At 53.4% G+C, this 57,671-nt stretch carries 45 protein-coding genes (1 of these 45 running past the window's edge); 5 read left to right on the top strand and 40 right to left on the bottom strand.

What is annotated here, in order from left to right:
- The 25 genes from fmt to ACLHIL_RS02100 form a co-directional block, all read right to left on the bottom strand.
- Positions 1 to 430 carry the start of a methionyl-tRNA formyltransferase gene (fmt, locus tag ACLHIL_RS02220; protein ID WP_411296316.1) on the bottom strand. It extends 509 nt beyond the left edge of the window, so only the first 430 of its 939 coding nucleotides appear in the window; the start codon lies at positions 428 to 430; the stop codon falls past the left edge of the window.
- 61 nt (positions 431 to 491) lie between these two features.
- Positions 492 to 2,570, bottom strand: coding sequence for a hypothetical protein (locus ACLHIL_RS02215; protein WP_411296315.1), 2,079 nt, complete (start codon positions 2,568 to 2,570; stop codon positions 492 to 494).
- A 21-nt stretch (positions 2,571 to 2,591) separates the two neighbouring features.
- The gene (metK, locus tag ACLHIL_RS02210) at positions 2,592 to 3,779 is read right to left on the bottom strand and encodes a methionine adenosyltransferase (protein ID WP_411296314.1); all 1,188 of its coding nucleotides are present in this window, start codon (positions 3,777 to 3,779) and stop codon (positions 2,592 to 2,594) included.
- Positions 3,776 to 5,083, bottom strand: coding sequence for a bifunctional phosphopantothenoylcysteine decarboxylase/phosphopantothenate synthase (locus ACLHIL_RS02205; protein ID WP_411296313.1), 1,308 nt, complete (start codon positions 5,081 to 5,083; stop codon positions 3,776 to 3,778). The genes metK and ACLHIL_RS02205 overlap by 4 nt, the downstream gene beginning before the upstream one ends.
- A gap of 94 nt (positions 5,084 to 5,177) precedes the next feature.
- On the bottom strand, positions 5,178 to 5,444 hold the full coding sequence (gene rpoZ / locus ACLHIL_RS02200; protein WP_411296312.1) for a DNA-directed RNA polymerase subunit omega: 267 nt from the start codon (positions 5,442 to 5,444) through the stop codon (positions 5,178 to 5,180).
- Positions 5,445 to 5,481: 37 nt separating this feature from the next.
- Complete coding sequence (gene gmk / locus ACLHIL_RS02195) at positions 5,482 to 6,036, bottom strand: guanylate kinase (RefSeq protein ID WP_411296311.1); 555 nt, start codon at positions 6,034 to 6,036, stop codon at positions 5,482 to 5,484.
- Positions 6,037 to 6,123: 87 nt separating this feature from the next.
- On the bottom strand, positions 6,124 to 6,435 hold the full coding sequence (gene mihF, locus ACLHIL_RS02190; protein WP_411296310.1) for an integration host factor, actinobacterial type: 312 nt from the start codon (positions 6,433 to 6,435) through the stop codon (positions 6,124 to 6,126).
- 219 nt (positions 6,436 to 6,654) lie between these two features.
- Entirely contained in the window at positions 6,655 to 7,476 is an 822-nt protein-coding gene (gene pyrF, locus ACLHIL_RS02185) for an orotidine-5'-phosphate decarboxylase (RefSeq protein WP_411296309.1), read from the bottom strand.
- Complete coding sequence (carB, locus tag ACLHIL_RS02180) at positions 7,473 to 10,784, bottom strand: carbamoyl-phosphate synthase large subunit (RefSeq protein WP_411296308.1); 3,312 nt, start codon at positions 10,782 to 10,784, stop codon at positions 7,473 to 7,475. The genes pyrF and carB overlap by 4 nt, the downstream gene beginning before the upstream one ends.
- Positions 10,785 to 11,237, bottom strand: coding sequence for a carbamoyl-phosphate synthase domain-containing protein (locus tag ACLHIL_RS02175; protein WP_411296307.1), 453 nt, complete (start codon positions 11,235 to 11,237; stop codon positions 10,785 to 10,787).
- Between the two features lies 1 nt (position 11,238).
- On the bottom strand, positions 11,239 to 12,582 hold the full coding sequence (locus tag ACLHIL_RS02170) for a dihydroorotase (protein WP_411296358.1): 1,344 nt from the start codon (positions 12,580 to 12,582) through the stop codon (positions 11,239 to 11,241).
- Complete coding sequence (locus tag ACLHIL_RS02165) at positions 12,583 to 13,548, bottom strand: aspartate carbamoyltransferase catalytic subunit (RefSeq protein ID WP_411296306.1); 966 nt, start codon at positions 13,546 to 13,548, stop codon at positions 12,583 to 12,585. It lies immediately after the preceding gene.
- Positions 13,545 to 14,093, bottom strand: a complete 549-nt coding sequence (gene pyrR, locus ACLHIL_RS02160; RefSeq protein WP_411296305.1) for a bifunctional pyr operon transcriptional regulator/uracil phosphoribosyltransferase PyrR — start codon at positions 14,091 to 14,093, stop codon at positions 13,545 to 13,547. The genes ACLHIL_RS02165 and pyrR overlap by 4 nt, the downstream gene beginning before the upstream one ends.
- Before the next feature lie 109 nt (positions 14,094 to 14,202).
- The gene (gene nusB, locus ACLHIL_RS02155; protein WP_411296304.1) at positions 14,203 to 14,787 is read right to left on the bottom strand and encodes a transcription antitermination factor NusB; all 585 of its coding nucleotides are present in this window, start codon (positions 14,785 to 14,787) and stop codon (positions 14,203 to 14,205) included.
- Positions 14,787 to 15,344, bottom strand: a complete 558-nt coding sequence (efp, locus tag ACLHIL_RS02150; protein WP_411296303.1) for an elongation factor P — start codon at positions 15,342 to 15,344, stop codon at positions 14,787 to 14,789. The genes nusB and efp overlap by 1 nt, the downstream gene beginning before the upstream one ends.
- Positions 15,345 to 15,800: 456 nt before the next feature.
- Entirely contained in the window at positions 15,801 to 17,663 is a 1,863-nt protein-coding gene (locus ACLHIL_RS02145; RefSeq protein WP_411296302.1) for a heavy metal translocating P-type ATPase, read from the bottom strand.
- A 106-nt stretch (positions 17,664 to 17,769) separates the two neighbouring features.
- The gene (locus tag ACLHIL_RS02140; protein ID WP_411296301.1) at positions 17,770 to 18,351 is read right to left on the bottom strand and encodes a hypothetical protein; all 582 of its coding nucleotides are present in this window, start codon (positions 18,349 to 18,351) and stop codon (positions 17,770 to 17,772) included.
- Entirely contained in the window at positions 18,348 to 19,907 is a 1,560-nt protein-coding gene (gene aroB, locus ACLHIL_RS02135; RefSeq protein ID WP_411296300.1) for a 3-dehydroquinate synthase, read from the bottom strand. Before aroB ends, ACLHIL_RS02140 begins: the two co-directional genes overlap by 4 nt.
- Positions 19,908 to 21,122 (bottom strand): chorismate synthase, encoded by a 1,215-nt coding sequence (gene aroC / locus ACLHIL_RS02130; protein ID WP_411296299.1) that lies wholly within the window; start codon positions 21,120 to 21,122, stop codon positions 19,908 to 19,910.
- An 82-nt stretch (positions 21,123 to 21,204) separates the two neighbouring features.
- On the bottom strand, positions 21,205 to 21,750 hold the full coding sequence (locus ACLHIL_RS02125) for a hypothetical protein (protein ID WP_411296298.1): 546 nt from the start codon (positions 21,748 to 21,750) through the stop codon (positions 21,205 to 21,207).
- 396 nt (positions 21,751 to 22,146) lie between these two features.
- Positions 22,147 to 23,304, bottom strand: a complete 1,158-nt coding sequence (gene mltG, locus ACLHIL_RS02120) for an endolytic transglycosylase MltG (RefSeq protein WP_411296297.1) — start codon at positions 23,302 to 23,304, stop codon at positions 22,147 to 22,149.
- A gap of 1 nt (position 23,305) precedes the next feature.
- The gene (gene ruvX / locus ACLHIL_RS02115; RefSeq protein ID WP_411296296.1) at positions 23,306 to 23,770 is read right to left on the bottom strand and encodes a Holliday junction resolvase RuvX; all 465 of its coding nucleotides are present in this window, start codon (positions 23,768 to 23,770) and stop codon (positions 23,306 to 23,308) included.
- A gap of 3 nt (positions 23,771 to 23,773) precedes the next feature.
- Entirely contained in the window at positions 23,774 to 26,437 is a 2,664-nt protein-coding gene (gene alaS / locus ACLHIL_RS02110) for an alanine--tRNA ligase (RefSeq protein ID WP_411296295.1), read from the bottom strand.
- 79 nt (positions 26,438 to 26,516) lie between these two features.
- Positions 26,517 to 27,137 carry a 30S ribosomal protein S4 gene (rpsD, locus tag ACLHIL_RS02105; protein ID WP_411296294.1) on the bottom strand — a complete coding sequence of 207 codons (621 nt, stop codon included), beginning with the start codon at positions 27,135 to 27,137 and terminating at the stop codon, positions 26,517 to 26,519.
- Positions 27,138 to 27,278: 141 nt separating this feature from the next.
- On the bottom strand, positions 27,279 to 28,619 hold the full coding sequence (locus ACLHIL_RS02100) for a replication-associated recombination protein A (RefSeq protein ID WP_411296293.1): 1,341 nt from the start codon (positions 28,617 to 28,619) through the stop codon (positions 27,279 to 27,281).
- 95 nt (positions 28,620 to 28,714) lie between these two features.
- Between ACLHIL_RS02100 and ACLHIL_RS02095 the strand changes: the two genes are divergently transcribed.
- Positions 28,715 to 31,198, top strand: coding sequence for an MMPL family transporter (locus tag ACLHIL_RS02095; RefSeq protein ID WP_411296292.1), 2,484 nt, complete (start codon positions 28,715 to 28,717; stop codon positions 31,196 to 31,198).
- Between the two features lie 245 nt (positions 31,199 to 31,443).
- Here the strand turns inward: ACLHIL_RS02095 and ACLHIL_RS02090 are convergent, their stop codons facing one another.
- From ACLHIL_RS02090 to aspS, 3 genes are read right to left on the bottom strand one after another with little or no spacing between them, the layout of a single operon-like run.
- Positions 31,444 to 32,661 (bottom strand): hypothetical protein, encoded by a 1,218-nt coding sequence (locus ACLHIL_RS02090; protein ID WP_411296291.1) that lies wholly within the window; start codon positions 32,659 to 32,661, stop codon positions 31,444 to 31,446.
- Positions 32,658 to 33,446: a GNAT family N-acetyltransferase gene (locus ACLHIL_RS02085; RefSeq protein ID WP_411296289.1), complete on the bottom strand. Its 789-nt coding sequence runs from the start codon at positions 33,444 to 33,446 to the stop codon at positions 32,658 to 32,660. The genes ACLHIL_RS02090 and ACLHIL_RS02085 overlap by 4 nt, the downstream gene beginning before the upstream one ends.
- Positions 33,447 to 35,273: an aspartate--tRNA ligase gene (aspS, locus tag ACLHIL_RS02080; protein ID WP_411296287.1), complete on the bottom strand. Its 1,827-nt coding sequence runs from the start codon at positions 35,271 to 35,273 to the stop codon at positions 33,447 to 33,449.
- 152 nt (positions 35,274 to 35,425) lie between these two features.
- On the opposite strand from aspS, the gene ACLHIL_RS02075 reads away from it, so the two are divergent.
- Both ACLHIL_RS02075 and ACLHIL_RS02070 read left to right on the top strand, forming a co-directional pair.
- The gene (locus tag ACLHIL_RS02075; RefSeq protein WP_411296286.1) at positions 35,426 to 36,832 is read left to right on the top strand and encodes an MFS transporter; all 1,407 of its coding nucleotides are present in this window, start codon (positions 35,426 to 35,428) and stop codon (positions 36,830 to 36,832) included.
- 161 nt (positions 36,833 to 36,993) lie between these two features.
- Positions 36,994 to 39,069, top strand: coding sequence for a DEAD/DEAH box helicase (locus ACLHIL_RS02070; RefSeq protein ID WP_411296285.1), 2,076 nt, complete (start codon positions 36,994 to 36,996; stop codon positions 39,067 to 39,069).
- Between the two features lie 238 nt (positions 39,070 to 39,307).
- On the opposite strand, the gene ACLHIL_RS02065 is transcribed toward ACLHIL_RS02070, so the two are convergent.
- The 11 genes from ACLHIL_RS02065 to ACLHIL_RS02015 form a co-directional block, all read right to left on the bottom strand.
- Positions 39,308 to 40,321: a DUF4432 family protein gene (locus ACLHIL_RS02065; RefSeq protein WP_411296284.1), complete on the bottom strand. Its 1,014-nt coding sequence runs from the start codon at positions 40,319 to 40,321 to the stop codon at positions 39,308 to 39,310.
- Positions 40,322 to 40,342: 21 nt separating this feature from the next.
- Positions 40,343 to 41,323 (bottom strand): ABC transporter permease, encoded by a 981-nt coding sequence (locus ACLHIL_RS02060; RefSeq protein WP_411296357.1) that lies wholly within the window; start codon positions 41,321 to 41,323, stop codon positions 40,343 to 40,345.
- A gap of 20 nt (positions 41,324 to 41,343) precedes the next feature.
- Positions 41,344 to 42,381 (bottom strand): ABC transporter permease, encoded by a 1,038-nt coding sequence (locus ACLHIL_RS02055; protein ID WP_411296283.1) that lies wholly within the window; start codon positions 42,379 to 42,381, stop codon positions 41,344 to 41,346.
- Positions 42,374 to 43,894 carry a sugar ABC transporter ATP-binding protein gene (locus ACLHIL_RS02050; protein ID WP_411296281.1) on the bottom strand — a complete coding sequence of 507 codons (1,521 nt, stop codon included), beginning with the start codon at positions 43,892 to 43,894 and terminating at the stop codon, positions 42,374 to 42,376. The genes ACLHIL_RS02055 and ACLHIL_RS02050 overlap by 8 nt, the downstream gene beginning before the upstream one ends.
- Positions 43,895 to 43,956: 62 nt before the next feature.
- Positions 43,957 to 45,009, bottom strand: a complete 1,053-nt coding sequence (locus tag ACLHIL_RS02045) for a substrate-binding domain-containing protein (protein WP_411296280.1) — start codon at positions 45,007 to 45,009, stop codon at positions 43,957 to 43,959.
- Positions 45,010 to 45,026: 17 nt separating this feature from the next.
- Entirely contained in the window at positions 45,027 to 45,773 is a 747-nt protein-coding gene (locus ACLHIL_RS02040; protein ID WP_411296279.1) for a hypothetical protein, read from the bottom strand.
- A 151-nt stretch (positions 45,774 to 45,924) separates the two neighbouring features.
- Complete coding sequence (locus ACLHIL_RS02035; RefSeq protein ID WP_411296278.1) at positions 45,925 to 46,941, bottom strand: LacI family DNA-binding transcriptional regulator; 1,017 nt, start codon at positions 46,939 to 46,941, stop codon at positions 45,925 to 45,927.
- 46 nt (positions 46,942 to 46,987) lie between these two features.
- On the bottom strand, positions 46,988 to 48,667 hold the full coding sequence (locus ACLHIL_RS02030) for a dynamin family protein (protein WP_411296277.1): 1,680 nt from the start codon (positions 48,665 to 48,667) through the stop codon (positions 46,988 to 46,990).
- 14 nt (positions 48,668 to 48,681) lie between these two features.
- On the bottom strand, positions 48,682 to 50,430 hold the full coding sequence (locus tag ACLHIL_RS02025) for a dynamin family protein (protein WP_411296276.1): 1,749 nt from the start codon (positions 50,428 to 50,430) through the stop codon (positions 48,682 to 48,684).
- Positions 50,431 to 50,512: 82 nt separating this feature from the next.
- A complete protein-coding gene (gene hisS, locus ACLHIL_RS02020; protein ID WP_411296275.1) occupies positions 50,513 to 51,850 on the bottom strand; it encodes a histidine--tRNA ligase in 1,338 nt (445 codons plus the stop codon).
- Positions 51,851 to 51,890: 40 nt separating this feature from the next.
- Positions 51,891 to 52,616 (bottom strand): MBL fold metallo-hydrolase, encoded by a 726-nt coding sequence (locus tag ACLHIL_RS02015; protein WP_411296273.1) that lies wholly within the window; start codon positions 52,614 to 52,616, stop codon positions 51,891 to 51,893.
- A 541-nt stretch (positions 52,617 to 53,157) separates the two neighbouring features.
- Here ACLHIL_RS02015 and ACLHIL_RS02010 point away from each other — a divergent pair.
- Positions 53,158 to 54,750: a DUF349 domain-containing protein gene (locus ACLHIL_RS02010; protein ID WP_411296271.1), complete on the top strand. Its 1,593-nt coding sequence runs from the start codon at positions 53,158 to 53,160 to the stop codon at positions 54,748 to 54,750.
- Positions 54,751 to 54,877: 127 nt separating this feature from the next.
- Positions 54,878 to 55,396, top strand: a complete 519-nt coding sequence (locus tag ACLHIL_RS02005) for a hypothetical protein (RefSeq protein WP_411296270.1) — start codon at positions 54,878 to 54,880, stop codon at positions 55,394 to 55,396.
- On the opposite strand, the gene ACLHIL_RS02000 is transcribed toward ACLHIL_RS02005, so the two are convergent.
- The gene (locus ACLHIL_RS02000) at positions 55,344 to 57,647 is read right to left on the bottom strand and encodes a RelA/SpoT family protein (RefSeq protein ID WP_411296269.1); all 2,304 of its coding nucleotides are present in this window, start codon (positions 57,645 to 57,647) and stop codon (positions 55,344 to 55,346) included. The genes ACLHIL_RS02005 and ACLHIL_RS02000 overlap by 53 nt on opposite strands.
- Between the last annotated feature and the right edge of the window lie 24 nt (positions 57,648 to 57,671).

Below are 57,671 nucleotides of genomic sequence, written 5' to 3'. Positions count from 1 at the left end.
CGGTATCTAAACCTTCTTCTATCTGAAAAACACACGTTCCACTTTCGCTATCCCCCGCTGCAATGGAGTGCTGTACCGGCGCTGCCCCACGCCAACGCGGCAATAACGAAAAATGCAGATTGATCCACCCGTGCGTAGGAATGTGCAATAGCTCTGCCGGAATCATTAATCCGTAGGCCACCACAGCGACGGCTTGCGGAGCATAGTCAATAATCGCCTGGCGGATCTCAGGATCACGTAAGGATCGCGGAGTTAACACTGGCAATCCCAGCTCCTCGGCACAGATATGCACCGCCGAAGGCGTAATAATCCGTTTACGCCCTACCGGAGCAGGCGCACGAGTGAGAACGGCAAGAACCTCGTGCTCCGCGTGGAGACGCTGTAAAGAAGGAACGGCAGTTTGTGGCGTTCCAGCAAATAAAATACGCACGATTTCTATTCTACGGCTAATAGTTTGCCGGTGAGAACTAGGTGAATAATGGCAGAGCGTCTCACAGTTGCGGATCTACCCGCACGCGCACCCCCGGTGCCCGCCGCTTAACTGAGGCTTCCCGCAGCGCCTGATAAATAAGTGCTGTCTTTTCTTCTCGTTCGTTATCCTGATAGCGCAGATATACGCGGATCTCCTCGCCCTCGTGCTGTGGGCCTAATACGCTCATACCAGGAATAAGGTCTGTTGCACCTACTGGCAGTATCGCTGCAAGTGGCTCCTCGGTTTCCACCTCATATCCAGCGTATTGAGCTGCTCGTCTGAGTAATCCTAAGAGTTCACGGACGCTTTGCTCACTTCCAGTTACTTCTACCCAGCACGTCGTCGGCGGTAATGCTAAAAGCTGACGTTCAGCGAGCTGCGCTTTCGCCCATCCAGCCATATTCCACGTGCGCCCTACATCAATCAGGTTCGCGGGAACATGACCGACGATAAGTAACTTACCGCCAACAGCCATTGGGCGAATATGGGTTGCTGTTAATGCCATCGTGCGAACAAACTGCTCATCAGCCGTTAACCGCTGCGATAGCAGCAAATAGCCAGCGTCTAATACGATCCCTGCCGCATAGCCGCCGCGGATATTCGGAATCAGCCCTGGCGTTGCAATAACAATACGAGAGGTATCGTCTAGCGAATGTTCTGGCCCAACACCGGCGACGTGTAGTGGCACATTGCGAAATGCGCGACCAATCTCCTGAGCAGTGCGATGTGACCCGTATCGAGTTGCTCGCACCCGCCGCGATCCACAATTCTGACACCGAAAACGCGTTTCGCGATAGCCACATCGCTGGCATATCGGCGGCGAATCCGGCTGCGGAATAGACATTAGCTCTCTACAATGCGGGCATGTGACCGCTGCTCGGCAATTTTCACAGGCCAGACGCAGGATGTATCCGGCGCGCGGCACCAGGAATAGCACCGGCCCATCAGCCAACGCATTGCGCGTCAACGTAAAGACAGCCGAGGGCATCCGAGACATCTCAACACCTTCGCTGAGCACGTCCTGCGCCGAATAGATCTGCGCCACGGCGCTGCGTATCTCCTGCGGGGTAATCAACTGCATCCGCCCCTGCTCAACCTCGTAGCTCAAGGCTAAGGATGGTCCGTAGTTTAACGCCAGTATTCCAACATTTTCGATCCTGGCACGGGTCAGGGCAATATCCCGTGCATGCACATACGGGCTACGCGGTTCACGATATGCCGCATGTTGGTCATCCAGTATCGCAATCAATCCAAGGTTCTGCACCGGAGCCCACGCCGCCGAACGAGTTCCGACAACGATTTGATGACGCCCTGTGAGCACTGAAAGAAACATCTGATAGCGTCGGGCGTGATCCATCTCAGATACCACTACAGCCACGGGTTCTCCGCATTGCCGCTCTATATCACGAGCTAACTGCCAGGCAGCATTCGGCGTCGGTACCAGAATCAACACCGATTTTTCTTGCTGACGCAATGCGCTGATAACTGGCATGAGCATGCGGGCATAAGGATCGCGAGCTCGTAGCTGACACAGGGTGCGCAAGATCGTACCGCCACACAATTGGGCATAGTATTCTGCCCCGCCGTGGTAAGAATTCCAGCTATCTCCAGCAAGCGTGGAAACCGGATCCACCTGCCGCTGCGGCAGCGCAAAAAACTCGCGTTCTGCCCGAGCATGCCGTTGCGGTATCGCTAACCGCAGCGCATCAGCTACCGGCGCTGCGGCACGAGCGGCAATATGTTGACATAGCTCCAAGATTGGTTTGGTGAGCACGGGAACTGTGGAAACAATCCGCCGTATCGGACGCAAATGAGCAGCCGTCGTCGTTTCACAGCGCCGAACAATGAATCCATCGACGCGCTGTGCGCCAATCTCAACAACAACTCGTGCACCAACCGGCACTTCTGCCATTTTTGCGGGAATCTCATAGTCGAACAGCCGATCCATGTGCGGCTGGGGCATATCGAGCAAGACTTGGGCAACCGGACGCGCGAAATCAGCATCAATCTCTCGAGCGACTGGTTCCAGCGCCAGAAGCTCCTCCTGATATTCATACTGCGGGATGCTGAATAGATCGTCACCCGGTTGTCCGTTCATGACCTCTATTGTGCCATGTGACTATACCGCCGAGCGCAACGCTTCCACTCGATCCGTGCGTTCCCACGTGAATTCTGGGAGATCTCGACCGAAATGGCCATAAGAGGATGTGGCCGCATAGATCGGCCGGAGCAAGTCAAGATCACGAATAATTGCTGCCGGTCGCAAATCGAATACCGTCTTGACGGCATTCACCAGGGCATCCATCTCAACATGATGAGTACCGAAGGTTTCTAACCGGATGGAAACCGGATGCGCTCGACCAATCGCGTAAGCAACTTGTACTTCGCAGCGGTCAGCTAAGCCTGCAGCAACGACGTTTTTTGCCACCCAGCGCGCAGCATAGGCAGCGGAGCGATCCACCTTTGATGGATCTTTCCCGGAAAATGCGCCGCCGCCATGACGCGCCATCCCCCCGTAGGTATCGACAATAATTTTACGACCAGTGACCCCCGCATCTCCTTGCGGGCCACCGACAACGAACCGCCCGGAAGGATTGACAAAAATCTCCATCTGCGAGCTGTCAACTGGGCAATGCTCGGCAATAACTGGCAAAATAACGTGCTCTCGAATCGCATTTTCTAGCCACTCGTGGGAAACGTCAGCGTCATGCTGAGTTGAAACCACAACCGTATCTAAGCGCACAGGACGATTTTCGTCATAGGACACCGTCACCTGTGTCTTGCCGTCAGGGCGTAGCCCCGGAACAATTCCCCGCTTGCGCACATCAGTAAGCCGCTGAGCAAGGCGATGCGACAAATGAATCGGTAGCGGCATATAGCTCGGCGTCTCATTGCTCGCGTATCCGAACATCATGCCCTGATCTCCGGCACCCTGTTCGTCAAGTACATCGGCACATAGGGCGCTGCGTTTTTCGAGTGAAGACGTGACGGATTGGGAAATATCCGGCGATTGCTGACCGATCGAGATTGTCACACCGCACGAATCCGCATCGAAGCCAATATCCGATGAGGTGTAGCCAATATCGCGTAATGTTGCCCGAATTAATTCTGGTATCTCCACGTATGCGCTGGTCGTCACCTCACCGACGACGAGAACGAGCCCAGTTGTCACCGTGGTTTCCAAGGCAACGCGCGCATGGGGATCACGTTCGAGCAGCGCGTCGAGAATAACATCTGAGATACGATCGCATACTTTGTCGGGATGGCCTTCAGTAACAGATTCCGACGTGAAAGGTTGAAGCGTCATGAATTCTTCCTATAGCTGATGATGTCTGTAATGATTGCAGCAGCGATTTCAGATTTTGATCCGCTGAGTTCTGTGCGAGGTTCACCGTGACGATCAACGATCACGACGCGGGTATCTCCCTCCCCAAAACCGAGGTTCTCTCCCACCTGATTAATAACGAGTAAATCCGCGCCTTTCGCTTGCGCTTTTCGTCTGCCATACTCTCGGAAATCAGTATGTTCATCGCCGGTTTCTGCAGCGAAGCCCACCAGAGTTTGCTGTGGGCGGCGATGGGCGACAAGATCTTTGAGAATATCGGGGTTTGGCACAAGATCCAGACTGATCGACCCACCGCGTTTTATTTTCGTAGCTGATCGCGAAGCCACCCGATAGTCACTGACGGCTGCACACATAATAACCACATCTGCGCTCGAACTTTGCTGGCGCATAACCTGATGTAGATCGTCGGCTGATGAAACAGATTCGACCGCTATCCGTGGGTCAATATCCCGACGAACACGGGAATCTATGTGTGCTGCAACAAGTCGGACTTGCGCTCCGGCACGCACCGCCGCATTTGCTAGCTCCACCCCCATGCGCCCGCTTGATCGGTTCCCAATGAACCGCACTGGATCAATTGCTTCATGGGTTCCACCAGCAGAAATAATGAATGACAGACCTGTAGCGGCAGTTTGCGAAGCAGTAAGTGGGCGTGAGCTCCCAGCCGCTGGTGTAGCACAATCCCCTGGCTGAGATATGTGAGGCGGTGTTGCTGCTATTACTTGATCTGCCTTAGCTAATTCCAGATCGAGAATGTGCAGGGCCTGTGCAACAATATCGCTTGGTTCACTCATCCGCCCAATACCACTATCGGCTCCAGTAAGGCGCCCCGTCTCCGGACCAATAATATGCACTCCGCGCGCGACTAGCGTAGCAATATTGGCCTGCGTCGCCGGATGTAACCACATTTCAGTATGCATAGCGGGGGCGATAGCAATACGCGGGGCAATCAGTGCAGTTGCGGTAAGCAGATTATCGGCCAGACCGCATGCCAGTTTAGCGATAGTGTGCGCAGTTGCCGGAGCTATGAGCAACATATCGGCATTCTGACCTGTGCGAACATGTGCTACCTCGTCAGCAGCCTCATGGGTATGCACATACACCGGATGACCACTGATCGCTTCAAAGGTCGTCTTTCCAACGAACTCTAGCGCGTTAGGGGTGGGAACGACCTGGACTTCACACCCAGCCGCGCGCAAAGCGCGCACCACAGCTACGGTTTTATAAGCAGCAATTCCACCGCACACCCCAACTACAATGCGCATAGGCGTGCGATCTTGCTTCGGCGAGTCTGGATTCATACTACTTGCCGATGTAGAAAATGAGCCTCCCACCTGGGAGGCTCCGGCGCGTATCGAATTAATCGTCAAGGCTCAGCGACAGCTTATCTTCCGCGACTTCCTTGAGCGCCACCGACAGAGGTTTATCTTCCGCCGCAGCCGGAACAAGCGGACCGATGTTCGTGATATTGCCATCGCCGGACTTCATCTCCTGACGATAGGCATTAATCTGGCGAGCACGTGCTGCACCGAACACAGCGAGGGTGTACTTCGAATCGACTTTCTCAAGGAGGTTATCGATTGCCGGTGAAGTGATTCCCTCTGGATTTGGCGTCGTACCGAACATAACTGCCTTCCATAAATGATTGATTCAGCGCTCTATTCTACCCGTTATCGGCCATAATGTTGAGTAGCTCCTCGGTGGCCTGTGCCACTGTTGTATTGATGACGATATGGTCAAATTCGCCCTCAGCAGCCAATTCCACGCGAGCAGTTTCCAAACGGCGGACCTGCTCCTGCGCATCTTCTGTTCCGCGGGTACGCAACCGGCGCTCCAGTTCTTCCCAAGATGGCGGAGCGATGAAAATCTGCGTCGCTTCCGGCATAGATTCACGTACTTGCCGAGCACCAGCAAGATCCAGCTCTAAGATCACCAGTTTGCCAGCATTGAGTGCATCCACAACTGGCTGGCGCGGAGTTCCGTAACGATGTACGCCGTGGACGACCGCCCACTCCAACATTTGCCCCGATTCCACCAGTTCTTCAAAACGCTGTGCAGTAACGAAATAGTAGTTCACGCCATCGACTTCCCCTGGGCGCGGGGCGCGCGTCGTCGCAGAAATCGAATACCACACATCGTCAATCTGATCGAGAAGCTGCGCAATGACAGTTCCTTTACCGACGGCCGTTGGGCCGGTAATCACAAAAGCTCGGGTCATATCTTTATATTGTCTTTCTCGGCCACTCTTTGCAAAAAAAACAATAGCGGCACCCGTACCAGATGCCGCTATTGGGGAAATGATCTCTTAGCCAAAGAGTTCGACCAGACGCTGCGTCTGATGCTTACCTAGGCCCGCGACGCGACGCGAATCGGAAATCTTCGCCGTTTTCATGATCGTCTCGCACTTGGCAGGACCAATCCCCGGCATAGATTGCAATAAGGATGAAACCTTGAGCTTGCCGATAACTGGATCGTCTTGCGCCAGTTTAAGGACGTCAGAGAGCTTTGTCTTGCCTGACTTGAGATCTTCCTTAATCGCTGCGCGCTTCTTGCGTGCCACAGCAGCCTTTTCGAGTGCAGCTACGCGCTCCTCAGGCGTCAGTGTTGGTAGTGCCATGATGTCTCCTCACGGTGTTAGCGATAGTGCAAATATAGCGCCGCAACCGTGAGAATTCCGCTCATTTTCGCCGTTTGTAAGGGCGCAATTTAGCTTTTATCGTTTGCGCTGGTCAGCGCTTTACGATAAGCGGCAACTTCGCGACACACGGGCAAAATATGACCGTTGAATATGTCACGTTTTGCTATTAACCACACTCCCAACACTAACACTTGGGCGTTATGACCGATTGTTCCACTGCGCTAATGCGCGAGCCGCACTGCGCAAATCATCAGCGCGTGGACCGGCTGCCAGAATTGACCGCGACGCCGAAGCCAAGGTCGGAACGTCAGCGAACAACTCCTGCAGCTCCCGCTCTCCAGCACCTTGTGCCCCCACTCCTGGAGCCAAATAGATCCCATTAAAGGAGGCGAGCTCAATGCCGGCGCGTTGTGCCCCATCCCCGATTGTTGCCCCAACAACCAAACCAACCGAGCCTGGAGTACAGGCTGCCGCTTCATTGGCCTGGCACACATAATCGAAGACCCGCCGAGCAACCGCAGGCTGCCCAACATGCTGAATCTCATCGGCTTCTTTATTCGAGGTCAGCCCCAGAACAAAGACCCCCCGATCATGCTGATAAGCGTAACGAATGGTCGCTTCCAGCGAGCTATACCCTAAATATGGACTGACGGTTATCGCATCGGCACGCAACGGCGCAGACGGTGATAGATAGGCATCCGCATAGCCTGCCATCGTCGATCCAATATCCCCACGTTTGACATCTAGCACAGCGAGAGAATCATAGCTGCGAATAGCATCCAGGACCTCCTCCAGTACAGCTATCCCACGCGATCCAAAACGTTCAAAGAACGCCGACTGCGGCTTGAAAGCAGCCACATATCCCGCTAGCGCCTCAACCACTCGCAAGGAAAATTCCCGCACGGAGGCAACATCGTCATTCAACTCCCAATCACGCAACAGTGAGGCATGCGGATCAATTCCCGCACATACTCCCCCAAAGCGCTTGATAGCTTCATATTGCCGTTCGCCATAGGTCATGATTGCACCCCGCTAGCCGGCACATTCACCCGACGGTGATACTCCTGAAGCGTGGCAATATCGAAGCTGCGCGCCCGCAAATCTTTGACAGCCTGAACCGCCGCGCCAAACTCTGACACAGTCGTCATCACCGGCAGATCCGCCGCAGTTGCCGCCGCCCGAATCGCATACCCATCAGCCCGAGCATCTTGCGAATTTGGCGTATTAACCACCATATCGATCGCCCCAGAGCGAATCAGATCCACAACATTGCTATCTGCTGATGCGGGCGTTTCAGATAGCTTTGCCACCACAACCGCATCAATTCCATACCGTTCAAGTACCGCCGCCGTTCCCGACGTGGCATAGATCGTAAATCCCATATCTGCCATAACGACAACAGGGAAAATGATCGCCCCTTTATCCGCATCACAGACCGAGACAAACACCGAACCAGAAGTAGGCAAATGGCCATAGGCTCCCGCCTGCGCCTTGGCAAAAGCAGCAGGGAACGTCACGTCAATCCCCATGACTTCACCCGTCGAACGCATCTCTGGCCCGAGTACGGTATCCACCACCAAACCTTCGCGCGTGGTAAAACGCTTGAAAGGCAAGCATGCCTCCTTAACCGTCATTGGCTGACCAGGATCCATCACCTGCGCATCGCGCTCCGGCAAGAATCCGCGCGCTTTAAGCTGCGCAATCGTCTCACCCATCATGATGTAGGTGGCAGCCGGCGCTAAGGCCGTCCCCGTCGCTTTCGAAACAAAAGGAACCGTCCGAGAAGCCCGCGGATTCGCTTCGATCACATATAACACACCAGATTGAATCGCGAACTGGATATTGACTAATCCGCACACGCCAACCCCACGAGCAATCGCCAACGTTGCCCGCGCGATCTCATCAATCATCTTCTGCGACAAGGTGATCGGGGGCAATACACAGGAGGAATCTCCCGAGTGGATACCCGCTTCCTCGATATGCTGCATTACGCCACCGAGGAATAACTCCTGACCGTCATACAACGCATCGACATCAATCTCGATAGCGTCATCTAAGAAACGATCAATCAACAACGGGGCTGCCTGACGTGAAGCATCCGTCTTATCTGATTCTCGTCGTGCCAAATACTCCAAGAGTTGATCGCGCGAATAAATAATCTGCATTCCGCGCCCGCCCAGCACATACGAAGGTCGAACCAGCACCGGATAGCCAATCGAATCAGCAACCTCCAAGGCCTGATTATCGCTCACTGCAGTACCGTATTGTGGGGCAATCAGACCCGCATCATCTAGCACCTGACCGAATAACGCTCGATCCTCCGCCGCATCGATTGCCTGCGGAGAGGTACCAATAATCGGCAATCCGGCCCGTTGTAGATCCCGCGCCAAAGAAAGCGGCGTTTGCCCCCCAAGCTGGATAATCACCCCAGTAATAGGGCCAGCCTGCGATTCGGCATGATAGATCTCTAATACGTCCTCCAAGGTCAAGGGTTCAAAATAGAGCCGATCTGAAACGTCGTAATCTGTGGAAACCGTCTCTGGATTACAATTGACGATAATCGTCTCGACATCTCCCCGTTCTTTCAATGCTAAAGTGGCTTGAACACAGGAGTAATCAAATTCCAACCCTTGCCCGATCCTGTTCGGGCCCGATCCGAGGATCATCACTGCAGGCTTTTCGCGAGCAGCGACTTCCGTTTCCTCCTCATAGGTCGAATACATATACGGGGTACTCGCCGGATGAACGCCAGCGCAGGTATCAACCATCTTGTAGACCGGATGCAAATCATAGGCCCAACGGATCTCCCGCACCGCCTCTTCACTCATTGCCCGAATTTGCGCAATCTGCTGATCTGAGAAACCATGACGTTTCGCCAATTCGAGCAGGTCTCGGGTCAAGGCAGTAGCCGAACGTAACTGCTCTGCCACCTCATTCAGCAACGCAATTTGATCCAAGAACAACGTATCAATCTGAGTGAGATCAAAGATCTCTGTAACGCTCATTCCCGCACGCAAAGCCTGTTGAATATCAATCACGCGAGTATCCGTCGGGCGAATAATGCGCTCGCGTAAGATCTGGAGATCCTCCAACGGACCCCAGTGGAAGGTTGCCCCCTTCTTATCAATAGAGCGCATTGCTTTTTGCAAAGCCTCTGTGAAATTGCGTCCCAAAGCCATTGCTTCCCCGACGGATTTCATCGTTGTCGTAAGGGTGTCATCAGCATCGGGGAACTTTTCAAAGGCGAAGCGCGGAACCTTCACGACGACGTAATCCACAGCCGGATCACCCTCCGACAGCGGGCGCCCCGTCATATCATTCATCAATTCGTCAAGGGTGTACCCCACAGCTAACTTCGTCGTGATCTTAGCAATCGGGACGCCAGTGGCTTTTGAGGCTAAAGCCGACGAGCGCGACACGCGCGGGTTCATCTCAATAACCACCATACGGCCCGTGTGCTGCTCAATCGCGATCTGAATATTACATCCACCCGCGTCCAAGCCAACCTCACGGATAATGGCTATACCCAGATCTCGAACCTTCGTGAATTCCTCGTCCGTCAAAGTCAAAGCCGGGGCCATCGTGATGGAATCACCCGTATGGACTCCAACCGGATCAAAATTTTCAATCGAACATACTAAGACTGTGACGTCATTCTTATCGCGAATAACCTCAAGCTCGATCTCTTTCCATCCTAAAATTGACTCTTCGAGCAGCACCTCTGCCGTCAAGGAATAGTGCAAACCACCCGAGACAATCCGATCCAAATCCTCTTGGTTGTAGGCCAAACCAGAGCCCAAACCACCCATAGTAAAGGACGGACGTACCACCAACGGATACCCTAATTCCTCGGCAGCGGCATGACATTCTTCCAGGGTATGGGCGATAACAGAACGGGCAGATTCCCCACCACACCGTTCCACCACCTCTTTGAACTCTTCGCGGTTTTCTCCCTTACGAATTGTCGCTGGGCTAGCCCCCAAGACTTCCACCCCATAGCGCTCCAACACCCCGGAGTTAAACAAATCCGTTGCGGTGTTCAAAGCGGTCTGCCCACCTAACGTAGCCAGTAACGCATCCGGACGTTCCCGAGCAATAATCTGTTCAACAACCTCGGCAGTAATCGGCTCAATATAGGTCGCATCGGCCATATTCGGATCGGTCATGATGGTTGCCGGATTGGAATTCACTAAAATGACGCGGTATCCCTCGTCTTTAAGAACTCGGCATGCTTGCGTGCCAGAATAATCAAATTCGCACGCCTGCCCGATCACAATCGGGCCAGAACCAATGACAAGAATAGATGTAATATCACTACGACGTGGCATTTACTGCTCCTCAGTTAACGCGTGGGCAGGGCGAAGTTTGGCGCGTAGCTCATCGCCAGAAATAATGGTGGCGCTCATCTGGCGCCCATTGATATGACGAACCATGGCGCGAGTATCAACATCTCGCACCCCCAGAACACCAGCCTGTGCTAATGCCTGTGACAGCTCGCCGTAGGTGGTGCTATTCGTTGCTCTGGGCACGGGATCACGGGCAATCACCCCCGCAACACATATTGGTTCCCCCGCTCGGGCTGAAAAAGCAACCGAGGTATTGCCGATATGCGGTGTTGTGAACAGGAGGATCTTGCCCGTGTTTTCCGGATCGCACATCAGCTCATGAAATCCGGTCGCTGCGGTCGTGACAACTACCTGGCCACAGATCTCTCCAGTAGCTGCCCAACTATGGGCATTAAATACTCGTCCATCATCAAAGACAATGACTGCTTCTTCCACCTCAGTTTTCCTTTCCCTCGCCATGAAGATCAGAGCCCTGGGATTCAGGGGCAACAACTGCACCCTCACGCACGACCAGACGCCCCTCGTAGAATGTGTACACAACCTGCCCGGTCAATTCCCGACCACGCCACGGGCAGTTGGCAGACTTCGTTGCCTGTTTTGCCGGATCGACGACATATCGAATATTCGGATTGTAGATAACCAGATGAGCTGGCTCGCCCACAGCAATCGGGCGCCCTTGATCATCGCAACCGGCAATACGAGCTGGATTCTCGCTCATTACCCGCGCAACGCCACGCCAATCCAACAATCCGGTATCAACCATTGTCTCATGAATGACGCTTAACGCCGTTTCTAACCCCGTCATTCCAAAGGAACCGGCCGACCATTCACAGTCTTTCGACTCGGCGGGATGTGGCGCGTGATCCGTTCCAACCGTATCGATTGTGCCATCCGCGAGTCCGGCGCGCAGTGCTGCAATATCCTCCCTGGTACGCAACGGTGGATTGACTTTGAAAAGCGGATCATAGGATTCAGCCTCACTGTGATCGAGAGACAGATGATGCGGCGTTGCCTCCGCCGTGACGCGAATCCCCTGAGATTTTGCCCAACGAATCAGCTCTACCGAACCGCGAGTTGAGGCATGTAAGACGTGCAAGCGAGAATCAACGTGTTGAGCGAGTAAACAATCTCGGGCAATGATTGATTCTTCGGCAACCGCCGGCCAGCCAGCGAGCCCAATACGGGCTGAAACACAGCCCTCATGCATCTGCGCCCCCTGCGTCAACCGTGGATCTTGTGCATGTTGCGCAATAACCCCGTCAAAGGCTTTGACGTATTCCAAAGCGCGGCGCATGAGTACCGGATCGGCAACACACTGACCGTCATCCGAAAAGTAATTCACCTGTGCAGCCGAGGCGTGCATAGCTCCCAGTTCCGCCAGTTTTTCTCCCTGTAATCCAGCAGAGACGGCGCCCACTACCCGCACCTGCGTCAGTCCAGCTTCTCTTCCCAGGTTGTAGACCTGTTCAACTACACCAGCGGTATCCTGAACCGGATCGGTATTAGCCATGGCGTGAATACAGGTATAACCGCCACGAGCCGCTGCTCGCGAGCCTGTTAAGACCGTCTCGGCGCCTTCGCGCCCAGGTTGGCGTAAATGAGTGTGCAGATCGACCAGGCCCGGCAAAGCAATATATCCGCGTCCATCAATAACCTCGTCTCCTGCCTCGTTGTTATCTGAACCAGCAGGATAAATGCCAGCAATCCGCCCGTTGGCAATTCGCAGATCACATAGTTCTTCGCCGTACGGGGCAATATTCTTCACATAAAACATTGCTATCTATCGTCCTTCCGTTTCAGATCCCTGAGCTAGCAGGGCGTATAGCACCGCCATACGAATGGCAACTCCGTTGGCAACCTGCCGCACGGCCACAGACTGTGAGCAGTCAGCAGCTTCTGCCGAGATCTCTAAACCGCGGTTCATTGGGCCAGGGTGCATGATAATTGTGCGGCGATCCATGTGCGCCAGCCGCTGCGGAGTCAGACCATACAATCGGTGATATTCAAAAGCCGAGGGAAAATATCCTCCCCCGGCTGCTAACATTCGTTCTTTTTGTACCCGCAACATCATCACGGCATCGGGTGCTGAGGCGAGAGCTGCGTCCAGGTCATACGTGACGTTTACTGGCCATTGCGTCATTGCCGAGGGAAGTAGCGTCGGCGGGGCAACCAAAGTGATTTCTGCCCCGAGGGTGTGCAGGAGTTCCACATTTGAGCGAGCCACCCGAGAATGAAGAATATCCCCGACGATTACCACATGCACTCCGTTAAGATCGCGCCCTTTTGGTTCCTGTGGATACCGATGTTGACGCACCGTGAAGGCATCGAGCAAAGCCTGAGTGGGATGGGCGTGGGTTCCGTCTCCAGCATTGATGACGGGAATATCTACCCAACCAGCATGTGCTAAACGGGCCGCCGCACCTGAGGAGCTATGCCGAATAATGAACGCATCGGCGCCCATTGCTGCCAAAGTCAAGGCGGTATCTTTCAGGGATTCCCCTTTAGCCACCGACGATCCAGAAGCGGTAAACGTCAGCACATCAGCACTGAGGCGTTTCGCCGCTGTTTCAAAGGACAATCGGGTACGGGTGGAATTTTCAAAAAATAGGTTCGCAACGAGTTTGCCACGCAGGGTGGGTAATTTCTTGTGCGGGCGGTCTTGCGAAGCAGCCATTTCCTGTGCAATATCCAGAATTTCAAGTGCTTCTTCGCGGCATAACTGGGTGCAGTCTAATAGATGTTTCACGGCAGTCTCGATTCTGCCGAGCTCAATAGCACCGCGTCTTCGCCGTCAATATCAGCGAGCTTTACCAGAACGTTTTCGTCTCGCGCCGTCGGCAGATTTTTCCCGACGTAATCTGCCCTTATCGGCAGCTCACGATGCCCGCGATCCACCAGTACTGCTAGTTGGATCGCTGCTGGACGCCCCACATCAACTAGAGCGTCTAAGGCTGCCCGCACTGTGCGCCCTGAAAAAAGTACATCATCAACGAGAATAACCGTCTTTCCAGTTACTCCTGACGGTGGGATGATGGTCGAATGTGGCACCCGAGTAGGCTGTTGTGCCAGGTCATCACGGTACATCGTAATGTCGAGTTGACCGGCTGCCACCGAAGTACCACTGGCTTGGGATAACATCTGCGCCAGACGCTGAGCCAAGGGCACTCCACGAGTTGGAATACCGAGAATCACGCAATCATCAATGCAATGATGCCGTTCAATGATCTCATAAGAGATGCGCCGCAAAGATCGGGTGATGTCACCCGCATCGAGGACGCGCTTGTCCGCCATATTATGTTCCTTTCCCGCCTCACTGGACGAATTTAAAGGAGATATGCAATTGTATTATTTCGCCCGATACGAACCAGATTGCTCGTAGGCGTCAGCTCATCTGTACTCGTTATTCCTCAGGAGTATCAGGGAGTTTATCGCCTGCTGTTGCATCTGATTCATCGAGAGAGGCTGAGACTGCTGAGGAATCAGCCTGAAAATCTGCCTCCGATATGTCATCTCCATCATTATCGGTGCATTTCTCAGTTAGCCCAGCCGTTTCGCCGGCTCGAATCTCACAGATTCGATTCAGCACTCCCATGGTAAATCCCACGGAAGAGTCAGAGGAGAAATCGCGTGCCAACGACGCGATTTCGGTAATCGCGATGGGGGCATCGACACCGAGAAACATCATCTCGGTTGCCCCCATCCGCAATAGGTTGCGATCGACCATGCTCATACGATCCAAGGACCACGCTGGAGAGGCCGCTTCAATCATTGAATCGACATCAGCACTGTTATCCAGATACGCCTGCACGATAGCCACACCGTATTCCCCGATAGGGACTTGATGGGTGCTGATCTGTGTACGTTGCGTCAGTAACTGCGCAAGATCTACCTGGCGGGCATCTGCTTCAAATAGGACGTCGAGCGCCTTATGCCGTTGCAGTGAGCGCCCTTTACGTCCGGGTCGATTCGCGTGTGGTCGAGACATTAGGCGCGAGAGATGTAATCGCCAGTACGAGTATCAACCTTGATCTTGGTTCCCTGCTCAAGGAACAGCGGGACCTGGATCTCATAGCCCGTCTCCAAGGTGGCGGGCTTCGTACCTGCATTCGAACGGTCGCCCTGCAGCCCTGGCTCGGTGAAAGTCACTTCCAATACCACAGAGGCCGGTAATTCGACGAAGAGGACCTGCCCTTCGTACATAGCAACAATCACTGTCTGGTTTTCCAGCATGAAGTTCTTCGCGTTACCGACAGTCTCGGCAGAAACCGGAAGCTGCTCGTAGCTTTCCATATCCATGAAGATGTAATCTTCACCGTCGTTATACAGGTATTGCATATCGCGACGATCAACCGTCGCCGTCTCTACCTTCACACCGGCGTTTAGCGTGCGGTCAACATTCTTACCGGAGAGCACGTTGCGCAACTTCGTCCGCACGAAAGCCGGCCCTTTACCAGGCTTAACGTGTTGGAATTCGACTACCTGCCAGAGCTGGTTATCCAGCTTGAGGACCATGCCGTTCTTCAGATCATTCGTAGTTGCCACGTTCGTCCTTAATCTTATTGTCGTTCTTCAGCCGAGGTGCTGCACGGCTTTCTACCGGAGCTCAGGCTATCCGGCTGAGCCATCGTGCACTGGCTTCGCCGCTATCAGGATATATCGAACACCTGATAAACACACAGTAGAACGACTATGAAACGCTACACGCTCTCCCGTTTCCCCCTACATCACACGGAAAGCCTGTCATTTTCACGTGTTCCGCCATTTCAGATCGCAGTTATACGATAGGGCCGTTCTTACTAAAAGGCAGAGTTATGCGAGCCTGTTATATGCCAGAAGTTCATATATTGCAGAGGAAATCTCCCGTTTTACTGCTCCCGCTATGGCCTCGTCAGGAAAAGAGCGTCAATATTCTCTTGAGATATTCTTGAGATATTCCGCAGCTATTTTCCGCTCGGCAGCCAGAAAACCAGCTTCGAGTACTCCGGCTCTGCGATAGGTTCATGCACATAGCTCATGGCTATAGGTGGAAAGTTCCTTTTCCTGACGAGAACTGCGCGAGGCTCGTAACGCCCACAGGATACAGGCCAAGTCCACTAATTCTTGGGACCATGCCCCGGCAAACGCCGGCAAAACCCCCACCGCCCCAAGGCACATCAAGATGATCGAGAAGCTCACCCCAATACCGATTGCCTGCCAGGCAATACGCATTGTTTGCCGCCCTAACAGGAGCAGACGAGGAATCCGCATTAAATCGTCATGCATAATTACGACGTCCGCCGATTCAACGGCAGCAGCAGAACCGCGCGCCCCCATAGCAACGCCGACATCAGCAACGGCAAGAACTGGCGCGTCATTGACGCCATCACCGACCATCATCACCCGCCCCGGCTCGGTTTGCTGGACTGTGCGCACCTTATCTTCTGGCAATAGTTCAGCATGAATCTCGCAGATACCGATATTGCGCGCTACCCGTTGCGCTGCTGGGCGAGTATCACCAGTGAGCATCACCGTATATTCAATACCTGCCATGTGGCGCAAAATATCTAAGGTTGCTGGCGTCTCAGGGCGGATCGGATCGACTAGCTCAATCTCACCGCGTAACTGCCCGTCTATACTGACGAAAATCTCTGATCGTCCGCTATCATCTGACGTCACGGTTCGTATTGCCTGCTCTGACGTCAGACCATCCACAACGAAGCCGTATTTTCCTACCCGAACAGCGCGACCGGATACTGTAGCACACACCCCTTGACCAGGAATATCTTGGACATTTTCTGGTTCTATCCGTTCTCCGCAGTACGCACTGACGATAGTTTGCGCAAGAGGATGGGACGAATATGCCTCCGCGCTGGCTGCATACCGCAACAGTTCCGTACTATCCATGCCATTGGCTCGAATCTGGCGAATACGTGCCGCCCCTGCCGTCAGCGTCCCCGTCTTATCAAAAGCAATTGAATGTACTGCCGCAATTTTTTCAATCGTTCCCGCGTTTTTGACGATCATGCCCGTTCGGGCTGCTCGCGACATTCCCGCCATGAATGCCACCGGAGCGGCAATAATCAGTGGACATGGCGTGGCTACAACAAGTACTTGAGCAAAACGCACTGCCTGCCCGCTGAGCGCCCAGGCTGCTCCCGCTAAAACTAACGCAAAAATAGTGAAAGGTACCGCAACCCGATCAGCAAGCCGAACGAAAGGAGCTTGAGATTCGCGAGCTTCATTAACAAGCATGACGATACGCTGATATTGCGAATCGGCAGCCGTAGATTGGGCCGTCATGTCAATCGACTCTGCCCCGTTCAGCGATCCTGACAAAATCACATCCCCCGCGCGATGTTCCACCGGAAGGGCCTCACCAGTCAATTGGCTTTCATCTAATATCGCCAGATCTGAGGTTAAAATTCCATCTACCGGCACAGTATCATGTGGTCGAACAACGAGGCGATCCCCGATACGGACGTCCTCAATATCTATGGGGATAACAGCGTCGGCTTCGCGTCGGTATGCCGTTGTTGGCACGCCTTCCAACAGTGCGGTCAGTTCCGCACCTGCGCGGCTTTCAGCATAGTCTTCCAGTGCTTCTCCGCCGGTTAGCATTAAGCATACGACGAGCGCTGCCCAGTATTCTCCCACAATCAAGGTAGAGCAGATGGCTGTTACAGCAAGCAGATCAATGCCGAAATTCCCGTCCCGTAAGGTATCAATCATCCCTTTGGCCTGTGCCAGGGCAATGCCGCCAGCCACGATCGAAACGAGTGGGCGCGTCGCCGCTGGCGCCCCAAAGCTCAGCAGCACACCAATCACTGCAGTGAGCGCAACTAGCACAACTAAGGGATAACGGGAAATAAAACTCTTTAGCACACCCTCATGCTATTTTGGAATGACTCCAATAACAACGAAGGTGAGGCTCCCCTAGCGAAGCCTAGGCTAAGCAAAGTTACTCGCGAATATCCTCGTTATAGCGTCATTAATCTGTAATTGAGCTGTGCTCACACTCAATATGAAGCTGTTCTAAAATCTCCTGGGTCGCCTGTGCCACACTGCTGTGCGTCGTATCGTATTGGGCTGTCGATAGCTCCTCAAAAATCGGGGCATAGGCCTCAGAGAGCAAACGAAATTCTTTACGCGGCATGATAAATAGCGCGGAACGCATACCAATAAGCGCATTGCGCGTCATCAGCGTCGATAGCTCAGCCTGAAGCCAGATGACCTCCGAGGCCTGCGCTACAAGCTGTGCTCGCAACGCCGCATAAGGGTCGTCCACTTCGTCTTTTTCCCCTACACACCCGCAGACCTTCGGCGGAAGTGCCAAACAGAAACGTTGATCCGGAGCCTGGCGAATATCAGCATAAAGTTCTTCGAGCACTGCAACAGTCGCAGTCGCGCGCTCAGCCGCAGAGCACTCAAGATACATCTGGGAAACCGGAACGTGTAGACGGGCCGCCGTTGCCGTCTCCACGTCGCAGCCCATGTATCCATACTGAGACAACTGGCCAACGATAGAGCGCTTTCCTGCCCCCGGCACCCCGATAAAAACAAGCAGACTCACAAACCAACCCCCGCAAATGCGGCATCGAGGAGATCTCGATGCGGATTAGTCATAATGCGCGGCTTAGCAACATCATCGAGAACCACGAAGCGTAATTGCCCCTTGCGTACTTTCTTATCGGCATGCATGATCGCAAGAAGCTCATGACGGGAAACCCCGTGATATGAGATAGGCAGACCCACACGTTGGATGACCTCGCGATGCATATTCGTTAACTCCGGTGGAGCAATCCCCGCCGCGCTAGCTAACTCAGCGGCAAAGACGCACCCAATTGCAACCGCTTCCCCATGCCGAACCGTGTAATGCGATGACAATTCAATCGCATGAGCCAGGGTATGACCATAATTCAATATCTCGCGGCGCCCTTGCTCGTGCAGATCTTCGCTTACGACCTCTGCCTTTACCCGAACTGCTCGGACGATAAGTTCCATTAATTCCGGCCCACGCATAGTGAAATCTGGACGCATTACGATTTCAGTTATCACTGGATCGGCGATAAATCCGCACTTAACAACTTCTCCCATACCGGCACGCAATTCCGCTTCCGGCAGTGTTGATAGCGTATCGACGTCACAAATAACTGCCGCTGGCGGGTGGAAAGCTCCTACGAGATTCTTACCATGTTCGACATTAATCCCGGTTTTTCCGCCGATACCCGCATCAACCATCGCCAGCAAAGAGGTAGGCACATGGATAACCGCGATACCGCGCAACCAGGTTGCCGCAATAAAGCCGGCGAGATCTGTTGTCGCTCCACCCCCGATGGCAATAATAACGCCATCTCGACTAATTCCAGCCTGCCCTGCCGCATGCCAGCCAGCCGCCAGAATATCGACAGTTTTACACCGTTCCCCCGTCGGAATCCGGAATTGTGCATGGGGAATATCAGCAATAGTCAGCTCTGTAGATAGCTCGCGCGCATACTCCTGCAGATCTTCGCTATAGACCACCAGGGTATTGGCATATTGCGCTGCCTGACGGACGACATAAGAGAGCAGATTATGGCCGATAATGACGTCATAAGGGCGCGGGCCGCCTACCTCAATTCGGCATACATCTTTTTCCAACAGCTTGACCACCTCATCAACAACATGCGCTACTGGATGAGCATCAGAAAGAACAACATGGCTCGCCACCCGATGATAAATCGTTGACCGTTCCCTACGCAGTTTTCGAATAGCTTGGGCTGGATTATGTTTCAAAAGTGGGCGCACAGTGCGCGATTTCGATACCCGCCGAATCAATTCCTCATCCGTTGCTTCGATGAGAATAACCCGTTGCCCGGCCAACATCTGACGTGTATCAGGGTGCAGAACTGCTCCACCGCCCAAGGCAAGGATCCCAGAAAAATGCTCGCAGGCCCATGCGATGGTTTCTGCTTCTATCCGGCGAAATCCGCTCTCCCCTAATTCGGCAAATATCTGCGGCACGGAGCGCCTATATCGCTTGACGATTAGCTCGTCAGAATCTGCAAACTCCACGCCCAGATTCTGTGCCGCATGGCGACCCACCGTTGACTTACCGGCCCCCGGCATTCCAATGATGACCGCCAGCATTTATTTACGCTCCACTGGGATTGACTGCCACCACGAGGCAACATTGCGTTGAATTTCCGGTAGCGAATCTCCCCCAAATTTATCGACCAATGCTTCAGCAAGCACAAGAGCCACCATCGCCTCAGCGATAACCGCCCCCGGAACTACCGCAGTTGTATCAGAACGCTGATGTAATGCCCGTGCTGCCTCACCTGTGCTGGTATCAATCGTCGCTAAAGCCCGCGGAACAGTGGAAATCGGCTTAAAAGCAGCGCGCAGGACGATTGGCTCACCATTGGACATCCCGCCTTCAATACCTCCAGCGCGATTCGTTGTTCGCTGCACTTTGCCATCACGACGAACTATCTCATCGTGAGCAACGGATCCTCGGCGGCGTGCTGAACGGAAACCATCCCCGATCTCTACACCTTTAACTGCCTGGATGGACATCAAGGCCCCCGCAAGTTGCGCATCAAGGCGCTGTTGGGCGCGAGTGTGCGTCCCCAGACCTTGCGGTACTCCCCACGCGACAACCTCAACAACGCCGCCTAAGGTATCCCCAGCCGCTTTTGCCGCATCTATTTCTTGGCAAAATGCCGCCATTAGCTCTGGATCTGTCTGCCGTACCGGGCTGGCATCATATTGTTCACAAGTATTAGCCGTCGGCAATGCAATCCCTTCTGGAGCTGCTACCGACCCGACTTCTACAACATGGGAGGCAATATCAATACCGACGCTTTGGCGTAGTAACTGTTTAGCTAATTCTCCAAGCGCTACCCGAGCTGCCGTTTCTCGCGCCGAGGCGCGCTCTAAAATGGGGCGAGCCGAATCAAAACCGTACTTATTCATCCCCACTAAGTCGGCATGCCCCGGTCGTGGCCGCGTTAATGGCTTATTCCTAGCCATTTCCCGCTCATCGCCCGTTCCGGCATCGATAAGTAGATCCTGCGGATCAACTGGATCTGGACTCATGACGATGGTCCATTTTTCCCATTCTGAATTGCCTATTTCGATCGCAATGGGAGATCCCAAGGTATATCCATGCCGGATTCCGCTGAGAATCTTTACCTCGTCGGCTTCAAAGGCTTGACGTGCTCCCCGACCATGACCAAGGCGTCTACGCCACAGCGCATGGCGGATATCATCGCTGGTGATGGATACGCCTGCTGGCATGCCTTCCAGCAAAGCGATCAGTGATCGACCATGTGATTCCCCAGCAGTACTCCATCGAATCATGTATCTATTGTGGCAGATAGCGTGACAGATGCCCATTACGTCTTGCATGAGAAAGAGATCAGCGAACAGCCCGTATCTTCCGTTATGCTACGCACGTCAAAATCCACGATACCCCGACCAGCCAGGGACCGAAAGCGTGATCGCGCCGGAACGCGAAAGGACGGAAGATTGACCATCCTAAGACGTAAACAACGTGAGCTGTGAACGAACCAAGCAAAAGCCACAACGGACTCCACAGCCATAACAAAGCATGCCACCCCGCCAATACCGTCATAAGGCGCGCATCTCCGGCGCCCAATAGGCGCCCATGTGAGAGCCGAACGATTCCTCCGAAAAATATTCCTGTTATAAGCGCAATGGGTAACGCATATATATTCGGACGGACCAAGGCATAACTCAACGCAATGCCTCCTGCTAAATGCGTCCAATTCACAACAAGCTGATGCGTTCGCGCGTCAATCCACGCATTAAAAACGACTGGAATATAAAACGCCAAGGCCCAGATGGCTCGAACCTGATCTGCAGTGCGCCAGAACACTACCCCATAGGTGATACTGGCAACGCACAATGCCATGACAATGGCACGCCGATTAGTCAATGTCGATAAAAAGAGTGGATGAGATGTCATGAGGCTGAGACTATGACGCTTGCCGTGCCCCACACTCATGAATCCACAGGCAATATATCTTCCACAACACGGATACGATCATTCACTATTTAAGATGCAGGGGCAGATAGGCTATGGCTCCTTTCCATGTGTTATGCCATAGCGATGGGCGGCATTTTTATCTGCATCCCCACGGTGACGGTGCTTTCTCTTTTCCGTCTGTCTGACGCCGAAAGCCACAAGCCAGCTCAGCAGAAATCATCCAATAATCTGATATTTTTGGCTAAATACTGGGGTTATAGCACGAATTCGGGCTAGAGGGCACATTCTGTTGCCGTGGGATTATCCCAACAAAAACACAGCGCTGTGCCGAAAAAAGAATCATCAGCACAGCGCTCAACAGTTTTAATTATGAGATTATTTTTCCGAGTTTGACTGCCCATAATTCGGATGGGCATCAATCCACGATCGCAGTTGAGCCACATTAGCATTGTGCTCATCAAGGGAGGCAGAAAACTTCGTTTCTCCGGTTTCCAAATTGACCGTCACAAAATAGAGCCAATTACCTGCTGGCGGATTCACACTGGCACGGATTGCGTCAATCCCTGGATTGGAGATGGGCGCTGGCGGCAATCCCGCATTGATATACGTGTTATAGGGATTATTGTTCTCCAGATCAGCCTGTGTTGGAACACCACCCGTCTTCCCAACGCCATACAAGACGGTGGAATCCATCTGCAAGCGACCATGAATCTGAGTGGTATCCACCAGACGATTCTCGATAACCCGAGCCACCTGCCCGTAGTATTGTGGCCAGCTCACCTCTCGCTCAACAATCGAGCTAATAGTGAGAATCCGCTGCCACTGCCCGCGATCAATACCAGACTTCGACAGTTCGTTAACTCGCTCGCTGACCATTTGACGCAGCGCCTCTTGAGCTGTGGTCGTTGCATCGAAGGTGTACGTTAAAGGAGCAATCCACCCTTCTAGGTGACCTCCCGCCTCTGCAGGAAGCCCTAATGCTACGGTATCTGCTAATGCCTTCTCAACATCTTGCGAGTTATAGCCCATGACGTTGACGAGCCGATCAGCCACCTGTTTGACGGTGAAGCCCTCCGGCACAGTCACCGTGTAATCTGCCCGATTCGCATTGCTCAGCAGCGCCGCCAGCGCAGCGGTCGCCGACATCTGTTGACGCAAAGAATACGATCCCGGCTGAATCGAGGCGGCCCGGGGTTCCCGATTGAATGCCTCAATAAAAGCCCCCGCCGAGCTGATAACGTCATTCTCCACAAGGAGATTGGCAATATCCGTACCTGTAGCACCCGAAGGGATCGTCACAATCACCTCGCCGCTGCCTTCTCCCTGATAATCATCTGCACCATGTGAATGCAACATTGAGCTAACGTGTGGCCAAGCAATCGACAGCGAGAAACAGATAAAGAATACGGCGACAACCAGGACGGTCAAAGTCTGCGCATACTTCTTACCAGTACGCTTGCGCGATGTCCGGTTGGACTTTGCTCGCTCTTTACGAGCCTTCGTATCGGGTAACTTCTCAAAAAATTCCGACACGCTACTCCTCCATCGCTTGTTCTACTAGCTCACCAGGAGCGCATCCGTTTGCTCGTTCATAGGCCAGTGCATCATCCAAAATGATGACGGCAGCCTGCTGATCGACAACTGAACGGAACGACTTTTCGCGCCGCCCAGCCTCATGCAAATGCCGATGTGCTTGTACCGTTGATAGGCGTTCGTCAACCATTCTAACGGGAAGTGTACCTAAGGTGCGTGATAGCAGACCAGCCCAATACCGAACCTTGCGCGCAGACTCTCCCTCAGATCCATCCATATTACGCGGCAGGCCCACAATCACTTCGATTGCGTCGGATTCCTTAATAATCTGGACGACTTTTCGAATATCTCCGCGGCCTCGGTCAATCGTCGCCACCGGCATCGCGATAATGCCCTCAGCATCGCAGCGAGCGATTCCGATCCGACGATCTCCCAAGTCAACCCCGATACGCGCCCCTGATCGCATGTATCATCCAATCGCCGCGCAGACGGCCTCTAAGGCTGCGTTAACCTGATCCGGACGGCTTCCTCCACCTTGGGCCATATCTGGCCGACCGCCACCGCCGCCGCCACATACCTTTGCCGCAATACCGACTAACGCCCCTGCCTGAATACCGCGTTCACGGGCGGCCTCATTCGTTGCGATAACAATCGTCGGGCGATCATTTGCCACTGCCGTCAGCGCAACTACCGCAGGTTCTGCCCCCAGCATTTCCCGCAACCGAGTTACCACCTGGCGGGATTCATCCGCAGTTGCTTCACCAAGATGATGGGCAATTACGGTGACACCATTGATAGTCTTGCGCTGCGCGAGAATACTATCGAGTGATCCCAGCAAACGCTCCTGGCGAAGCTTAGCAATCTCCTTTTCAGCGGTCTTCAATTTTCCAAGTAAGGCGCTGATATGCTCTGGTAATTCTTCACTGCGCACCCGCGTCAACGATGTTAGCTGCGAAAGAAGCGCGCGTTCCTTCGCCCCGGAAGCGTATGCCCCCTGCCCAACCAGAGCTTCAATACGGCGAACACCTGAGCCAATAGATGATTCACCTAGGACGGTCACCAGCCCAATAGCACCCGTCTGCACTACATGCGTACCGGCACATAGTTCCTTGGACCAATCGCCACCGATAGAAACGACACGCACCTCGTTGCCGTATTTCTCCCCGAACAGAGCCATAGCGCCTTGCTTACGGGCCGCCTCCAGGCTCATGATCTCATCTGTTACTGCCAGGTTCTCTTGCAGGCGTTCATTTACTCGCGTTTCAATATTCGATAAAACATCAGCCGGAATACTTGAACCATGACGGAAGTCGAAACGCAGGTGCGAAGGAGCGTTCTCTGAACCTGCCTGGGTTGCCTGATCTCCGAGGAACTCATGAAGCGCCTGGTGGATCATGTGCGTTGAGGTATGCGCCCGAGCGATTTGCTGACGACGATCCACATCAATCTGAGCAAAAGCGGTATCACCCACCGCAACGCTCCCCTCAGTGAGCCGCGCTCGATGAACAAACAAGCCTTTAATCGGCATTTGCACATCATCAACCTGAAGCAGGCCGCCTGCCGCCGTCGAAATAGTGCCATGATCTGCTAACTGGCCACCTTGCTCAGCCCAGAACGGGGTCTGATTCAAGATGATATCCACATCGGCTGGTGCTTCCACAACGGGAACGGACTGCCCGTCACGCAACATCGCAACGACGCGCCCCTCAGCGCTGGACTCGGTGTATCCCAGGAATTGGGTAGCGCCACCAGCAGTATCAAAAATCTGGTGATACACCGTGGCGTCAACATGACCAGTTTTCTTTGCTAGGGCATCGGCACGTGCCCGAGCTTTCTGCTCCGTCATCAGCTCACGGAAACCGGCTTCATCAACCTCAACGCCTGCCTCTCGAGCCATCTCCAAGGTCAGATCAATCGGGAAACCATAGGTATCATGCAAAGCGAAAGCAGCACTTCCAGCTACTGGCTTGTGCTCCTGTTTGGCCTGAGCAACAGCAACATCAAAAATTTGTGTGCCCGATTCCAAGGTACGCCGGAACGTCTCTTCTTCTTGGTAGCCCACCTGGGCGATCGCATCGAATTGCGCTTCTAGCTCTGGATAGGAATCCTTCATTGCCGTCATTGACACCGGCAATAGGTGCGGCAACGCTACTTCGTCAACCCCTAATAATCGAACAGCTCGAACCGCACGACGAATAATTCGGCGCAACACATATCCCCGACCGTCATTACCAGGGCGCACGCCATCGCCAATCAACATCAATGCAGAACGGATATGGTCTGCGATGACACGCATCCGCACGTCATCTTCCCGATCTGCACCGTACACTTTGCCCGTGAGTTCTTGGGTGGCGGCAATGACGGGGAATACTTCGTCGATCTCGTACATATTCGTCTTATTTTGTAAGAGATAGGCGATACGTTCTAGACCAGCTCCCGTATCAATGGCGGTTTGGTCGAGCTTGCCTAGGAGTGGGTAGTCATTACCCGTCCCTTCACCGCGCAAAAACTCATCAAAAACGAGGTTCCAGATCTCCAAGTAACGATCCCCACCCGGATCGACTGTACCTCCGACAGCTTCTGGGCCAAACTCTGGACCGCGATCATAGTGGATCTCTGCACAGCTTCCTGCAGGACCTGGCTGACCAGTAGACCAGAAAATCTCTTCTCGTTGTAACTGCACAATATGGCGCGGATCTAATCCCACCACTGAGGTCAGATGCTCATAGGAGACGTCATCCTGATCCCAGATCGTCACCCAAAGCCGGTCTTTATCCAGCCCGTAGCCGCCTTCAGTTTCCGGCGAGGTCAACAGACCAAAGGCAAGATCAATAGCTCCCTGCTTGAAGTAATCACCAAAGGAGAAGTTGCCACACATCTGGAAGAACGTTCCATGCCGAGTTGTGCGACCCACGTTGTCAATGTCATTGGTTCGAATACATTTTTGCACCGACGCCACCCGCGGATATGGGGCTGGCTCTGTTCCGACGATGTACGGGATGAACGGCACCATGCCAGCAATCGTGAAAAGGATCGACGGATCCGGGGAAACCAAGGGCACAGATTCCGCAATATGGTGGTTGTGCGCACGGAAGTAATCAAGCCAACGACGACGAATTTCAGAGGTACGCATAAGTCTTCCTTTGTAAGAACGCTCTTATTATGACGACAACGCGCCACGGTGAAAACCGCGGCGCGTTGTACTGCGACATTTAGCGCGAGTAGTGTTCGACGACCATCTGGACGTCACAGGTAACCGGCACTTCGGCGCGCTTAGGACGACGCACCAATTCAGCACGCAGCTTGGTCAAATCGACCTTGAGGTAATCCGGCACTGCCGGCAAAACATCGGCGTGCTGCCCCTGAGCCGCTACCATGAACTGCGGGGAAGTCTGCGAACGCGGCTTAATCTGGAGCACCTGACCGGGCTTAACGCGGTAGGACGGGCGATCCACAATCTTTCCATCAACAAGCACGTGACGGTGTACTACAACCTGACGAGCCTGCGCAATAGTGCGAGCAAAGCCGGAACGCAAAACCAGAGCGTCAATACGCATCTCCAGCAACTCGATAAGGTTCTCACCTGACAGACCTTCAGCACGGCGAGCCTCATCCCAGACCTTACGGAGCTGAGCTTCGCGAATACCGTACTGGGCACGCAGACGCTGCTTTTCCTTCAAACGGATCGAGTAATCGGATTCCTTAACCCGACCACGACCATGCTCACCAGGACGGTAGGGACGACGCTGCATGAGGCGCTCAGCCTTAGGGGTCAATGCAATACCCAAAGCACGCGACTGACGCACGGACTTACGTGAACGATTCGTTGCCATTCAGATCTCCTGTCGGCATCATGGCACGCACGAATTGTGCGCGGGATCAACACAAACGGCTAGGATCCCAGGACCTGTATCCCGTAGCGATTTTCCACTACGGCATAGCTACTCCGGCGGAGCAACCGTTCCACAATACCACTACTCACCAGCTAAAATCGCTCGCACCTTCGCCAAGCGCGACGTGATATTCGACTCGAAACCTCGTTCTGTCGGGTGATAGTACTGGCGACCAGCTAATTCATCGGGGAGATACTGCTGAGATAACACCCCGCGCGGGTCATCGTGCGGATATTGATACGACATATCCCGACCCGTTTGTTTAGCAGCAATCCGTGAGGCTTTGACCGATTGATCGCGCAAATGCACTGGTACCGCCCCAATATCGCCACTGCGCACATCCGCAATCGCCTGATTAATCGCCAGATAGGCCCGATTAGATTTTGGTGCCGTAGCCAAATGAACCACTGCCTGACCTAAGATGATTCGCGCCTCCGGCATGCCAACTAAAGCCACCGATTGCGCTGCCGCAGTTGCCGTCTGCAATGCACTCGGATCAGCCATCCCAATATCTTCCGCCGCCGAAATCATCAACCGACGCGCAACAAATCGGGGATCCTCCCCCGCTTCTAACATTCGCGCCAAATAATGCAAAGCGGCATCCACATCCGAACCCCGAATAGATTTGATAAAGGCAGAAATAACGTCATAGTGCTGATCGCCGTCGCGGTCATATCGCCCCACATAACTATCGACAGCCGCATCGACGTGCGCAACCGTCAAGCGATCTGACTGTACCGCGGCTTCCAAAATGGTCAATGCCCGCCTGCCATCATGCCCAGCAAGCCGGACGATACGGTCAAGCGCCTCCGGCTCAGCCGTCACCGTGCCCGCATATCCGCGCTCATCAGCTATGGCTCTATCCAGCAGTTTTTTCACATCGCTATCGGCAAGCGGCTGCAAGGTCAACAGCAGCGAACGAGAAAGCAACGGCGAGATCACCGAAAAAGAGGGGTTCTCCGTCGTGGCAGCAATAAGGATTACCCAACCGTTTTCTACGGCGGGCAGTAAGACGTCTTGCTGAGCTTTAGAAAAACGATGCACCTCATCAATAAAGAGAACAGTCTCCCGACCATCGGTTACCAACATGGCCTTTGCCTCGTCAATAACCGAACGCAACTCCTTCACACCCGCAGAAACTGCTGAAATCTCAACAAAGCGCCGCCCCGATTGACGCGCAACCAGATACGCCAAAGTCGTTTTTCCTACCCCTGGCGGCCCCCACAAAAACACGGAACTGGGCACCCCTGAGCTAGCAGAAGAAGGATCAATGAGCCGACGTAACGGCTGCCCCGCTCCCAACAGATGTTCTTGCCCGACGACATCCTCTAGTGATTGTGGGCGCATTCGTACAGCTAACGGCGCACCGCTATCTCGGGGCACCCCATGAGAATCGAGGCTCGCCTGTTCAAACAGATCCATGTTTTAAGTCTAACTACCCTACCCAAGCTTTCCAGTGTGGGATAGTCTCATATATAGAGGTAATAGCAACATCGTGCGTAGCGGAAGGAGCGCACATGTTTGATCTATTGGGGCGAAATATCGCACGATATCCCCGACGCTTTGTCGTGTCATGGATTGTGCTCATTCTTGTAGGCGCAGGAGCTGCACTGTGGGGGTTTGGGCACGGATCCCTGTTTGACCGAATGAAATCCTCACACTCTATGGTCCCTGATTCGCAATCCGACGTTGTCCTTCAGCGCACCACTGAATCGGCTGGCACGGAAACTGCTGTCGTCACTGTTCGTGGGATTGACGTCGAACACGCTACCGAACAAATCGCTGCATTTCGCTCACGCCTATTAGCCCTACCCGACGTCACCGAGGTGCGCGATCCAATCAATATCGATGAGCAATATCGCAACGCTATTGAACAAAACCTGCAAAAGGCTATTGACCAAGCAATTACTGCCAATGCTGGGGCTATCGAGGCTGGAGTCCAACAAGCATTAGCACAAGCCGAACCACAGATTTCCGCTGCAGTAGAACGCGCCGTCGCAGAATTCTCCGCACAGCATCCCTCCGCTCCTACCGACGAGGTTGCCCGTCAGGCCAGATCGCAGGCTCAAGCCGAAATCAGTGCGCAGGCCCGCACAAATATCGAAAACACAATTGCCCAGAAAGCTCGGCAAAGCGCCGAACAGCAGATCGCTGCACAGCCTAACCCCAGCGCGCAATTCCAATCCCCACAGGGTTTCGTCATTGCGATAACCCGCACCGTCCCCCATTCCATAATCCAGATCGAACAGGCCGTCACAGATTTCACCATCAATCTACAAAAAATCTCGCCATCATCCGACGTACACATGTTCTCCACTGAGCTGATGCACAATGATATGGTTCGTCAGGTCAAAACAGATTTAGTGCGCGGCGAAACCATCAGCTTGCCTGTCGCTTTGCTTTTAATGGTCATCGTTTTTGGCGGTCTGCTTGCTGCTGGTCTGCCACTCGTGGGCGCTATGGCTTCCATTGCCATCGGGCTAGGAGCCTTATGGGCAATCACCTATATAACTAATGTCGAGACGTTCATCCTCAACGTCATTACCATCATCGCGCTCGCCCTCTCCATTGATTATGGTCTGCTCATCGTCTCGCGCTACCGAGAAGAGATAACACTGCAGTGCGAGCAACGTCAGATGGATCTGCCCACCGCCGCACGAAGCCCCCAATGTGCCGAGATTATCCGTCAGGCCATTATTCAAACCGTAACGCACGCCGGTCGGACCGTATCCTTTTCCGCTCTTACCATCACCTTTTCGATTGCAGGCCTGTTAGCAATGCGTGCCCCCATGCTGAAAATGATTGCGGCGGGTGGCATTATTGTCACTATTCTCGCGGTAACTACAGCGGTTACGCTCGTGCCTGCCGTTATCGTTCTCCTGGGTCCACATCTCGTTCGCCCCTCGTGGCTGGCGCGGCGCCCTCGATTTGGTCGGCTCGTAACAAAAATAGGTGACGCCGCCAATGATGACGGGATCTTCTCTCGGTTAGCTAAATGGGTACATGCCCGACCGATCCGCATACTATTGGCCGTCACCGGCATAGTTGTGTTGATGGTCGTCCCCGCTCGCGGCTTACACATGCACTCTAATGTTATTGAGTACATCTCTACTCAATCCGACGTCGGTCAGGCATACACTGATATGCAGTCCTACCGACCTTTTGCCACCCCAAGTGCCAGTATTCTTACCGAGGACGCGGCGCAGCTACCCGCTATCCAGGACTACGTATCGAACTACCCTGGAGTAGATTGGGTTTCTTCCCCACAACAGCTCGGCGACGGGGCCTGCCTCATTGCCGTCAGTCTGCCAGCGAATGACCAGGTGGGCCCGGAAGTCACTCAGCTCGTCAACGATGTGCGTTCCCGCTTCCCCACCGTATATGTTGGCGGCGCAGCCGCATTACAGCTTGACTTCGCCGACTCGGTTACACAGGGCGCGCCTATCGCACTGGCCATTATCATCGTCTCAGTGCTCACGCTCTTATTCTTCATGACCGGCTCTATCGTCGTTCCACTGAAAGCCCTCATTATCAATGCCCTATCTCTTTTCTCCGGAGTAGGAGCCACCCTCTTCCTCTTCCAACATGGGTTATTCGGCTTGCCGCAGATGGAAAATTTGGAAACCTTCGTTTTAGCAACGGCTATCGCTTTCGGTTTTGGGTTAGCAATGGACTACGAGGTGTTCCTTATCGCCCGAATTAAAGAGTTCTGGGATAACGGATGCGATAACGACACCGCCGTAGAAAAAGGGCTGCAGCGCTCTGGGCGCATCATCACCTCGGCAGCAGCTATTATCGTTGCCGTCTATATCGGATTCGTCTTTGGGGATATGATCCCTATTAAACAGATCGGCGTTATTCTAGCCGCGATCGTCGTGATCGACGCAACTCTAGTGCGAATGTTGTTAGTACCAGCCACTATGACGCTACTTGGCCGGTGGAATTGGTGGGCACCCAAGCCATTACGGGCTCTCTATGCCAAATTCAAAATTACTCACTAGCTGAACGTCTTAGACCTTGACACAATGGCCCGCTCAGAATGTCGATTCCAGACGCCGAGCGCTATATATACGCAGTTAGGAGCATTGTTATACATAACCAGGTATTATCCTCCCTCTCCGGTATATACGCAGACGGCTACGCGAGAAATTACTTTTTAGCGACCATCTACCAACAGATCCCGCATAGCACAGTGGCAATAATCGCCTCGCGGAGTAACTGCCATTGATTGCCAGCCAAAACCCACTTAGTTCTTTTGCTGTACAGCGAGCTGCGGCTTGGCAAGATGCGTGGCATCAAAACAGTAAACGCTCTGATCCGTCCATTGGCATTTTTCCTTATCGACAAGCACTTCGCCGGTCTGCACGTTGTAGGTGCGAGCCACCACCCCGTCATCATTCTTACCCGTGATCGAAACATAGGGATACTTTTTAACCCACATAGATAGGGTTTCCGGATGGATATTATCCATAGCTAAGCTCTCTGCGTTACTCAACGCAAACTCTTTATAGTTCGCATACGCCGGAGCAACTGCCGAGTGAAAACGCACATCGAAACCGATGACATGCCCGTCGTCAAAAACAAAAGCATGCGGTTTTCCTAGCTGTGTCACCTGCTGAGCAATATCGTTAAGCTCCGCCAACGTCCAGCGTGGATTGACGCTCATATGTAAAGCGGCATCGACAACATGCTTGCCAGCTTCATTGCCAGCGACGTCATACAAACTGATCGTCGTTGGCTCAACCTCCGTGCCGGTAACTCCCCCACCGCTGATAACCACAAAACCATCGGCAATGGGCTGGGCAACATGGGTAACCGGCGGCGGATTCAACCAAGCAGAATTTCGGGTAAGGATTCCGCGCGCTAGCAGATCCTCCACTGCCGCCGGATAATGCCCACTCACATCGCGGGTAATCTCGGTACCATCGGGCAGTTTACTGGACGTGCCATCATAAACCGCCAAAACCTCACCCGTCATTCCCATCTGATCGAGCGAAATATCAATAGGTTGCGCCACTAATTCCACTCGGTCGGTAGATGAGCGAGCAAAATATACTGTCGTATCGTCGGAGCCCTCCACAACTAATCCGGTTTTAATACTGGTATTACCCTGACGGTCAATCGCCACTGCTCGCTGCGAGTGTTGGGGGCACAGCGCATAATTGCCAGCCCGCTGGCAGGAGGAAACCCCATCCAGAGTTAAGGACCATTGCATATTCCCCGATGGCAGTTCATATCCGGCAACACTATCCGCCACACTCACCATGACGCTATCGCCAAAATCTACTAGCGGCACAAAATGGGTTGTTTCGTAGGCCTGACCCAAATGAAGCGGAATCTGCCATTGCGGATCAAAGAGCGCAGCAGAATCATCAGCAGAACACCCTGCCAGACCTACCGCACCGGCGATCAACAGCCCAGAGCCAACTAGCCCGACTCTGATTTTCCCACCGGAATATTTCATTCTTCCTCGACTTGTGCGCAGGTGGCTTCTATAAGCAGGGCTTGCATATCCTGAAATGGTTCACGTTGAGCCATGATGAGCGAATCCGCATGCGGGATACCTAAACGCCGGTATAACCGCAATGCGGAGGTATTCCACGACCACACGCCAAACGCAATATGATCGTGGTGCTCTAACAAAGTATTGATAGCCCCGACGATCAAACCGCCCCCATACCCACGCCCACCATAGCGCGGATCAGTAGCCAAGCCAGCAAGATGAATACCACCATTGGCCATCGGTTCGGCACCGAGAACTGCCGCTATTTCCCCGTCGGTAGCTCGCATGAGGAACCAATCAAGGGTATCAATCTGAGCTAAGGCAGACGTGATTGGGTTAGCTACACGCAATATCCGTTCAATATCGGCACGAGAATTCTCAAAAGCCGGGCTACCAGCCGGAACGATCTCTACCTGATCGCTGTGCGCCACTGGGTTAAGCGGCTCGTCGGCATAGAAAAAATCCCAGTTCCAGCCCCAATATGGGCCGAGGTATTCCCGATTCTTAGCCGACAGTGCTTCATAGGTATCAGTGTTTACCATCATCCACACTGGGCGTTGCGCGTCGGTTGCGATTCGCTCTAGCTCAGCACAGGCTGACTCTGGCTCCCCGTAAACGAGGTAACAATCGCCTGAGTCTGTGCGGTAGCCGTGCACGGCGAGGTCCTCGCGCGCAATATGCGCAATTTGCTCGCCGTGCGTCGGCTCATTGTTATAACGCCAAAATGGAGAGAAAGCTCCACGCATTTACGCTGTTACCTCAGGTGCCGCACTCGTCTCGGTGGTAGGAGCTGGCGCTGGGGACTGCTTCTTCACTTTGGCGTCCACCCCCGCTTCCTTGCGCTGTTCGGCGGTAATCGGCGCCGGAGCGTCCGTTAGTGGATCCCAGCCGTTGCCGATCTTCGGGAATGCGATAACATCGCGAATCGACTTCGCTTTAACCAGTAGCGAGACGATACGATCCCAGCCGAAAGCAATACCACCATGCGGCGGAGCACCATACTTGAATGCCTCCAGCAAGAATCCAAACTGCTTATTGGCCGTCTCCTCATCAATACCCATGACGTCGAATACACGCTCTTGAACGTCTGCCCGATGAATACGGATTGATCCACCGCCGATTTCATTGCCATTGCAGACAATATCGTAGGCGTATGCCAAGGCGTTACCCGGATCTTGATCGAAAGTATCGAGGAACTCGGGGCGTGGCGAAGTAAATGCGTGGTGTACTGCCGTCCATGCGCCGCCGCCAACAGCCACATCGCCTTCTGCTTCTGCCTCCGCAGCTGGCTTGAACAGTGGTGCATCCACAACCCATACGAAGGACCACGCATCTTCATCAATAAGACCGCAACGTTTGCCGATCTCTAACCGCACCGCCCCAAGTAAGGCCCGAGCAGCATCCGCCGAGCCAGCCGCAAAGAAAATACAATCTCCCGGGTTCGCGCCCGTCGCCTCAGGCAAGCCGGCACGTTCCGCTTCCGTAATATTCTTTGCCACTGGCCCACCCAGCGTGCCATCCTCTGCGATGGTCACATAGGCCAAGCCTTTCGCTCCACGCGCCTTTGCCCACTCTTGCCACTTATCAAAAGTACGACGCGGCTGGGAAGCGCCACCGGGCATCACTACGGCACCGACATATTCGCTTTGGAACACGCGGAATGTGGTATTGGCAAAGAATTGCGTCAGATCATGTAATTCCTGACCAAAGCGCAGATCCGGCTTATCTGAACCAAAACGTTCCATGGCTTCGCGATAGGCCATACGCGGCAGTGGGAGCTGCAGATCGTAACCAATCAATGCCCACACTTCCTTGAGCATCTTCTCGGCAACAGCAATAACGTCATCCTGATCGACGAAAGACATCTCCACGTCAAGCTGTGTAAACTCCGGCTGACGATCAGCACGGAAATCCTCATCGCGATAGCAGCGAGCAATCTGATAGTAGCGTTCCATTCCGGCCACCATCAGGAGCTGCTTAAAAAGTTGCGGCGACTGCGGCAAGGCATACCAGGAACCGGGAGCTAACCGCGCCGGCACAATGAAATCACGCGCGCCTTCGGGAGTGGAGCGGGTCAACGTCGGGGTTTCCACCTCAACGAAGCCTTCCTCATCCAGGACTCGACGCGCCGCTTGATTAACCTTTGCCCGCAAACGCAAAGCCTTCTGTTCAAAGCTACGCCGCAAATCCAAGTAGCGATACTTCAGACGTGTTTCTTCATTGACGTTGCTAATATCGCTGGAGTAGCTCGACACCTGGAAAGGCAGCACGGCGGAAGGATTAATGATCTCCAACTCGCTGGCTTCCACTTCAATATCACCAGTTGGTAAGGCAGCGTTTGCATTACCCTCGGGGCGCTCATTAACCGTTCCCGTCACCTTGACGACGTATTCCGAACGCAACTCGTGGGCGACCTCAGCACGAACAGTCACCTGTGCAATGCCGGAAGCATCCCGCAAATCAATAAACGCAATTCCACCGTGATCTCGACGGCGATCAACCCATCCAGCCAGGGTGACCGTGGAACCAACATCGGCCTTACGCAAGGAGCCGGCCATACGTGTACGGAGCATAATTATCCTTCTTTCATCAACTCACCCGCGAGACGAGCGGGCTTCACTGGCTGCTAGACGGGCAACCAATTCCCTGTCATTTTATGCCTGAACAATAAAGATCACATCCTCCGTATATGCTGGATATGCCACACTGTGATAGATGGTAGAGGGTGAAAAAATCCCAGCAGCAACATTCCTCGTCCGTTAACGCCAATATGGAAAAATGGCTGACGATTGTCTCTGTTTCTTTTATTTCCTTAGTCGCATTTGAAACGCTCGCCGTTGCTACTGCCATGCCATTTGTAGTCGAAATATTGCACGGGGAACACCTCTACGCGTTAGCTGCCGGGATTACGCTTGCCACTCAGTTAACAACGACGGCACTTGCCGGAAAATGGTGCGACGCCAAAGGGCCACGGCAATGCCTCATGGCAGGTTTGAGCCTCTTTGCTGCTGGATTAATTATCGCTACTGCAGCACCGACGATTGAGGTCTTAGTTCTTGGGCGGGCTGTACAGGGATTCGGTGGCGGTCTGATTATTGTTCCGCTGTACGTTTTTGTCGGTAATTACATTCATCCTTCTCGCCAACCGCGAGTTTTTGCCTCCTTTGCCGCCGCATGGGTGCTTCCCTCACTCATTGGCCCATTCATCGCTGGTCTTTTCGTCGATCATCTGCATTGGCGGTTAGTCTTTGGCTTCGTTCCGGCGTGCCTCATTCTCGTCATCCCAATTTTGGCCCGCTTGCTGCGCCGTTTTCCCCCACTTCACGATCCGCTGCCGTTTACTGGTTTAACGCGCATATTGACTTTGGCATGTGGGACGGGCGTGTGCATTGCCGCGCTGCAGATCATATCGGGGATTAAGACCACCACCTTTTCCTATCTCCTAATCGGAGCGATTATCGCGCTATCAGTCCTGGCTTTTATCTGCGTGCGCCCATTACTCCCGCGCGGAACGCTCCTGGCTCAACCTGGGCTGGGAGCAAGCGTAGCTATGCGTGGAATCCTCAATGGAACGTATATCGCGGTTGAAGTGTATCTGCCGTTAATGCTGAAAAATTTACATGGCTGGAATCCCACCCAAGCTGGACTGATTATGACCACTGGCGCGGTTACCTGGGCCCTTGGATCATGGGTTCAGGGGCGTATCACCTCTCCTGAGTTACGACGTCAACTGCCGATCCTTGGCCCTATCTTGCAATTATTTGGAACGTTGCTGACGCTATGTGCGGCTTCCCCCTCGCTACCCGGAATCCTCGCTGTTTTTGGCTGGCTCATCGCGGGTTTTGGAACTGGACTTATTTATCCCGCATTGACGGTTCACGCTCTTGCATTAACAGAGCTGAGCGAACACGGAATCGTCTCCTCAGCCATCTCCATTATGGATAGCATGGGAGCCGCATTATTCGTTGCCTACGCCGGAATCATTTTTGCGATCCTCGCCTCGTGGGGGCTCTGGGCCTATGCGTCAGTCATTATCAGTATGTCGATTATCCTCGTAGCGGCATTGTGGGTCGGACTGCGGGTGGATATGGGGCGCACGTCGTCGCCATCCCAAATACAATCGGAGAAATAGCAATAGCAACAACTACATTGCGGATTTATTGGTTGACGGTAAGACAGTTCACCATCAACCAATCGCTAGCTTTCCACCGAGAGCAGTAAACTTAAAGACGCTCGTGCCCAGCGCATGTACGCGCACGGACGCAGAGTTTCGACATACCAGAAAGCAAACACGTGAATTTCTCTGATCTGCAATTGCCCTCGTCCATTCTTCAAGCCATCACCGCTCTCGGATTTGAACATCCGACCCCCATCCAAGAACAAGCTATTCCCGCACTGCTGTCTGGTCAGGACGTCGTCGGTGTCGCGCAAACTGGTACCGGAAAAACCGCCGCTTTTGGGCTTCCTATGCTCACCCACGTTGTTGCTGAACGGCCTGTTGTTCAGGCGCTGGTGCTAGCTCCGACGCGCGAATTAGCCATGCAATGCGCCGAAGCGATTGATTCTTTTGCGGCTGCTACCACCGACCTTTCCGTTGTTGCGGTGTACGGCGGCTCCTCGTATGTACCGCAAATTTCCGCGTTGCGGCATGGCGCTCAGATCGTTGTCGGCACGCCAGGGCGAGTCATTGACCTTATTGACCGTGGCGCATTGAGCCTGGAGCACGTCTGCTATTTTGTGCTGGATGAAGCAGACGAGATGTTACGAATGGGATTTGCTGAAGATGTCGATACCATCGTTCGCGCACTACCTGAAACGCGAATCACCGCGCTGTTCTCTGCCACTATGCCGGAGTTCATCCGCCGAGTCGCTGCCGAACATATGACGGACCCGCTGGAAATCACCGTCACTCCACCAGCCTCCACCATCGACACAATCCACCAAACCTATGCCGTTGTGCCCTCACGCCATAAGATCGGCGCATTAGCTCGGGTACTAGCTACAACAGAAGCTGACGCGGCACTGGTTTTTGTGCGCACGCGAGTCAGTGCCGAAATGCTGGCCATTGATTTATCTACCCGTGGCGTGCAAGCCGCAACCCTTTCCGGGGACGTCCAACAAAAGGATCGCGAAAAACTCGTTGAACGACTGCGTACCGGCACCTTAGACGTTCTAGTGGCAACCGACGTTGCAGCCCGTGGCTTAGATGTTGAGCGTATCGGGCTGGTAGTGAATTTTGATGTACCGCGCGAACCCGAAACCTATGTGCATCGCATCGGTCGCACAGGGCGAGCTGGGCGTAGTGGCACCTCGTTAACCTTCGTCACTCCGAAGGAAAGACAGCGCTTACGCCGAATTGAGCATGTTACTGGCGCACAGTTAGAACGTGTCGATCTACCCACCCCCGCTGAGGTATCAGCGTTGCGGGCGCGCAAAGTTATGGAACAAGCCCGTCAGCGGCTCACCGCTGGGCGGCTGACGGTCTATCACGAGATCCTGGCCGAGTTTGAGGCAGCTCATGATGATGAGGTATCTCGTGAGGATCTCATCGCAACCTTATTAGCGTTGGCGGTACGCGATCCTGGACCACGGGATGACGATGAACCAGAAACGCTCACAACATCTTTTGATGGCGAGCGTTCGCAGCGTTCTGCCCGAGGAGGCAGGCGAGGGCGCGGTGAGTATGGCGAGGGGCACGATAGGCGTGGGCAATCTAGCGGTCCGCGTCGAGTGACCTTTACTGGTCATGGCACTATGTATCGCGTTGACGTCGGGCATAAGGACGGCGTATCACCACGGGCGATTGTCGGGGCAATTACCGGCGAAGGCGGGTTACGCGGCTCGCAGTTAGGGCGAATTGATATTTATCCGACGTTCTCGCTTGTCGAACTGGAAAATGAGATTGATCGCGATACTCAGCGCAAGATCGCGAAAGCCCGAGTGAGTGGTCGAATGCTTAATATCCGCAAGGATACTGGGCCGCAACATCGCGATGACGGTGCTCGCCACAGCCATATTTCGCCCGAGACCAGACGCGAACCACGAGAATATACGGGAACACCTCGGCATAAGAATAAGAATGGGCACAGTAGCGGCGGATATGTTGGCGCGAATACTCGGAGCACATTCGGGCGTAGCGCGAGCGGGCATGGCTCTAAAGAACGCAATAACACCAGCTATGGCGCGAAGAAACATAGTGCGAAGAGTTACGGCACCAAGGGGTATGGCGTAAAGAAATATGCCGGGAAGTCCACTGGCGCTGCTTCCCGCAAAGCTAAAAGCCACACTGCGGGAAGCAGCGGGAGCCGGTCCCAACATGGAAGCACCGCAAAATTCTCACACCGATACGCGCGCCGTCATTCGCGCTAATGCCTAGGGGCGGGGTGTGCCCCACCAGATATGGCACACCCCGCCTCACCTAAGTGTTGTTACCCGCTGGCATTTTGAGCATTGGAGCGCACCTAAACAGCCAGATGCGGATGGTGCGCTATGCACATTAGCCACATAACTTTGAGTTTTCCGCGAAAACATGAGGCTAAACGGAACTGTCCTAAGCTGTTTAGCGATACGGCATTGCGAGCGCGCACATAACACAATGCGATACGGGTTACCTCTCATCCGACTGATGGTATCTAATTTTCGTCTTGAAATCCTTTACGTCTCCAGGTTCAATAACCATTAATTCCTGGTCATGCATTGCCTGTCGGCGCCCTCCATCGCGCGCGGTAGAGGGCTCTACTCCGAGCACATTTACCGAGACATTCGGATCACGCCACAGCAATAGGTATCGCCAGTTAGCTGAGAGCGGCTCCACGATCAGCTCTCCCACTCCCCTGCGGCTAACACTGATTGGCATTAATGTGCCATCTGCGCCATATCTCCCGTAGTATCCCACCGTCTCTTCTTCCGGATAATGGCTCATAGTTAACGCCCTGGGCAGATCGCCGCTATCGTCATTTTCGTCTCGCCACCCTAGGAATGGCAGCGAGCCCGATAGCTGAGTTCCATTGTTGATAAGCGGTTGGCCAATATTTATATGGTGACGGAACATGATATGGGTGGGTGACGTTCCCAGATTAACAATGTGATCGTGGATTGTTAGCACCGGTCGCATGACGTCAAATTCCAGCACTCGCGTCATGCCCAAAGGGACCTCACCTAATGGAGCATCCACGATCTGTGCATGAATAACGATTTTATCTGTCTCACTGGCAAATCCCTGCGGAGAAATGACCTGGTAGGAACGGACCGGAATCATTGATATGTTCCCATGCAACCCATATTCCACACCATCTACCTCTGATGGCATTCCGATGGATCGTAGTCCACAGGTGGCTAGTAGCCCGCCACCGAATGTATCTTTCCAGCGGCTTTTAATGGAGCTGCGCCGCGCTGAGGCGTAATGACCTCCCATGTTTTGCCACGATAACGGAATGTCCCCTGCTTGAGCCCATCCAATATCGCCTCCACCGTCTAAGTTAATATCCGCGCTGATTCCACGAGGATTACGAATTTCTAGCCATCGATTCCCACCTGCTGGGCCATGCGCTTCTACTACTTCGCGGATACTGATTTGCCGAACGTCAATAAAACCAGCAGAATTCATTGCCTGCCGCCCCACCGCTGATGATCCTCAGCCATATTATTCGTCTCCCCGCACTGCCACATCACTAATACGGAGGTTTCCAGCAGCAATCGCACAGATGAGAACCACTCCGAGTAGGACGTACTGCCAGTATGAGCCCACACCGAAGAGATTGAGCGCATTGGACAGTACCGCAAAGAGTAACGTACCAAATACAGTGCCCAGCAAAGTTCCTTCCCCGCCACGCATGGAGGTCCCACCAACCACCACGGCAGCAATAACACTCATCTCAAACCCAATTGACATATTGCCTTCCGCTGACGCTAACCGACCGGCAATAAAGATTGCCGCTATCGAAAAACCAATACCGGAGAGCATAAAAGCCAGAATTTTTGTGCGAGTGATAGGGATTCCAGCCAACCGGCTTGCCTCTTCATTAGAGCCGATTGCTCGGATATGCCGCCCAAAATATGTGCAGTGCAGTAACCAGCCGCAGAATAATGCGAATATCAGAAAAACGATAAAGCTCATCGGTATTGGCCCTACAGCGCCTGTCGTTAACCTACGGAAATTCTTTGAGGGAATGGCGACAACCCGCCCATGGGTGAGAATGAATGCTGCGCCAAGAAAGAGATATAACGTCCCTAGCGTCCCAATAAATGGTGGAATTTTCATAATGGCAACGACAAAACCGTTCACCAGACCGAGGCTAAGACCAATGAGTAAAGCCACCGTCATTGCTAGCCCTACTGTGGATTTCGGAAGGATGTATGCCATCGTTATCGCACTGATTGCAATAACTCCGGCAACGGATAAATCAATTAACCCAGCAGTGATGAGAATCGTCATGCCACATGCGCAAATCCCGGAAAAGGCTGCGCTAACGAGAACGTTATTAATATTACCGGCTGTCCAAAAGGCTGGACGAAAAATCCCAATGCATATACCCGCTGCGACAAGCCCCAACGGTAGGTACAGACGCTTGCCGTATCGCGAAAATAAAAGATCTCTCGCTCGGGTCCAATACGATGACGGCATGCTTGCGCTGCGATTATCCATTACTTTCCCCTTCCGTATAAAAGTTTTTTCACCGCTGCGCGCTGCGCACTATCAACACCCAAAGCAAAAATGAGCAGTGCTCCCAGCGCAACATACTGGTAAAAAGAGGGAACATTAAGAAGATTTAATCCAGAATTTATGGTGGATAGGAGCACGGCAGCGACAAAGGTGCCGAGCATCCGAGGTCGCCCTCCAACCATTGAGGTACCACCGAGCACAACAATAGCAATTGTCTGCAATTCCAGCCCGGTAGATATTGAACCGTTAACGACGCCGAGCTGGCTCGCTATCAGAATTCCTGCGATCCCAGAAAAGATCCCTGCCAGAGCGTATCCGCAGACGATGACCTTCTTTACTGATATTCCATTATCTTTAGCTGCTGAGGGATTCGTCCCTACCGCGACGATATGTTTCCCAAAGGAAGTGTCGTTCATGATAAGCCATGCCGCTGCTCCGGCAAGCACAGCAACGACGAAGGGCTGTGGGAGGAAGAGCAGGTGTGAGGGAGCAAAGTTTCGGAAGGACTGAGATTCGATCATGATGGGAGCTCCAGCAGTAAGGAGCAGCACTGCTCCCCGGAAAATGCTCATCGTGCTTAAGGTTGCAATAAAGTCAGGAACTTTCAACGCCGTAATAATTAGCCCATTAAAAATTCCTAATACCAGGCCAATACCTAGACCGATGAGGCCGCCCAGGACGAATCCTGCCTCGTTGACAGCCAGCGCAACCGAGCATGCGATCAGCGCTTGAGCCGAACCGACAGATAGATCGATTCCTCGCATAGCAATGATAATCGTCATCCCAAAACCAACAAGAGCAAGAATTCCGGAATTCACAACTAAGTTGGTGAGATTAGCTTTAGAGGAGAAGTTGGGGACGGCAATAAAACACAAAGCGAATATCAACACAAACGGGATACCGATTCCGGCGTTTTGAAGAATACTGCGAGCACGCTCAGCCCGACGAAAACGACGGATGGAATCTCGCCTTTGAGATTGAGCCGCGTCGAGTATTACCTGTTCTTTAGTCTCATTCATCGTCAGTACTGCTTTCTAAACTCTGCCCCACGCATGCGGCGATAATTGCTTCTTCGTTCACTGATGTACCGCTCAATTCCGCCACGCAACGCCCCGCGAAAAAGACCAGACAGCGCTGTGCCACTGCCGCAAGCTCACTTGCATCCGAGCTTGAGATAAGAACGCAAACGCCACTGCGGGCAAGCGCCCAAATCAATTCATAAATCTCTGCTTTGGCTCCGACATCTACACCTCTAGTGGGCTCGTTCAAAATGAGAATCTGACACCCAGATAGCATCGCCCGACCTAGCAAGACTTTTTGTTGGTTACCTCCTGATAGCTGACCAATGAGCTGTTTTCCTGAACTGACGCGGATATTCATCCGCTCACGCAACTCGTTAAATCGAGTATTTTCTTCAGTTTTCGATGGCAGTATTCGGGATCCTCGTGGGAGATTTCGGCGCTTTCGAGATAACATCATGTTTTCTCGGACATCAAGATGCGTAATAATGCCCTGCGTTTTGCGCTCCTCGGGGAGCATAAAAATTCCGCTTGCAAGCGCATCATAATTTGACAATATGTTTTGCGTCTGCCCATCAATGCTGAGTTTTCCGCTGAGAATGGGGCGTTCACCAAAGAGTGCGCGAACAAGCTCGCCTCGCCCTGATCCAACTAATCCGGCAATACCCAGTACCTCTCCGCGACGCACCTGCATATTTAATGCTTCGTATAGCCCCGGAACTTTTACCTGATCTAACTGCAATAAAACCGGATCATCCCCCGTTTTATCGGTACTGCGAACATAATGCATCGGTTTCTTGCCAAGCATATGCTCCACTAATTTTTCTTCAGTTATTTGTGCAATCTCTTGTGTGACGATATGCCGCCCATCACGCAATACCGTCACGTTATCGCATAGGGAAAAGATTTCATCTAACCGATGCGATACATATACGATCGCTTTTCCACTATCGCGAAGCTTTCGTACCATCGCATGTAAGCGTTCTACTTCTGCATCATGTAACGCTGCCGTCGGCTCATCCATAATGAGTACGTCAAAGTCCATTGATAGCGCTCGAGCAATTTCAACAAGCTGTCTATCTGCCATCGTTAACGACGAAACTGACGCATACGGCGAAATATCCACGCCTAATTCCGCAAGAACTCTTTCAACAACGGCTTTCGTCCGTGTTTTCGACACAAAACCACAGCGACTTAGCTCGTGTCCGAGCAAGATATTGTCTGCCACAGTTAACTCTGGAACCAGACGGAATTCCTGACTGACGACGGCAACACCTGCATTTTGCGATTCCAAGGAGTTACGAAATCTCTTTTCCACACCACGAATTCGCACTCGTCCGGAGACTGGACGCTCAATCCCGGCGATGATTCGGATCAAGGTACTTTTACCGGCACCATTTTCTCCCACGAGAGCTCTAATTTCACCAGGTCGGATGGCAAGCGACACACCTTTGAGGGCTTTAACGCCAGGATATTCTTGAACGAGATCTTCAGTTTCGAGTAGATACTCCATTTTCAGCTCTTTCTTGGTGGGTAGAGGATATTAAAACCTCTACCCACCGCTCGTTTTAGAAGCTATTTTTGCTCTGCTCTAGAGGCCTGGAACTGTGCAATATTCTTCGAATCAACAAGCTCAACGGGGAAATAAATTGTCCGTTGCGCTTCGTCGTCATAAGCCGGAGATTTACCAGCGAGGAAATCCAGGGCAATCTCAACAGCTTTACGACCTTGCCCATAGGGATCTTGCGCGATTGTGGCCGTCATAAGGCCTTTTTGGATGAGATCCAATGCCCCTTTCGAACCATCGAACCCAATTAACACAAATCCATTAGCCGTCGATTTCTTCGCAGTTTCTAACGCCCGTTGCGCACCTATCGCGGAATCGTCATTAGCCGCATAGATAGCCGCCAAATCCGGATTAGCTGACAACATATCTTGGGCTGCGCTAAAACCGCCATCAACCGTATCATTGCCATCTAAGGAAGCGACGACTTCAAAGGCGTCATTGCCCGCTAATGTTTCTTTAAAACCGGCGACGCGCTGCTCACCAACAACAGAGCCGGGGTGTAGTTCAATGACTCCAACTTTATGTTTGCCTTCTACCGAGGCAAGCTGCTCCATAAGGTACTTCGCAGCAACAACTCCGCCTTCGTAATTATTGGAAAGTAAGTAAGCATCGTAGTCTCCAACTGCGCCAATATCGGCAACGATAACTGGAATTTTTGCCGCATGGGCCGCGTCAATAGAGGCCGGAAGCGCATCTGGTTGAACCGGCGTGATGACCAGGGCAGATACCCCCTGATTGACCAGATCTAGACTGCCAGAAACCTGGGCTGATTGATCTGACTTCTGATCGACGATAACCGCTTCAACGCCTTTTTCTTTCGCCGCGGCTTGAACGCCTGCAGAATATGACTGCCAATATGGATTTTGCAGGTCATAAACAGAGTATCCAATCCGCAGCGGTTCCTTTTTATCAAATTGGATCCGCTCATAGCTTGAGCTCGTTCCACCGTTAGAAGCGCCCTTAGCTCCAGGGCTATCATCAGCGCCACTTGCACACCCGACAAGCGCAAGGCAAGCTGCCCCGATCACAGCGCATAACCGAACAATTTTAAGATTTTTCATCGCTACCATCCATAAAATTAATGACGAATATTTGCTACTAAACGTCCTGAATGTGCCTCAGGATCGAGAAAATAGTTGTCATGAAGTTGACGCCATCCATCAAATGGCACTGGCTTATCTTTTGCCGCTTCAGTAGGCTCATGGCTGTATGTCGAGATCTCTCGAACAACAAGGGGCACCGAAGCATCCTGAGGGCAACGGAACGCATGCAGATGCTGGCGATGTAGCACGAACTTCGGATCTGCCGCCTCCAGGCGAACAAAATTCGTCAATCGTTCGTAGCTCGCTTCGCGCCCCTGCGGTAGCGCAACATCTGTTGGCCAGCGATCCCCTGGGGGCATGTGTTCAAAGGAAAGGGTCTGTTCTCCTGTATCTACCGGAGTATCACAGTAAAAGACGTCCATCTGCCCCATGACCACCTCATAACATTCGGTTTTATACAGGTGATAGTGCGGCGGGCAGAACTTTCCTGGATGTAGGATCATGAGTTTGTCGCACAGCCCAGAGTACGGCGCATACGCCTCGGCCGATGCAGGCAGTCCATCAACTGCTGCCTCATTGAGCGCTTCAAAAATAATCATTATTTCGTATGGGACACCAGACCATAATCCAGACTCGAAAGCAGCATATTGGCTGGGGCCATAGACGATTCCCGCGCTGTCATTCACCATCGAAGGATGTATCGGATACCGCAGTGCGCGGGCCAAGGCAGCAGCATCTCGAATCCAATCCTCATATTCACGACGCGTCACATAATCTCGCATTATTCCTCCACGAATCTTGCATGTGCACCTCTTATACGAATTCCCCCGCTCTTCATTGAACCGGTTCATTCTTGTGATGAATATTACCACGCCATATTTTTCGTGCAAGCGTTTTAACGCAATTAATGCAAAGCTATGGCAATAAAGTTTCTTAGCCCACCGCAGAAGTAGAAAGTCGATCAATCAATTCTGGTTCAAAAACCACGCTGGGAATATCTCCCTGTTCGCGCTCCTGCAGGAGAAGCTGCGCCGCTTCTACCCCCAGTTGAAACGAAGGCTGACGAATCGTTGTCAATGGCGGATCGACGAGAGCAGAAAATTCCGAATCATCGTAGCCAACAACCGATACTGACTCCGGTATCGCAATCCCCTTCTCTTTAGCGGCTTTAATAACACCTAAAGCCAACATGTCATTGGCACACATAATGGCCGTCGCTATGCCCTCGTCAAAAACCCTAGATGCCGCCTGTGCTCCCTCATCCATCGTGAGATCCTCGACAAGGACTTCAGAAAAACTAATCTCGTTTTCATAGCCACTATCAACAATCGCTTTATAGGCTCCCTGGTAACGTTCCAAACACCAGGGCACAAAATGCGGACCATTAATAAAAGCGATATGCCGATGCCCCATATCAAGCAGATGTTGAATACCGATCTGCGCACCTCGCAAATCATTCGTTCGCACAGAAGCGATGTCCTTATCTGCCATCGCCGAAACCAAAATCAGACCAAACTTTGTTTTACGTTGAAAGTAGCTCCACTCATCTTTCTGCTCTGCAATCGGAGCAACAATAAGACCGTCAACCCCCTGAGATTGCATGGAACGCAACTGCTCTCTTTGCCGAAATTTACTTTGACGCGTTGAGGCAACGATCATAGTAAGCCCCTGGGCGTCGATTGTGGCCTCAATTCCTCGTAAAACCGAAGCCCAATACATATTGCCTACGTCAGGAACGATAACCCCAATCAGCCCCGAGCTGCCTCCGCGTAACTGACCCGCAGCCCGCAACGGCACAAAACCCAACTCATTCATCGCGTTTTGCACTATGCGCCGCGTCATCTTCCCAACTTTTTCAGGGCGATTCAGCACATTCGATACCGTTCCAATGGAAACACCCGCATGGCGTGCAACTTCGCGAACACCAACTGCATCTCGTCGTTGCACCACAAGATTCTCCCTATCTCTATCGTCACACTCGAACTAGAACAGTACTTTACCGCCCATACTTCGTTAGTTGGCCAAGCGTCTGGTAAATCTGCGCGTAGCATTCCAGCTCTTCTCGCACCGGAACCGAGATGTGGCGGTAGACCTGTTCTCCAATTGCCGCCTCTAGCCGTCGGCGCACCCGATCAATGGTCCGTTTTCGCCCCCGAGCCGCAAGCACTCGACCTACCAGCGCCAGGCCCCACCCCAGAAGCAATCCCCCGATCAGCAGCACAGTGGGCAGCGGGAATATTCCCCATCCTGGCACCTGCCCCAAACGTAACTGCAACGTATCGGCAAACATGCGCAATATCAGCCATCCAGCTCCAATAAGTACACACAGCAAAGCCACGCATTGCATGAGATTAACTAGCGTCCACCAAACAGGCCGACGCCGATATTCCACATCGCTATGCACAATCACCGAATCCGTATCTGCAATAAAAGATTCTCTCCCCCGATCTGCTTTAGTATGCACCCACGCTCGCCACGTTTTCGGCAAACCTGCCACTGACTGAGCAATATACTCATGGAGTTGATTATCTGCATGCACCTGCTGAGCTGGAGAAACCCAGTGCCGCACCCCAGTCACCGGCGCGACCGCTTGCGAATCGTTCCCCACTATCCGCAAGCGATGTAACGGATTTATTTTGCGTCGTGCCAGCCAGCGCGTCACTGGCCAGCCAGTATTGCGGCATGCTCGCTGATAATAGGAATCGCCAGCCGCTTGGGCAACCACCTCAGCCCCACAGGCCTGCGCCCACGAGCGGGCAACTGGAGCAAGATCCACCGCGACATCGCGTGGATTAACTCCACCACTAGCTCGTATCTCCCCCAGGGCTGCCCGCGCCGCAGCTCTAATATCCGCATTTCGCCGTTCTCGAGCCGCCCATTGCCCAGCCGCTAGCTCATATATCTGGGCTCGCAGTTCACTAACGCCTTCTCCACTAATCGCCGAGGTCCCCAGGATATTAATATCCATTCCGTCAGCTTTCAATAGCCGACGTGCATCACCGAGCACTTGCTCGCGAGTCGACGCTGACAAACGATCAATATGGTTAAGCACAGCCAGGGTCACTTCTGCATGCTCACTGAGCTGAGAGAGATACTCCTCGTGGATCACCGCATCGGCATATTTTTGCGGATCAAGAACCCATACCACCACATCCACACATGCCGCCAAACGGGCCGCGATCTCGCGATTTGCTAACTCATGGGAATCTACATCTGGCAAATCAATAAGAACGAGCGGCGGCGCAGCCCGAAAGTCAGCGTTGAGTGCTGCGGAACGAAAATCCTCATGCGAAGCTGACGCCTCGGTTGCCGAATCTGTCTCGCCAATATGACGTGAATGGCGAGCAATTAGATGGCGCTCCGAAATGCCCAACCATTGCAGCAGCGGCCCTGCATCGACGTTACTGACCGCCAAAGCCCGAGATGTGGTGGGACGAAGTGGGCTCGTTCGAGCAATATCAGCTCCAAGGAGAGCATTAAAGAGCGAGGATTTCCCAGCGCCAGTTCCGCCGGCTAACGCGACGACGGTGACGTCATCACCAAACTGTTTACGCTTTTGCCCCTTGTGTAGCGTTGCGTGAAGCTGGCGTGAAACATCCGGTAACCGATCATCCACAAGCTCGATAAGCTGATCCAGCTTCTGTGGCTCAGTAAGCATTATCTCCTGCGCACTCATTGTTTTGCCTCTGTTTATGCCCGTTGCTCCGCCCGTGCGCACGCCAAATCGCGCACTGCTTGTTCAAATTCCGCACTGATCTGCGTATTTACTGCCAGCTTTGCAATAGCCCGCAGGTAGGGTTCGGATTCCTGATCGAGGAACTGGGCAACACGCTCATCGAGATTCGCGCGAGCTGCCCGAGCCATCCGACGAACAGCGTCATCGCCAAAAACGGCTTCAAGTACCCGTTGCGCCACCACGGCCGTTCCGCCAGCAACTGCGATTTCTCCGCCCACAAGCCCGCCTGTGGAAGCAAAGACGACAATAATAAGTGCCACGCCGATTGCATTGACTGAAAAGGCAAGCGCTCTTGCCGTAAATTTCTTCCCTTGACCTTCCGCGCGGATCATCTGGATCAAGCTCTCTTGCCACTGACGAACTAACTGCTCGCTCCGCTCACGCCGTTGAGCTTCATCCGGCAAATCACGTGCTACATCTCGGGCAATCTCAGCCGGAACGCCATGATTCCAGCTCTGTGTAAGGCGGGTATGCGCCGCATGAGTATGAGCCAGGATAAGGCTATGAAGATTATCCTCAATTGCCACTTCCAGCGGCGCAGTATCCACTTTGGCACGGAAAAATCCGGTCATCTTATCCCGTAGGCGCGATACCCCCTTTTCGAGTTTACGTGCCCATTCTCCCGTCCCGACGACATCCTGCCATCGCGAGAGCACCTCCCCACGCAACATTGACCCGTCAGATACTTCCGCGGATATCTGCTCCCGAGCTGCCCGAAAAGCCGAATCCACCTCGCCACGCATCGCCTCCATCCCAGCAATTTGTTCACGATATGCCGCGCTAAGGTGATGTGCAGAGGTGATAAGCGAATCCACCGTCCCATATAAGGTTTGCCGTGCGACCGCAGCCCGCTTTTGGGCATCTGCCGCCAATCCACCAAGCCATGAGCGAATCGGCTCCACCGCAGAGTCTGGCAACATCTGCCGCCCATCAAGGGGCTGCTCATAGACCATGAACAATGGCACCTCCCGCAATCCGCGCTCCGCTAACATTCGCTGCAGATCACTATGCACCTGTTCGGCAGATTCCGTCGGTACCCGATTAAGCACCACTGCGATAACAACATGACGATTAACTGCGTCATCAAGAACCGCCCACGGGATCGCGTCGGCATACCGCGCTGCCGTGGTAACGAATACCCATAGGTCAGCCGCTGCCAGCAACTGCCCAGCGAGTTGCCGATTCTCCACAACTACAGAATCAATATCCGGAGAATCAACTACTGCTAAGCCCTGCGGCATCGCAGGTGAGGGGCATACTTCCAGCTCCTCGTGTTCACTGGGATCGCGCTTAGCAGCATCATCAGGCTTGTGCCCGTAGCTCCCGTGCGCCGAGACCCGAGCCAGAGTCGGGAAAATTCGTTGTGAGGTGAACCAGGAGGCGTCCTGTGGATGGTGGACCAGGATGGGCCGACGAGTCGTTGGGCGAATCGCTGAAGCCTGCGCAACCGTCTGCCCAAGAATTGAATTCACTAACGTTGATTTTCCTGAGCCGGTGGACCCGCCAAATACTGCTAATAATGGCGCTTCCAAAGAGGCATATCTCGGAATGACGTAATCGTCGAGCTGATGAATCATCTCAGCTTGCCGCTGCTGCGAATCATCACTATTACCAAAGGGGAAACGCAGCATCTCTAATTTTTGCCGAAAGACGGGAAGCCTCGGCCCAATATCACTTTGCGCAATGCGAGGGCTATTCTCCATATTTGCCTCCATGTATCCCAAGCGTGGCGATGCGTATTCTTGCCGCACCACCCTCCTCAGATGATCGCCTTAGTTCCGAAAACTATTTGGCCACATCGGGTTGAACTGGGAGAATAGTGACTCTCAGATCGTCGCTCTGCGGCATCCAGGTGTGCGCATCGGCTGCCATTTGCTCACCAGAACGAATATCTTTGACGTGATCTCCCTCGTCAGTGCTGAACCATACGTATGGGATTCCGCGCCGGTCGGCGTAACGGATCTGTTTACCGAACTTTTGGCTATTCGGAGATACCTCTGTGGGGATTCCGCGAGCACGCAAGGCCTGGGCGGTGCGCTGTGCGTCGTGGCGTTGTTCTTCGCTGTTGACGGCGACCAGTACCGCAGTGGGAACGCACCGAGTTGGTGCCACCATTCCAGCCCCGATCACTCGAGCGAGCAACCGTGAAACCCCGATCGACAAGCCCACTCCGGGATAGGTCTTCTTGCCGTCGCTGACGAGCGAATCATATCGCCCACCCGAACATACCGATCCGAGATCCTCATGCCCAGAAAAGACGGATTCATACACGGAGCCGGTGTAGTAATCCAAGCCTCGCGCAATGCGCAGATTCGCCACCAGGCTGCCAGGGATTAAATCATTTGCCCCTTCCACCAGTGCCACCAGCTCATTTAGGCCGGTATCGAGTAGTTCGCTGCGATAGCCCAAGGCTAATACCTCATCGGCAAAAGAGGCATCCGAGGCGCAAATATTCGCCAGGCTCAGCGCCGCCTGGGCTTGCTCTTCCGTCGCCCCCACGCTTTCATTCAGCATCTCAACTACAGCTTTGGGCCCAACTTTGTCGAGCTTATCCATCACCCGCAGGGTTTGTTCAATATCGTTAATGCCCACAGCTTCGTAGAAGCCTTGTGCAACTTTCCGGTTCGACGCATGAATCTGAATACGCGGAATCGGCAATTTTGACATCGCATCTACCATGACAAGTGGCAGCTCAATTTCGTGATGGAACGCCAATTCCTCACTACCAACGACGTCAACATCTGCTTGGATAAATTCGCGGAAGCGACCATCTTGTGGGCGTTCGCCGCGCCACACCTTTTGAATTTGGTACCGACGAAAAGGGAACGAGAGTTTTCCAGCGTTTTCTAATACGTAACGCGCCAGTGGCACCGTCAAATCGAAGTGCAAGCCTAACTGTGAGTCAGCGCCAGAGACATCTTGCAAACGACGCAACAGATAGATCTCTTTGGACGTCTCGCCTTTGGAAAGTAGCTGCTCAACTGGTTCAACAGCACGGGTTTCAATGCTGCTAAAGCCGTGACATTCAAAGGTACGTCGCAAAACGTCGAGAAAGTGTTGCTCGATTATCCGATCGGCTGGAAGCCATTCCGGGAATCCAGAAAGAGGTGCGATTTTTGCCATGGTGTTATTGTTTCATGCCTTTGCTCGTGGTACTTAATCCTCAGCTCATCGCTTCATGCAGATATGGCGAGTATCGCACTTCATGGAACATCGTTGTTGACGGGCCATGCCCCGGCAAAATATAGGTTTCCGGCTTAATGACCTGCACCAAAAGTCGCAACGAGGCCATCATTTGTAACGGATCCGAACCAGGCAAATCAGTACGGCCGATCCCATTGCGGAAGATGACATCACCGCTGAGCATAATCGGCTCTGTGCGGCCCGTAATGTCAAGGGGGCATTCCGGATTCTCTGTGAGCTGACCATTAAACAGAAAGACGCTTGATCCTTCCGTATGACCCGGTGCAGGGAGCGCCCGCATAGGGATACCCGGCACGAGTTCGTAAGATGACGTGAACATCTGAGCGGGGATTTCGTGCAAGTTGATCGGTTTGCGCCACGGCCCAGCCCCTATGCGCTGCAACACTAAATCGCGACTGGGATCCGGTGGCATACTGGCTGTAGGATCGTCCATCCGATACATATCTGGTGCCGGTATATACACTGGTGCCTCACCTGCTACGGTTGCCACGTCATACACATGATCGGCATGCCCATGTGTTAGGAGGACCGCGCCGAGGTGCAGATCGTGCTCTGCCAGTGACTGGGCAACCCACAGGTGCGAGCCAGCACCTGGATCGACAACGAGCGCTTCGCGGCTTTTCTCGTCGGCGATGATATAGCAATTCGCTTGGTAGAACGTCCGATCATAGCTAATAAGAATCATAAGTGTGACAATACCGCAGCTATTGCACTGCATGCAGTCCAGCAAGCTTACAGCGCATACTTACATGGAGAGCGCAGGATAAACAGGAGACGTACTGGTTGTTTTGTAACGCGGCTGCGTGCGCTTCGCTTTGCTGCGCTTAATACTCTTATCGACGCGGGATAGTTATGGCCTGCACGCTGCCGGTACGCGCGGATCTTCTGGCTGTGTTACGAAAATTCTGGCTCTATCGCGAGGCGCTGGATAAAAGCCACAGTTCCGATGGCAATGCCACTAATTCGCGTGTAGCTCATCTATTCTGGCGATCCCTTTATCAGGTTACGGTTAGGTTAGCAGCCGTCTATTTTCTCTGTGCTAGCAGTTTTCATCGCATTTTCATCGCGCCTCGGCTCGCATAAATATCAAATAACATACATTTAACATAAAAAGACGGATAGACGATGTGGAAAATAAGACACACGCGCAACAAGCAAGTAGACTACCCATTGGACGCACGCGAACGGTGTGGCATCCGCCAACCCCGTCTATCGAGGAGAATCTCATGACCGAATCACATAACGACATTACGACACCACCGATCCCGGAAGAACGGCCGGAATCCCAAACAACTGCCCCTGAATCGGTCGAGTCTCCGCAGGTAACCGCACAAGAAACACAATCCGCTCCTGTTCCAGCGGCACAACCACAGGCAACGACGCCATCTGATTCAGCCCCATCTGACACTGAATCAGCACCACATTCACCGGCAACTGTGCCAGGCAGTGACGAAACAACCGATTCCGCTCCGGAAACTGATTCCACGGCAGCGGCCGCAAAACCGGAAACCGCTGCTGCAACTCCACCAAAATCAAGCCGAGTTGCGGCACCAGTTCCAGAAGTTGATGACGCAGCTGCCGCAGCCGCCGCAAAATGGGGGCGCGTTGACGACGAAGGCAACGTCTGGTTGCGTTCCTCAGGATCGGACGGCGAACGTATCGTCGGGCAATACGCAGTCGATGGCACAGAAAAGGACGCCCTCGGTCTATACGTCCGCCGCTACCTTGATCTAGAAAACCATGTGACGCTTTTGGAATCTCGAGTCAATAACGTCTCCCCCGACGAAATCGCCTCCTCCATCAAGTCACTCAATAAGCAGCTCGTTGAACCCGCAGTGGTCGGCGATGTCGAAGCATTACGGTTACGTGTTAAGGCCCTAGAAGGTCGGCTCGCACAACGCCGTGAAGAAGTCAAAGCTGAACGCGCCGCCGCGAAGGCAGCAGCTATCGAAGAGCGAACGACGATTGTGGAAAACGCAGAGAAGATTGCGGCTCAAGATCCAGCGCGCACGCACTGGAAGAACTCACGGGCAGCGCTAAATGATCTCCTTGACGAATGGAAGTACGCTCAGCGTCACTCCGCCCGCATTGATCGCCCCACCGAAGAGGCCCTATGGAAGCGCTTCTCTAGCGCCCGCACGACCTTCGACCGCCACCGCCGTCAGTTCTTCTCACAGAAAGACGCCGAACGCAAAGATATTGTCGCTCGCAAAGAAGCAATCATTGCCCGCGCTGAAGCTATTCAGGATTCCACGGATTGGGGAGCAACCTCTGCCCAGTTCCGCGAGCTCATGGCTGAGTGGAAAGCTGCTGGTCGCACCCATAAGCGCGATGATGACGCATTGTGGAGCCGCTTCTCGGCAGCGCAGAACCATTTTTACGATACACGTAACGCCTACAACACTCAGCTTGATGAGGAATTCGAGGCGAACCGCAGCAAGAAACTTGAGTTGCTAGAAGAAGCCGAAAAGCTGCTTCCCGTTACCGATATTGCCTACGCTAAGGAACAAATCCGCGCTATTGGTGAGAAATGGGATGCAATCGGTCGCGTCCCCCGCGCCGACGTGGCACGCACCGAGGGGCGGTTGCGCGAGATCGAGACTATTATTCGTAACGCCGAAAACGAGCGATGGAATCAGTCTGATCCGCAAAAGGATGAGCGCTCTGCCGGTATGGCCGCCCAGTTGCAAAAGCTGATCGACGAGCTAGAGACGCAGATCAGCGAGGCAAAAGCCGCTGGCGACGACAAGAAGGTCAAGGAGTACGAAGAAGCGCTACAAGCTCGCAAGACCTGGCTGTCGGCTGTTCAGGAAGGCTAAGCGCCGTTTTGCCACCCGGCGTGGCGTAACAATACACCATAAGCCCTGCACTCGATCGAGTGCAGGGCTTATCCACAGTTGTGTATGCTCCATTCGACTATATTGCAAGCCATGCTGATATAGAGGCATGACATTACATGTACTTCGCCCGCAGGATATCTCCACACAGCACCTCGCCGGCACCCTGGTTAGTGAAGGGCTCATGATCGAAGTCGGTGACATCGGGTACGTCGGCGTCGATCTTTGCCGCACCCCAGCCGGCCGAGCACGACTCCTCGCATTACGATTACCCGGCGCCATCTTTATTCGCGATAGTGCGCTATGGATACATACCGGATGGCACACCTCGTCATTTGCCACCGGGCAACACGTTGCCCACACGGCAAGCACGTTGCGTGCTGATGAGATCATTACTGTTGGCGGTCAGCAAGTTACCTGTCTAGAACGAACCGCAATAGATCTGCTCATTCACGACGAAGAAAGCGGTCTGGGATACTTATGCCTGCTTATCCGCGCTGGCGCACGCCTCAGTGACGTTACCCAACACGCAGAACAGATCCATATTCACGGTATTCGTCGAGTCCGACGCCTCCTTAATCAGCTTCCACCCGATCTCGGCTTGTTGGGTGATTCGTCGAACCCGTGATCCGGTAAGCGTCATAGACTCCCTCGATCTTGCGCAGTTCGCGCAAAACCTGCTGAAGATGATGGGTATCTGCCATCTCGAATGTGAAATTAAGTCGAGCAACCCGCTCATTCGAGGTCTTCATCGAACCAGTCAGCATATTGATATCGTGCTCGGATAGGGCCCGAGTAACATCAGCCAACAGCCCCTTGCGATCCAAGGCATCAATTTGCACCTGAACGAGGAACACCCCGCCTTCAGCAGAATCAGCCCAGCCAATATCAATAAAACGATCTGGCTCCCGCTCTAAGGATTTAATATTCGTACAGTCTGAGCGATGTACCGATATGCCCTTGCCGCGGGTGATAAACCCACGAATATCGTCCGGCGGCAGCGGAGTACAACATTTAGCGAGTTTAACTAATACATCAGCGTCTTCTGCATTAGAAACAACCACTGCCGAAGAACTTGAACCAATCTGGCGATGCTGGATGCGCGTCGGCGTCACCGCCTCTGCCAGCGTCTCTTCTACCCCACGGCGCCCACCTTGTGTGGAGATAAGCCGACGAACGATCGTCTCCGCAGACAGCGCTCCCTCTCCGATTGCCGCATACAGATCGGTAATATCCGTTCGCGAGAAATCCTGAGCGACCGCTTTGAGCGTCTCGTGCGACATCAAACGGTGTACTGGCTCATTGCGCCGCCGGATAGCTTTCGCTAGCTTATCCTTGCCGTGTTCAACAGCTTCCTCTCGCCGCGATCGGGTGAACCACGACTTGATCTTCGCACGCGCACGCGGGGTGGCGACGAAATCCTGCCATCCCTGAGACGGGCCAGCATCTTCAGCCTTCGTCGTAATAATCTCAACCGTATCGCCCGATTGCAGGCGATGATCGAGCGTAACCAAGACGTCATTTACTTTTGCGCCCACCGTGCGATGCCCGACTTCGGTGTGCACCGCATAAGCAAAATCAACTGGAGTGGAGCCAGATGGTAGCTCCATCACCTCACCCTTGGGGGTAAAGACGTAGACCTGATTACCCGAGATCTCATAGCGCAAGGAATCCAAAAACTCTTTCGGATCTGCCGTCTCGCGTTGCCAATCTACCAATTGGCGCAACCACTGCAACTGCGTATCCGCTTGGGAGGTCTCGCTTGCTTTGACCGCATTGGGATTTTCCTTGTAACGCCAGTGCGCAGCCACCCCGAACTCAGCTCGACGGTGCATTTCATAGGTGCGGATCTGGATTTCTACCGTCTTTCCGCCTGGGCCCAACACCGTGGTATGAATGGACTGGTAGAGATTAAACTTTGGTGAGGCAATGTAATCCTTGATGCGCCCTTGAACCGGAACGTACAAGGAGTTCGCAATACCCAGCGCAGTGTAACAATCCTGGATCTCTTCAACGAGAACGCGCACGCCGATGAGATCATAGATATCCTCGAAATCGCGCCCTCGTAAAATCATTTTCTGATAAATCGAGTAATAATGCTTAGGGCGCCCAGAGATCGTGCACTTGAGCTTGGCATTTGCCAGCTCTCGCTCCAGCTCGGCTTTCATCTGCGCAATATACCGCTCCCGTTGCGGGGAACGCTCTTGCACCATGCGTTCAATCTCGGAATACACCGCAGGGTATAGCTGTTTGAAAGAGCGATCCTCCAGCTCCCATTTAATCGAGTTCATTCCCAGGCGATGAGCGAGTGGGGCATAGATTTCTAGCGTCTCGCGCGCCTTACGCTGGGCCGAACCAGATTCGACGTATTTCCACGTGCGTGCGTTATGCAGCCGATCCCCCAGCTTAATGAGAAGAACCCGAATATCTTTGGCCATCGCGATGACCATCTTGCGTACCGTCTCCGCTTGGGCGGCGTCGCCATACTCAACCTTATCGAGCTTCGTCACTCCATCGACAAGTAGCGCCACTGTCGGCCCAAAATCCTTAGTGAGCTGTTTCAGGGAATAGCTGGTATCTTCCACAGTATCGTGCAACAGGGCGGCCACAAGGGTATCTTCATCCATTCCCAACTCAGCCAAAATAGTTGCCACAGCAACCGGATGGGTAATGTAGGGCTCGCCTGACTTACGCTTTTGATGGGCGTGAGCGTGTTCGGCAACATCATACGCACGCAAAATCCGCTGAATATCGAGCTTTCGATTTCCTATGGCTGCCATAAGAGGCTCGACTAGCGTCGGATACTCATTCTTCCGACCAAGCCAAGAAAACCGCGAACGGATGCGCGGCTCTGAATCATGTACCGAACTGTTTTCCATGACGGGGATTATACGCCACTGTGG

It is taken from the genome of Trueperella sp. LYQ143 (assembly GCF_046599595.1).
Lineage (GTDB): Bacteria > Actinomycetota > Actinomycetes > Actinomycetales > Actinomycetaceae > Trueperella.
Note: the sequence above shows the minus strand (reverse complement) of the source record. Positions and strands in the feature narration are given on the sequence as shown.

Bases quoted from the DNA above. Each gene is read 5' to 3' on its own strand.
- ACLHIL_RS02215 (WP_411296315.1), bottom strand. From the start codon at position 2,570: ATGAACGGACAACCGGGTGACGATCTATTCAGCATCCCGCAGTATGAA.
- metK (WP_411296314.1), bottom strand. From the start codon at position 3,779: ATGACGCTTCAACCTTTCACGTCGGAATCTGTTACTGAAGGCCATCCC.
- ACLHIL_RS02205 (WP_411296313.1), bottom strand. From the start codon at position 5,083: ATGCGCATTGTAGTTGGGGTGTGCGGTGGAATTGCTGCTTATAAAACC.
- rpoZ (WP_411296312.1), bottom strand. From the start codon at position 5,444: ATGTTCGGTACGACGCCAAATCCAGAGGGAATCACTTCACCGGCAATC.
- gmk (WP_411296311.1), bottom strand. From the start codon at position 6,036: ATGACCCGAGCTTTTGTGATTACCGGCCCAACGGCCGTCGGTAAAGGA.
- mihF (WP_411296310.1), bottom strand. From the start codon at position 6,435: ATGGCACTACCAACACTGACGCCTGAGGAGCGCGTAGCTGCACTCGAA.
- pyrF (WP_411296309.1), bottom strand. From the start codon at position 7,476: ATGACCTATGGCGAACGGCAATATGAAGCTATCAAGCGCTTTGGGGGA.
- carB (WP_411296308.1), bottom strand. From the start codon at position 10,784: ATGCCACGTCGTAGTGATATTACATCTATTCTTGTCATTGGTTCTGGC.
- pyrR (WP_411296305.1), bottom strand. From the start codon at position 14,093: ATGGCGGACAAGCGCGTCCTCGATGCGGGTGACATCACCCGATCTTTG.
- nusB (WP_411296304.1), bottom strand. From the start codon at position 14,787: ATGTCTCGACCACACGCGAATCGACCCGGACGTAAAGGGCGCTCACTG.
- aroB (WP_411296300.1), bottom strand. From the start codon at position 19,907: ATGCTGGCGGTCATCATTGGAATGCCGGGGGCCGGTAAGTCAACGGTG.
- aroC (WP_411296299.1), bottom strand. From the start codon at position 21,122: ATGATTCGATGGAGTACTGCTGGGGAATCACATGGTCGATCACTGATC.
- ACLHIL_RS02125 (WP_411296298.1), bottom strand. From the start codon at position 21,750: ATGACATCTCATCCACTCTTTTTATCGACATTGACTAATCGGCGTGCC.
- ruvX (WP_411296296.1), bottom strand. From the start codon at position 23,770: ATGCGATCAGGGGCGCGTATCGGGGTTGACTTGGGAGATCGTCGGATC.
- alaS (WP_411296295.1), bottom strand. From the start codon at position 26,437: ATGCGTACCTCTGAAATTCGTCGTCGTTGGCTTGATTACTTCCGTGCG.
- rpsD (WP_411296294.1), bottom strand. From the start codon at position 27,137: ATGGCAACGAATCGTTCACGTAAGTCCGTGCGTCAGTCGCGTGCTTTG.
- ACLHIL_RS02100 (WP_411296293.1), bottom strand. From the start codon at position 28,619: ATGGATCTGTTTGAACAGGCGAGCCTCGATTCTCATGGGGTGCCCCGA.
- ACLHIL_RS02095 (WP_411296292.1), top strand. From the start codon at position 28,715: ATGTTTGATCTATTGGGGCGAAATATCGCACGATATCCCCGACGCTTT.
- ACLHIL_RS02090 (WP_411296291.1), bottom strand. From the start codon at position 32,661: ATGAAATATTCCGGTGGGAAAATCAGAGTCGGGCTAGTTGGCTCTGGG.
- ACLHIL_RS02085 (WP_411296289.1), bottom strand. From the start codon at position 33,446: ATGCGTGGAGCTTTCTCTCCATTTTGGCGTTATAACAATGAGCCGACG.
- aspS (WP_411296287.1), bottom strand. From the start codon at position 35,273: ATGCTCCGTACACGTATGGCCGGCTCCTTGCGTAAGGCCGATGTTGGT.
- ACLHIL_RS02060 (WP_411296357.1), bottom strand. From the start codon at position 41,323: ATGCCGTCATCGTATTGGACCCGAGCGAGAGATCTTTTATTTTCGCGA.
- ACLHIL_RS02055 (WP_411296283.1), bottom strand. From the start codon at position 42,381: ATGAATGAGACTAAAGAACAGGTAATACTCGACGCGGCTCAATCTCAA.
- ACLHIL_RS02050 (WP_411296281.1), bottom strand. From the start codon at position 43,894: ATGGAGTATCTACTCGAAACTGAAGATCTCGTTCAAGAATATCCTGGC.
- ACLHIL_RS02045 (WP_411296280.1), bottom strand. From the start codon at position 45,009: ATGAAAAATCTTAAAATTGTTCGGTTATGCGCTGTGATCGGGGCAGCT.
- ACLHIL_RS02040 (WP_411296279.1), bottom strand. From the start codon at position 45,773: ATGCGAGATTATGTGACGCGTCGTGAATATGAGGATTGGATTCGAGAT.
- ACLHIL_RS02030 (WP_411296277.1), bottom strand. From the start codon at position 48,667: ATGAGTGCGCAGGAGATAATGCTTACTGAGCCACAGAAGCTGGATCAG.
- ACLHIL_RS02025 (WP_411296276.1), bottom strand. From the start codon at position 50,430: ATGGAGAATAGCCCTCGCATTGCGCAAAGTGATATTGGGCCGAGGCTT.
- hisS (WP_411296275.1), bottom strand. From the start codon at position 51,850: ATGGCAAAAATCGCACCTCTTTCTGGATTCCCGGAATGGCTTCCAGCC.
- ACLHIL_RS02015 (WP_411296273.1), bottom strand. From the start codon at position 52,616: ATGATTCTTATTAGCTATGATCGGACGTTCTACCAAGCGAATTGCTAT.
- ACLHIL_RS02010 (WP_411296271.1), top strand. From the start codon at position 53,158: ATGACCGAATCACATAACGACATTACGACACCACCGATCCCGGAAGAA.
- ACLHIL_RS02005 (WP_411296270.1), top strand. From the start codon at position 54,878: ATGACATTACATGTACTTCGCCCGCAGGATATCTCCACACAGCACCTC.
- ACLHIL_RS02000 (WP_411296269.1), bottom strand. From the start codon at position 57,647: ATGGAAAACAGTTCGGTACATGATTCAGAGCCGCGCATCCGTTCGCGG.